This window comes from Lactiplantibacillus fabifermentans DSM 21115 (assembly GCF_000498955.2).
Taxonomy (GTDB): Bacteria; Bacillota; Bacilli; order Lactobacillales; family Lactobacillaceae; genus Lactiplantibacillus; species Lactiplantibacillus fabifermentans.
In genome coordinates this window covers 1-49033 of the sequence record NZ_AYGX02000144.1, presented here as the reverse complement: position 1 = coordinate 49033, position 49033 = coordinate 1, and the positions used below count along the sequence as shown (strand labels likewise).

Sequence of the window (49033 nt, the reverse complement as noted above, 5' to 3'; positions counted from 1 at the left end):
GACTCCTTTGAGATAATTATAGCGAACAAGTTGTCCGTAATTACATCATAAGAGCCCTTTGCGCTTGCCAGGCTCACTGTACAACCAAACACTCTTAGCGTTTTTACGCGTGTAGAGATAGGAAGATTGAACTGATTTGTTGGAAACGGGCCAGTACCCAGAATAAGGGGTAATCCAATTTGGTTTACTGCTACCATTCATGACCCAGAAATAGTGACTGTTGTGGGCATAGCCTTTCTTTTGGATAATCCAATCATAACTGACCGCGTGATTGGTCGTGATGACGGTACCACGTTTTAAAATTGCAGTTTTGACGCTGTAGTTTTTGTAGTGGGGGTACTGTACCTTTATCTTCCGGATACGCGTATCTTTGGTCACAATAACTTTGCGGGGCTTGGCCCACCATGAGTAGCCGTGACTAGTGCTGGTCGGAATAGTTTTTGAAACATCTTGTTTGCGGACGTAGATGTACTCGTTACCATTGTCAGTCACTTTAATCCACGGATTGCTGTTGGGATTTTTGGTTTTAAAAACGGTGCCGCGGGCGGATGAAATGACTGAGTATTCATCTTTATGTTTGGAATAAACTTCAATGAAGCTATTCGTGGCGTATACTTCAGTCGTTTTGGCGTTCGCGAAAATTTCGGTAACTAGCATGCCTGAGGTCATACTTAATAGGCAAGTGAGTAATATTCTTTTCAATTTGTTTCCTCCAAAGCTTTATAAATTAAATGACATAAAAATGTGTTGCCAACAGTCTGAAACTTGTTTTCTTGTTCATTAAATTAATCCCCTTTGTATCCTTTTGAAACAATTTTAATTAAACCATACGATAAAAGTTATTACAATTAGTGCCAAATTAATTATGAAGTATAATAAAGACAGTAATAATGGCTAGCGGATGAGGTAGCCAGAAAGGAGGCAGTATGGTGAAAAAACGACCATCAAAACCGAATGACGACCGCTTTGAGTCGCTTAATCAATTGCGTGAAGCCCTCGAAATGTTTTTAGAAATCCGAATCCTGATTAATAACGTTGAATGGTACATTGGTACACCACAGGGCCCAAGAATTATTGCCAGCGGGGACTTTGATTATACCTTTCCAACCGATGATGCCGATGCGGTACTTGACTATGTGGTTGATGGCAAGCACATCCGCGATCAGTGGCGCGATATTAGAATTATCGTGATGTGATTTGACGAGCAACTGTTAAGGAAAGTGAGCTCAGTGGACATTCAAGCGTATGATGATGTTATTTTGAAAGATGGTCGAACCGCGGGCATTGTTGAGATATTTGAAAGCACACATTTTTTAGCTGATGTAGGTGATGGCCCAACAACTTGGGAAACCATTGAAGTAACTTTAGCTGAGATTGAACGCGTTTGTCATCGTCCGGATAATCCGAACTTGACCGCTTAGCGATTCAAATTCGCTCCGACTGAAAGCAGATGATATAATGGATTTTATTGATTTAACACCAATTGACTTACAACATACGCCGTTAGGTACCCGCAATCAGTTGCCGAAGTTACATGACCGGCAACTCGATTGGAATAAATTGGCGGCGTTGATTCATGATAATCAGGATGTCATTGCCGTCGTGCAAGCGGGGCTAGCGGAAGATTGGTTAAACACGCATGGGACGATTTGGGATGAAAAGTTGGGTTATTATCGGTATCCAAACGATAACCGAGAATTTGATGATACGGTTTTCTGGGCGGCGTCTACTTGGGCGACCCCCGCAATTCTGGTCACGTTTCATAACGAACTCACCAAGTCGTTTGCGTGCTACACATCCGGTGACGACCCGGACTTTCATTATCTAGGTCGAACGCCAAAAATAGAATAGTTGTAAGTAACAAAATGGAGGGAATAAGCATGCAAGTCGGGATTGATAAATTACACTTTGCGACGTCACATTTGTATGTCGACATGGCTGAATTGGCGAATGCCCGTGATGAAGCACCGGATAAATATTTGATTGGGATTGGCCAGTCCAAAATGGCCGTGATTCCACCGAGTCAAGATGCCGTAACTTTAGCAGCCAATGCGGCTTATCCAATGTTGACGGCAGCTGATATTGCCGCCATCGACTTATTAGTCGTTGCCACGGAATCCGGTGTCGATAATTCTAAAGCGGCGGCGATTTATGTGGCGCAGTTGCTCGGATTGAATCGGCGCGTGCGGACCATTGAAATGAAGGAAGCTTGTTATGCGGCCACGGCCGGCGTCCAACTGGCCCAAGACCATGTGCGGGTGCATCCTGATAAAAAGGCGCTTGTGATTGGGACCGATATTGCGCGCTATGGCTTACACACCTCTGGTGAACCGACCCAAGGTGGCGGGGCGCTGGCCATGCTGATTAGCGCGAATCCCCAAGTTTTAGCGTTAGACACCAATTCGGTCATGCTGAGTCAAGATGTGATGGATTTTTGGCGACCGTTGTATCATACAACTGCGCTAGTGGATGGGAAATACTCATCAAACATTTATATCGACTATTTCCAAGATGTTTTCAAAGGTTATTTGGCGGAACAAGACATGTCGATTGCCGATTTCACGGCCCTGACATTCCACTTGCCGTATACTAAGATGGGTCTCAAAGCCTTGCGCAGTGTGTTACCATTAGCGACTATGGACCAACAAGCAGCGTTGTTGGCGCACTTTGAACATGCACGCCACTTTAATCGCCAAGTGGGTAATTTATACACGGGTTCATTATATTTGAGCTTGTTATCATTACTATTAACGGATGCCACGTTAAAACCCAATGATTTAATTGGACTATTTAGTTACGGTTCCGGTGCTGAAGGGGAATTTTATGCTGGCCGCTTACAACCTGCTTACCAGCAAGGTCTCGACTTAGGCTTGCCACAACGATTAGCTCGTCGGCAACGGGTGAGTGTCGCTGAATATGAACGGTTATTCAACGGGCAGTTAGCTTGGAATGATACTGACCAAGTCATTGACTACGCCGATGATCCGCATCGTTTTGTATTGACCGGTCAAAAGGCCGAACAACATCAATATTTAGATACGCAGGCATAATAAAAAGCTTCGCAGTCAAAAAGGCTGCGAAGCTTTTTATTACTTGAAATTGTTAGTAACAACTTTACCATCTTTGACGCTAATTAAGGTGGTATCCGTGGTACCGGGTTCTAATAAGCGAATCGTGTAACCACTAGCCAAGTTCTTCTTGAGTGAAGTAGATAAGGATTCTAAGTTATCCGTAATTGTGGTAATGGCTTTGGTGTTTTTTGACGGATACTTTTTAATGATTTTGAGTGACTTCACATATTTAGCATTGGTCGGCGTGACGGTGAAAGTCTTGCTGGTGCGGTCCAACGTGATCGTTCCCATATCTTTATAGTTGGTTTTGAGTTGTTTTAAGATGCTGTCTTCTTTTAACTTAGTGGTGGCAGCGGCTTTCTTTTGACTCCCTTCATTGAAGACGGCCGAAGAAGAATCAAGCTTGGCCGAACTGCTGCTAGCGCTTGTACTCGTCGCGGTCGACGAAGATTCACTGCTGGCAGTTTTGTTGAACGACCAAAATGGTAATTTATAAGTGGCAAAACCGGTGACGATTAAGCTGAGGACGGCGATGAATGTTAAGAACTTCCAGCCCCCACCAGTTTGCCGGGCGTACATGACGGAAAAAATGGCTAGTAAGAATACAATGAGGCCAATTATGGCAACAAATAACATGTGACCAACTCCTGATATTTAAATTCGTGTAATCATTATACCATTGAACTATTACGTGACTTCGTTAAACTTATTAAAAAACCATTGAGAATGCTAAAAGTCCACGGTTTGAAGGGTGGTTTAAAATCAATTGTCAATCGGCTAATTAACGTTGCTAAATCAACTTTATCAACCATTGTAACCGCTATCAAAAATAGATAAAAAGTGGCATCATTAGGGCAAACCTAATATCGGTTAGAATTAATAGTTAATGGGGGTCAGCGTTATGGAAACGGCGACAAAGATTGATGTTTTACGGCAGTTAGTAGCCATTAATTCGGTTAACGGCAATGAATTGGCCGTGGCGAATTACTTAAAAAAATTATTTGATGCAGCCGAGATTCAGTGTGATGTTTTTCCAGCGGGCATTGACCGGGCTAATCTGGTAGCTGAAATTGGCAGTGGGTCGCCGGTTTTGGCCGTTTCTGGTCATATGGACGTGGTTGCGGCTGAACGTCGTGATTGGCATAGCGCCCCCTTTACTTTAACGATCGAGGGGGATCGTCTGATCGGTCGGGGCGCCTGTGATATGAAGAGTGGGTTAGCCGCGTTAGTAATTGCGATGATTGAATTAAAGGAAGCCGGTACACCGTTACATGGGACGGTCCGGTTGTTGGCGACATTTGGGGAAGAGTTTGCCGAGAAAGGCGCCGCCGCATTAACGGCCGCCGGCTATATGCGCGACGTAACCGCGTTAATGATTGCGGAACCATCGGGCTATCGCATTTGTTATGGCCAAGCTGGGTCGATTGACATTACCTTGACAGCCAAAGGGCGGGCTGCCCATAGTTCGATGCCCAATTTGGGAAGTAATGCGGTCGACCAACTGTTGAGTGTGCTTTATCAAATCAAACAGCGGGTACAAGTCGTGGCAGCGGGGGCTTACAATCAAACGCTGAATACGGACACACTATTTAATATCGACGTTTTTCATGGTGGTGAACAAGTGAATACGATTCCAGATTTGGCGCAAGCCCAAGTAAATATGCGCACGATTCCCGAAGTCAGCAATGACGCGTTGATTCAGGTGTTCACGGACACGATTGACGAATTCAACCGGCAACACCAAAGCCATATTAAATTTAAGATTGAAATGTCATTGGAACCAATTGTTGGCGATCCACATTCGAAAATGATTCAGTTGATTCAAAAGATCGCGTTACCGTATTATCAACGGGCGCAATTCAGTCCGAAAGAAGCCCAACAAAATGACCAAATCGCCCAAGCGTTAGGGTTACCGGCCAATCGCCAAGCGATTCCAACGATGGGGGCTGCTGGTGGGACGGATGCGCGGCGATTTTTAGTCGATCATCCAATTGGGGCCGATTATAGTGTCTTTGGTCCCGGCAATTTGACGGCCCATCAAGGTGATGAGTATGTCTCGCAAGCCATGTATTTGGACTTCATCAATATCTATGAAGCGTTATTCCCGGCCTATTTGGCTGCAAAGTAACCAAAAGGTCCGTCCTCAACAAGCGAGAACGGACCTTTAATTGGTTAAAAGAGCATGTCACGGTATAAGCCAACGACTTTACCTAAGACCGATACTTGGTTCAAAATAATTGGCGCCATCGTATCATTTTCAGGTTGTAACCGATAGTGATCGGCTTCTTTGAAGAATCGTTTGCAGGTCGCTTCGTTTTCGTCAGTCATGGCGATAATGATATCCCCATTATCGGCGGATGATTGCCGGCGGACGATGACTTGGTCACCGTTTAAAATCCCGATATTGATCATACTTTCACCGCGAATGGTGAGCATGAACAAGTCACCGCCAAAAGATTCTAAGTCTTTTGGGATGGGGAAGTAGTCGGTGGCTTCTTGGACGGCTAAGATTGGTTGACCAGCCGCAACAGTCCCTAAGACGGGAATTTGATGTGGCCGGATTTCAACGCCTAACGCTTCAAAACCAGCGGGGGTAACTTCAATTGCCCGTGGTTTGGTGGGGTCTTTTTGAATCAATCCCTTTTTCTCTAAGCGGGAAATGTGCCCGTGGACTGTAGAAGTCGAAGACAAGTCAACGGCTTCACCAATTTCACGAACAGTTGGCGGATATCCTTTTTCATTGACGCGTTCATAAATAAAACGGAGAACGGCCATTTGTTTGCTTTCCGATGTTTTACTCATCTCGGCACCTCATTTATTTTTATTTATTAGTTGTTAAAGCAATTGTAGCATAGCTTTTTGTCGACTTCAAACAAATGTTCGGTTGACAAAGTCGGAAAATTGCATTAAGGTCAAAAATCGTGTATTCTATTCATGAAAATTGAAAGGAGCGCATTCATTGATTTCAAAAGAATTACTCGGCCGTATTAATGAGTTGGCGCATAAAGCCAAGGCAGAAGGCCTGACCGAACTAGAAGAACTCGAACGTAAAGATTTACGTCAAAAATATTTAAAAGAATTTCGTGCGGGTTTCCGCCAACAAGTCGAAATGTTACAAGTGTACGACAAGGATGGTAAGGAAGTTACCCCCGAAAAGGTCCGCCAAGTCCAACGTGACCGTGGCTTGCGTGACGATTAAATTAAGTCAGGAAGATTTGTCGAATGGCAAATTTTCCTTTTCTTTTACATTTATATTGTGTAGACTAGTTTAATGAAGACTGCAAAAAGGGAGGGAAATGACTGTGAGTACTGGTATTTGGATCTTAATCGTCGTATTAGGGGTCTTAGTTGGCTTAACTGGTGGTTTCTTTGGTGCCCGGCACTATATGCAAAACTACTTAAAGCAAAATCCACCGATTAGTGAAGAAATGTTACGCACTATGATGATGCAAATGGGTCAACGCCCATCCGAAAAGAAGTTACATCAAATGTTGAATTCGATGAAGGCGGCTTCTAAAGACAGCAAATAAGCCTAAATAAAAAACACGCCTTAGTTGGCGTGTTTTTTTTCGGCTGGATCAACATAATGAAAGTTCGGGTCAATGGCGGCATCTAAGTCGTCAAAAGCTTGTAGCATTTGCGTTTCAATTTGTTTTTGGCCAGCATTGTCGAGTTTTAATTTGCGGTCCACATAGATGGGATCGCCAAAACGAACGGTGACACGTTTACGACTAAAGAGCCGCTTAAACGTTAACGGGCCTTGATAAACCGTGGGCACAAGTGGAACGCCCGCCATTTTTGCAATGACCGTCGCGCCACCTTTTAATTCTTGGGAATGGCGCGTACCGGATGGAAACATAATTAATGAGAGGTTTCCTTTGCGCAAAAATTTAACCGGCGTCTTAATCGCGGATGGCCCCGGATGGGCACGATCAACCGGAAAAGCATTGGCGTGCGTTAAAATAAAGCTTAAAACGGGATTTTTAAAAAGTTCTTGTTTGGCCATAAAGCTGAATTGCATCGGGCTGCCAGCTAGCGCATAAAAGATGGGGTCAAACCAAGTGCGATGGGGACCTACTAAAATGTAAGCACCCTTGGGTAGTTTTTCACGACCTTGGTAGTGGGCGTTACCATTAATGATGGCAATGATGACCCGCACTAAGCCGCGCATGAATCGATAAAACATCGCAAACTTCCTTTCGTCAAGTTACTGCACATAGTATGACGAAAATTTTAAAATTCTGCAAGTTAATTGTATGGTATGCTGACTAAGAACTTTTGAGAAAGTAGGAACGACCATTGACAGCAGTTACGTTACGCGCAGATGAGCGCATTGACCAATTATATAGTAAAGATATTCAAATTATTCAAAGCCCGACCGTCTTTTCGTTTTCATTAGATGCGGTCTTACTCGGGGCATTCGCGCAAGTGCCAAAGTCACGCAAAACGACCGCTGTGGATTTGTGTGCGGGTAATGGTGCCGTGGGATTGTTTGTCAGCAGTCAGACGAATGGTCAAATTACGGAAGTGGAATTGCAGCCGCGTTTGGCGGATATGGCGACTCGCAGTATTGCGCTAAATGATTTGACTGATAAAATGACGGTTTTAAATCAAGATTTACTCACGGTTACTGAGACGATTGCCAAAGATTCCGTGGACGTTGTCCTATGCAATCCACCGTATTTTAAAGACCAGCCCACCAGTCAAAAAAATCCTAATCCCCATTTGGCAATTGCGCGACATGAAATTTCGGCGAACTTAGATCAGATTTTAGCGGTGACGAGTGATTTACTAAAAATGAGCGGGAAGGCTTATTTTGTTCACCGGCCGGAACGCTTAGACGACTTGTTTGCCACGATGCGCGCCCATCGCTTAGCACCGAAGCGACTCCGGTTTGTCCATCCGAAAGCGGACCGTGAAGCTAATATGGTCTTAATTGAAATGATTAAAGATGGTAAGCCGAATGGCGTCCGGATTTTACCACCCGTCGTCGTGTATCAAGCGAACGGCGAGTATGGAGAAGAGGTGCACCAATTACTCTATGGCAACTAAAACGTACTACTTTTATGTCTTGCTTTGTGCGGATAACACCTTGTATGGTGGCTTTACGGACGACTTAGAACGGCGGTTAGCGACGCACAATGCCGGTAAGGGGGCTAAATACACCCGACCGGCGACGAGACGCCCATTAAAAATGATTTACCATGAAAGTTTTCCTGAAAAATCGGCCGCCTTAAAAGCTGAGTATGCCTTTAAACATCAGCCTCGCGCTGCCAAGCTAAAGTACTTGTCAGAACATAATGTGAAAATTTAGCAAAGTTTTCACATTTTGTCATTCTATTTCTGACATTTACTGTTATAATATTTAATGTATCAATATATAGGAGGAATTTCTGTAATGAAAATTATTGCATATGCTGTACGTGATGACGAACGTCCATTCTTCAAAACTTGGATGGAAGAACATCCCGATGTTGAAGTTAAGTTAGTTCCTGAATTACTTGACGAAAATACTGCCGAATTAGCTAAGGGCTTTGACGGTGCCGATGTATACCAACAAAAGGATTACACTGCTGCTGTTTTAAACAAGTTAGCTGACGAAGGTGTTAAGAACATCTCACTTCGTAACGTTGGTGTTGACAATGTCGACGTCCCAACTGTTAAGGAACGTGGGTTAAACATCTCTAACGTGCCTGCATACTCACCAAATGCGATTGCTGAATTATCAGTAACCCAATTGATGCAATTATTACGTCAAACTCCAATGTTCAACAAGAAGCTTGCTAAGCAAGACTTCCGTTGGGCTCCAAACATCGCTAAAGAATTAAACACGATGACGGTTGGGGTTGTTGGTACTGGTCGTATTGGCCGTGCCGCTATCGATATCTTCAAAGGCTTCGGTGCCAAGGTTATCGGTTACGATGTATACCGTAACGCTGAACTTGACAAAGAAGGTATGTACGTTGATACGTTGGACGAATTATACGCCCAATCAGACGTTATTACTTTACACGTTCCAGCTTTGAAGGATAACTACCACATGTTAAATGCTGAATCATTTGGCAAGATGAAAGATGGCGCCTACATCTTGAACTTTGCTCGTGGTACGCTCATCGATTCAGAAGACTTGATCAAGGCCTTAGACAGCGGCAAAGTTGCCGGTGCTGCCCTTGACACTTACGAATACGAAACTAAGATCTTTAACAAAGACCTTGAAGGTCAAACGATTGATGACAAGGTCTTCATGAACTTGTTCAACCGCGACAACGTTTTGATTACACCACATACTGCGTTCTACACGGAACCAGCTGTTCATAACATGGTGCACATCTCAATGGACAACAACAAACAATTCATCGAAACTGGTAAAGCTGACACGCAAGTTAAGTTTGACTAATTTCTCCTGAGTTATTCGGACGCACTCACTTCGGTGGGTGCGTTTTTTTTGTACATAGAGTGGGCTGGCTAACGGGTTGATACTGAGCATTAGCCGCATCCCCCGTTTGTCCGGCGGGCTTTGCTGGGCGAGCGGGGGATGTAGCTAAGCGCAGGTATCAGTTAGCCAGTCCACGTTTCAGCAAGTTTGCCAAGTAAACCAAAACCGTAAGTCCCCAGAGTTTGATGGCAGTTGTCGCCAGTCGCACTGAACAACGCCCGCCGTGGGGCAGACCTGACGCCAAAATGCGGTCGTCAGGGCGCTTTTACGCCCGACGATAACCCATGTCGGTCGCAAAAGTCGGCCCCAAATAATCGCTGGCACGGTTCGCCAGCAATTATTTGCGACACGGCGGGCGTTGTTCGGCGCGTCTGGCTTAGCAGGATTTAAGCTAACGAAAAGTTATGCGGAAGTAGAACTTGGACTCGAAGTTACTTGTTGGCCACATCAAATATCGGCGTGAACACCCCAACTATTTGTATCTATTTTATATAAGAAATTCCAAATGAAATCAATTTAAAGGAAGGTTACACATCACTTCTATTTAGAGCAATGACAAGAAATTGTATCTAACAACTGTTTATTTCATGTGGATACTGGCGTCGATGCAAACTTGAATGTCATATTTTAATGTCAAGCAAGACCAAAAAATGACTTGCTTGGATTTTTATGACGGTTATCGGATATTAAATGGGATTAGTGAGTGTAGGACGACTCAATGGTCGCGTTGTTCAAATGGTAAGTGTAATTAAGCAATGACATCCTGGAAGCAAGTTGAAGTGTGAACGTACCGATGTTGTTCTTAGTCGAGTGAGTTTCTCGGCTTAGAACAAGGACGTTTTTTGAGATTAGCGGTCTTGGCTGAGCTCAAAAACGAAGCAGGTGACCGTGCTTTTGCGCCAGCTGGTCCCGGTACGAGAAACATTTTAACTTGCTGGAGATCAACGTTCGAAGACGGTTTATTTTGGAATCAACAAAAAAGACGACTATCAATTAAGATAGTCGCCAACTACTGATTAAACCGCCGCTTGGGCGAGGGCTAACAGTAGGTCATTAAGTTCGTCTGGACTTTGGATGATTTGATCAGGAATCACGGTTGGTTGGCTTTGCATATTTTGGCGGTGATTGAACCAAAATGTTTGCCAGCCAGCGTGTTTAGCACTGGTCATATCTAACGCGGCGTTGTCGCCGACGTACGCGGCTTGATTGGCACGAATGCCAGCCTGATGGGCCCAAGTCGTGAAAATTGAGGGGTCTGGTTTGGCAATCCCCAATTCTTCGGAAATAAAAATATTGTCCGGGTGCACGTAACGCTGAATTTGCAATTGTTGCAATTTATGACGTTGCGTCGCAGTCGGCCCGTTGGTAATGATGCCGATTTCAAAACAATGACTGAGCTTTTCTAACGTGGTCCCGAGGCCTGGAAATAGTTCAATATTTGCCAAGGCTTTGTGATAAGCCATTTCGAATTGGATAGCCCAATCAGTTGTAATCGTCGTCGTGGTCAAGTCAGTCATGGCATGCCGTAGCCGCGCGGTTTGCCATGCTTCTAAACTAAGTTCATTAGTCGCAACTTGTTCAAAAGTGCGGTCATTGAAATCACGAAAACGTTTGAAAATTTGAGCCAATTCAGTGGGCGTAAACGGCAACTTGAAAGTTTGCTGAATCGCGGCGCTGAATGGTGATTTTTGATCGTAGAGGGTGTCATCTACGTCAAAAATGATGGCTTTGATCATGATTAGTTGAGCCTCCTATGCAAGATAGTATCTTATCACATTTTACAAAAATGACAAATTCTTGGTGAAAATTGTTGCAAGGGCGCGTGTTTTTCGGTATACTAATTTTCGGTGTTAAAACCAATTCACACCCGTTGTGATGGCTACGGTTGTGCTCGGGAGAGTTCCAGAGTCAGTTGAGCCGCGGGGAGGAATACAAAACAAATTTTTTGGAGGCACATTTATCATGGCTGTTATTTCTATGAAACAATTGCTTGAAGCCGGTGTCCATTTCGGTCACCAAACTCGTCGTTGGAATCCTAAGATGAAACCATACATCTTTACGGAACGGAACGGCATCTACATCATCGATTTACAAAAGACGGTTAAGATGATCGACTCAGCATACAACTTCGTTAAAGACGCTGCTGCTGACGACGGTGTTATCTTATTCGTTGGGACTAAGAAACAAGCCCAAGATTCAATCGAAGAAGAAGCTACCCGTGCAGGTCAATACTACGTTAACCATCGTTGGTTAGGTGGGACTTTGACTAACTGGAATACTATCCAAACTCGGATCAAGCGTCTTAAAGATTTGAAGAAGATGGAAGAAGACGGTACTTTCGATCGTTTGCCTAAGAAGGAAGTTTCATTACTTCAAAAGCAACGTGCCAAGCTTGAAAAGTTCTTGGGCGGTATCGAAGACATGCCTCGCATCCCAGACGTTATGTTTATCGTTGACCCTCGCAAGGAACAAATCGCGGTTAAGGAAGCTCAAAAGTTGAACATTCCAATCGTAGCGATGGTTGATACTAACACTGACCCAGATGATATCGACGTAATCATCCCATCAAACGATGACGCTATTCGTGCCGTTCGTTTGATCACTTCTAAGATGGCTGACGCTGTTATCGAAGGCCGTCAAGGTGAAGACGAAGATGTTACTGAAGACTCATTCAAAGACAACAAGGACGCTAAGAAGTCCGTTGATTCTTTGGAAGACATCGTTGAAGCCGTTGAAGGCGACAATGACGCTAAGTCTGACAAATAATTAATTCGAAATAATTAGGCTGTCTAAAAAATCGCGGACCTTATCGGCCTGATTTTGCGGGCAGCCTTTTATAAAAAACAAAGATACTCAAAGGAGAGTAAACTATGGCAAAGATTTCTGCAGCACAAGTTAAAGAACTCCGTGACAAAACCGGTGTTGGTATGATGGACGCTAAAAAAGCGTTAGTTGAAACTGAAGGCGACATGGAAAAAGCCGTTGACGTTTTACGCGAAAAAGGCGTTGCTAAAGCTGAAAAGAAGAGTGGCCGCGTTGCCGCTGAAGGTATGGCTGCGGTAGCTATCAAGGGTGACCATGCGGCCATCGTTGAAGTTAACTCAGAAACTGACTTCGTTGCTTCAAGTGACCCATTCAAAGCTTTAGTTGCTGAAATCGCTGATAAGATTGCTGAAGAAGCACCTGAATCAGTTGAAGCTGCCTTAGCATTGAAATCTGACAAAGGGACCGTTAACGATGACGTTATCGAAACCACGCAAGTGACTGGTGAAAAAGTTAGCTTACGTCGTTTCAAAGTTATCGAAAAGGGTGCGGACCAAAACTTTGGTTCATACATCCATAACGGTGGCCAAATTGGCGCTTTAGTTGTCTTGGACGGCGCTGACGAAGAAACTGCTAAAGATGTTGCGATGCACGTTGCTGCGATTAACCCAGAATACGTTAACCGTAACCAAGTGCCTGCTGAAACTTTAGCCCATGAAAAAGACGTTTTAGTTAAGGAAGCCTTAAACGAAGGCAAGCCTGAAAAAATCGTTGAAAAGATGGTTGAAGGCCGTTTGAACAAATGGCTCTCAGAAATCAGCTTGGACGACCAAGAATTCGTTAAGGATTCTGACCAAACGGTTTCACACTTTGTTGAATCAAAGGGTGGCAAGGTTAACACCTTTGTTCGCTTTGAAGTCGGCGAAGGTATCGAAAAGCAAACTGGTAATTTCGTAGACGAAATTATGAGCCAAATCAAAGACTAGTCGATCACTGATCTTTAAAGGGATTGCGACAAAACACTGTTTTGTGGTGATTCCTTTTTTTTGCAGAAATCTAGGGTGTGGGTATGATGCCAGCAGATGGTCTCGAACCTTATTTTGAAGTAGTTGGTTGTTGCCGCAGTTGACTGACCGTAATGCCATCGTCCTGGGACCGGTCCAAGCCTGAGAAGCGGTCTTGGACCTCGCTTTTGAGCCTGAAGCCCAAGTCTCAAAAGGCGTCCGTGGTGTAAACGGGCAAACAACGCCCGTTAATGCCACTTTCAGGACGATTCCATTACGGTCAGCCAACTGCTAAGTTACCACTCATTCTCAAAACAACGTTAAGTATATGAATTTGTGATGGAACATTTTCGATGTTGGTGGGTCCAATCTAAAACCAGCCAGTTGTACGGCGGCTTCCATTGCAACGGACTCACAACTGAATTGATTTTCCTTTAAGAAAATGTGGTATCGCTTCGGGGTAACCGCCAACATAGTGATTAATTGGTTTATCAGTGATATGGTTGGTCAGGTGTGCTAATTGCCAGGACTTGAACGTTCGTTTTTGTGTCAGACAATTAATTCAATTATTGCAACACAATGGTACTTGTTATATGCAATAGTCTGGTATCAAAGTAAAATGCGTGGACGTGGCTATTTTTATCTCAAAATATGCCACGCCACACGAGTGACATTAATTTTAGCCGGAAGCCGGTTGGAATTGCGCTGTGTCGATTCACTTAGTCGGTGTTTTGGGCCGACTTAGTGAATGGCCGACCTTGGTGACTTGCGGGTTGTGCAGGGCACCAAGTCGCCCTGAAGACCGCTCTTTGGCTTCAGGGCTGCTTCACAGCGCAGTTCCAACCGGCTGGAGGCGGCAACGAATCCCAACGCCAATGTGTAATGGTTATTAATAGTATGGTAGAATAGTACCAGATAATTTCGAGGAGGACGAAACGATGTCGGAAGTTAAATATAAACGTGTAATTCTTAAGTTAAGCGGCGAAGCTTTGGCCGGTGATAAAGGATTCGGGATCAACCCACCAGTTATTAAGACGGTGGCCGAAGAATTGAAGGACGTCTACGATATGGGCGTACAAATCGCTATTGTCGTTGGTGGCGGTAACATGTGGCGCGGTGAAGCTGGTGCCCAAATGGGTATGGAACGCGCCCAGGCCGATTACATCGGGATGTTAGCAACTATCATGAATGCCTTAGCCTTACAAGATAACTTGGAATCAATCGACGTGCCTACACGCGTGCAAACGTCAATTGAAATGCGTCAAATCGCTGAACCATATATTCGACGCAAAGCGATGCGGCATCTTGAAAAACGCCGGATTGTTATTTTTGCCGGTGGGACCGGTAGTCCATACTTCTCAACCGATACGACCGCTGCATTGCGGGCCGCTGAAATTAACGCCGATGCGATTTTAATGGCGAAAAATGGGGTTGATGGGGTTTACTCAGCCGACCCTAACAAGGATCCTAAGGCGGTTAAATTCGACCAATTGACCCATCTTGATATTATCAATAAAGGGTTACAAGTCATGGATACCACGGCTAGTTCATTATCTATGGATAATGATATTCCGGTTGTCGTATTCAACTTGAACGAACCTGGTAACATTCGTAAAGTCGTTGCCGGTGAACACATCGGTACAACTGTAAGGGGGAAATAACATGGCAGTGACAGAACCAATCTTAAAGAGTGCGCAAGATAAAATGGAAAAAGCCGAAGCCGCTTTGAGTCGCGAATTAGGTAACATTCGGGCCGGCCGCGCGAACGCTTCACTTTTAAACCGGATTTCCGCTGACTACTATGGTCAACCAACACCATTAAACCAAATGGCCGCAATTACCGTGCCCGAACCACGGGTCTTGATGGTGACGCCATTTGACAAGTCAGCTTTAAAAGAAATCGAAAAAGCAATCTTAGCTTCCGACTTAGGCATTAGCCCAGCCAACGACGGCTCCGCAATTCGGTTAGTAGTACCACAATTAACTGAAGAACGGCGTAAAGAGTTAGCTAAGGACGTTAAAGCTGAAGGTGAACGCGCCAAAGTTGCCGTCCGTAACGTGCGGCGTGACGCCATGGAAGCTTTGAAGAAGGGCCACAAAAATGGCGACTTCACTGATGACCAATTACATGAATTGGAAGATCAAGCCCAAAAGTTGACCAATGAAGCGGGTAAAGCCGTGGATGCCATCGTCGCTGATAAAGAAAAAGAAGTGCTCGAAGGCTAATAAAGCTTGCAGAATGATTAAGGCTTGAAGAAATTCAAGCCTTTTTTTGTTGCAGAATAGTTTAATGGCGCTTTTTTTGGTAAAATGATGAGTGGTTAAGCTTTTTTTGGAGGTGCAATTTGTTCGCTTTTTTAAATAAAAATGATCCCGCTGATGAAACAGCGGTCGAACTTGACCCGCAACGGATTCCGGCGCACGTGGCTATCATTATGGATGGTAACGGTCGTTGGGCCAAAGCGCGTCATTTACCGCGTATCGCGGGGCACAAAGAAGGGATGAACACCGTCAAAAAGGTCACGATTGCTGCGAGTGACCTGGGAGTGAAAGTCCTGACACTTTATGCGTTTTCCACGGAAAATTGGAAACGCCCGACTGATGAAGTCAATTATTTGATGCAGTTGCCAGTCAGTTTCTTTGATACTTTTGTGCCGGACTTGATTAAGAATAACGTCCAGGTGCAAGTGATGGGTTACACGGATAAGTTACCAGCCGCGACTCAAAAGGCCGTTAACGATGCCATTGAAGATACGAAGCATTGTGATGGCATGGTCTTGAACTTTGCGTTAAACTACGGCTCACGGGCTGAAATCGTCACTGGGATTCAAGCGATTGCCCAAAAAGTCGCGGATGGCCAGTTGGCAGTCGCAGATATTGATGATACGACCGTCGATGACGCTTTGATGACGGCACCATTAGCACCATATCATGATCCGGATTTGCTGATTCGCACGAGTGGCGAAGAACGCATTTCCAACTTTTTACTTTGGCAAATCGCATACAGTGAACTTGAATTCACGGATGTTAAATGGCCAGATTTTACTGCTGACACGCTGGCAGCTTGCATCGCAGATTATCAAAGTCGCGATCGTCGGTTTGGCGGCTTGTCAGACAAAAAATAAAAAGGGAGTTTTACATTATGAAACAACGGGTCATTACGGCCGTCGTGGCGCTGATCTTGTTTATTCCGGTAATTTATATCGGTGGGGTCACGCTAGATATTGTGGCAATGCTTTTGGGGGCCATTGCGATGAGCGAATTATTGATCATGCGCAAGAAACTCTTGATTTCTTTTGAAGCGATTGTCAGCATGCTCGGTGTGATGATTGAGATTGCCCCGAATCGGTGGTTTAATGGTCTCCCAGACCAATTGAGCAAATCCTACGTGGTCTATTTCTTAGTTATCTTGTTATTGCTCCATACCGTTTGGTCAAAGAACCGGTTCTCATTTGATGATGCTGGGATGTTGACGTTGGGGATGCTGTACATCGGCATGGGCTTTAACTACTTCGCCACGGCACGTGGTACCGGTATGCACGATTTAGCCGGCTTGTATATGTTACTGTACTTAATGTTTATTGTTTGGGCAACGGATAGTGGGGCCTACATGGTCGGCCGGAAACTAGGTCGCCACAAGGTCACGCCCATTAGTCCCAACAAAACTTGGGAAGGCTGTATCGGCGGTAGTGTGATTGGGGTCATTATCGCGGGTGGCTTTGCCTTAGCGCTCAATGTTAGTTCTTATGATGCGGTTGCTTTGATTGCGATTACGATTGTCTTATCGGTCGTTGGTCAATTTGGTGATTTAGTCGAATCAGCGTTGAAACGTTATTACGGCGTCAAAGATTCTGGTAAGATTTTGCCAGGGCACGGTGGTATTTTAGACCGCTTTGACAGCATGTTGTTAGTCTTCCCAATCGCCCATTTATTCGGCTTGTTTTAAGCCGAGCCACCCCGTGTGGTGGGAGAAAGGAACGTTGATTTGATAGTTACGATTATTACGTTCATTATCGTTTTTGGGATTTTAGTCATTGTGCATGAATTCGGCCATTTTTACTTTGCCAAACGGGCGGGAATCTTGGTGCGCGAATTTTCAGTCGGCATGGGTCCTAAAGCGGTGGCGTTTCGCCGTAATGCCACCACGTATACGCTCCGGTTCTTACCAATCGGGGGTTACGTGCGCATGGCGGGGGTCGCCGATGATGAAGACGAAGAATTAAAGCCGGGTACCCCGGTGAGTTTACAAATTGGTGAGGATGGCTTAGTACATTCCATCAACGCTAGCAAGAAAACGACCTTATTCAATGGGATTCCGTTGTCCGTTACCGCCACTGATCTTGAAAAAGAACTCTGGATTGAAGGTTACGAAAACGGTGACGAGAGTGAAGTTAAACGGTATGCGGTGCATCATGATGCGACGATTGTTGAAAGTGATGGTACCGAAGTTCAAATTGCCCCGCTTGATACGCAATTTCAATCAGCGAAGTTATGGCAACGCATGTTGACCAACTTTGCGGGTCCAATGAATAACTTTATTTTAGCGATTATCACGTTTGCCATCTTGGCCTTTATGCAAGGTGGCGTCACGACGACCACAACTAACGTGGCGTCGACTACCGCTAATTCGGTGGCCCGTTCAGCGGGCATTCAAAAGGGTGATCAAATTGTCGCCGTCAACGGTAAAAAGATGACGAGTGCGCAATCAATTTCCATTTTGATTCAAGATAGCCCTAATCAAAAGGTTAAGCTAACTTTGAAGCATGCCGGTCAAACGAAGACCGTGACGGTTAAACCAGCCGCTAAGACCGTTTCTGGTAATAAGATTGGTCAGATTGGGGTCGTTTGGGCCACCAAGACGGATACGAGCTTAGGCGCGAAGTTGGCCTATGGTTTCACCGGCTCGTGGAGTATTACTAAGCAGATTTTCCAAGTGCTCGGGCGGATGGTCACCCACGGCTTTAGCTTAAATGACTTGGGCGGTCCCGTGGCGATTTTTGCCACGACGTCGCAAGCGGCTAAATCCGGGTTGCGGCAAGTGATTTACTTGTTAGCCGTCTTATCGATCAACTTAGGAATCGTGAACTTATTACCGATTCCGGCCCTCGATGGTGGTAAAATTTTATTGAACATCGTGGAAGGCATTCGGGGCAAACCGTTACGGATGGAAACCGAAAGTATTATCACGTTAATTGGCTTTGGCCTATTAATGTTATTAATGATTTTAGTAACTTGGAATGATATCCAACGATATTTCTTCTAAGTTTATAAATTAAAATTGGCACCAATAAGGAGAAGATTTGTAGATGAAACAATCGAAATTGTTAATTCCTACTTTGAAAGAAGTGCCGAATGACGCCGAAGCGCTCAGTCATCAAATGATGTTACGCGCGGGCTATATTCGTCAAATTTCAGCAGGGATGTACGCTTATTTACCATTAGCTTACCGGGTCTTAACGAATATCGAAAAGATTATTCGGGAAGAAATGGAAAACATTGACGCAGCCGAAATGTTAGTTCCAGCTGTGATTCCGGCTGAATTGTGGCAAGCCACTGGCCGTTATGAAACTTATGGGCCAGAATTGTTCAAATTAAAGAACCGCCACGACCGGGAATTCATCTTAGGTCCAACCCATGAAGAAACTTTTACGTCAATCGTGCGTGATGAAATTAAGTCATACAAGAAATTACCATTGACGTTATATCAAATCCAAGCCAAGTATCGTGACGAAGATCGCCCTCGTTATGGCTTGTTACGTGGTCGTGAATTCATCATGAAAGACGCGTATTCCTTCCATGCGGACGAAGACTCTTTGGACGTCACATTTAAAGATATGGCGCAAGCTTACACGAACATTTTTGACCGGGTGGGCTTGAAATTCCGTTCTATCATCGGTGACGGTGGTGCCATGGGTGGGAAAGATTCTCGTGAATATTCAGCGATGGCACCCGTTGGTGAAGATACCATCGTGTATTCTGATTCGAGCGATTACGCGGCTAACTTGGAAATGGCCAAGAGTTTGTACGTGCCAAAGAAGTCCCATGCCTCACTACAAGACATGGAAAAAATCGAAACTCCCGGCGTTAAGAGCATCGATGATTTAGCCAAGTTCTTAGAAGTTGGTGCGGATCAACTCGTTAAGAGTATTTTATTCATGGCTGATGACGAACCCGTGATGGCCTTAGTTCGTGGTGACCACGAAGTTAATGACGTTAAGTTGAAAAATTACTTAGGCGCTGACTTCTTAGAAATGGCCACTCCAGAACAAGCTAAACAATACTTGGGGGCGGACTTTGGTTCCCTTGGACCAGTCAACGTCAGTGAAGATGTTAAAATTGTGGCCGACGTTTATGTTAAGGATATGGTTAACATCACGGTCGGTGCTAATGAAGACGACCATCATTTCACTAATGTTAATCCTGAACGGGATTTCCATGCTGAAGACTATGTGGACATTCGTTTTGTTCAAGAAGGCGAATTATCACCAGATGGTGCCGGCGTCTTGAAGTTCACTCGCGGGATTGAAATCGGGCATATCTTCAAACTTGGTACGCGTTACTCAAAAGACTTACATGCGGAAGTCTTGGATCAAAACGGTCGCAACATTCCAGTAATCATGGGTTGTTATGGTATCGGGGTTTCCCGGTTATTGTCAGCCATCGCCGAACAACGCGCCGATGATAATGGTTTGATTTGGCCAAAAGCCATTGCGCCATTTGACGTGCATGTCATTCCCGTTAATCCTAAGAAGGCCGACCAAGTTGAAGTTGCTGACCAAGTTGAAGCTCAATTAGAAGCTGCTGGTTACAAAGTCTTATACGATGACCGTAAAGAACGTCCCGGCGTGAAGTTTGCCGATTCTGATTTGATGGGACTCCCAGCCCGCATCACGGTCGGTAAAAAGGCCAGTGAAGGAATCGTCGAAATCAAGCTCCGCGAAACCGGCGAAACTTTAGAAGTTAAGCAAGAAGAAGTCGCTAACAACTTAGCGGTCTTATTAAAAAACATCGATTAATCTAAGCGACCCAACCGTTGCAAGTTAATCCAAAAATGCGTACACTAAACATATGTGTCTGCAGAAATCACCTAGTTTCGGCACCTTAGAAACTAGGTGATTTTCGTTAGGACGGCAGGTAAAGGTTGCTTTGCCACGGTTGGCTGACCGTAATTCCAGCTGCCATGGGGACCGGTCCAAGCCTGAGAAGCGGTCTTGGCCCTCGCTTTTGAGCCTGAAAAGCAAGCCTCAAAAGACGTCCGTGGTGTAAACGGGATACAAATCATCCCGTTAACGCCACCCGCATGGCGGCTTCCATTACGGTCAGCCGGCCGCTAGATTGATTTCTGGATAACAATGGTGCCACTTTAAGCCAGTCTGGCAGTTGGACAGTTTATTTTGGCTAATGTTCTCGTTTGTCAATGGGTTGGGTGATACTCCCAATCAAGTCAAGTTATGACTGATGTTTTTTTTCGGAATTGCGTCGATTTATATGACCGATTATGATAAGGCCAGTTGGTAGTAGAACTACCAAGTTAAATGGTGATGAAATGGCTACCCGTTATGCCTAGTTTGGCGACTGTCATTATCAATTAGTCATTCACCGACGGATAACTGGATAATATTGATATTTTTCGAATAGACGAAATAGATGAAAAAACGTGGCTATTTACGAATATGTAAATATAACGGTCAAAACTAGTTGCTAACGTGCTCATTTAAAACAATTAGAACGTTAGCTGGAAGTCAGATGGGATGGCGCCGTGAATATGTTCTTGGCGAGTGTTTTGTGGTCGCCTAGAACATGGGTCGTGTTAGGTGACTTGCGGGTTTTGCAAGGTGCCTAACCGCCTGCCGAGACCGTTCTTTGGCTCGGCAGGGTTGCCCCACCACGGCGTCCCAACTGGCTGGAGGCGGGATACAAAAGCAATAGCAGATTAGAGTTTTTAAAGATTTAGGAGGAGTGCGGCGTGAGCTTAAATCAGCAGGAAATGTTTACGAAGCTGCTTGAACAGATCGATATGCCGATGGATACGGCATTTCAAGCCGGAGCCATCGATAAACTGACGGTCCATCAAGCATCTAAGGTTTGGGAATTTCATTTGCATTTCCAACATGTACTGCCGTATTCGCAATTCATGACTTTTCGCAATAAGCTCCAAATTGCGTTTCATGAAATTGCGGAAGTGACAATGCAAATCGTGACTGACGATACGGAAGTTGATCAACGCGCGTTAGCGGACTATTGGGAATGGATTGTCCAAAATAGTGGCATCAAGTCCCCGTTAGTTCAATCATTATGTAATAGCAATGTCCCCACTTATGAAGATGGGCGGGTTATTTTATTAGCTGAAAATGAAGTTATTCAAAACTTTTTAAATAATACGGCATTAGGGCCGATTGAATCGACGTATCAAGCCCTCGGATTTCCGAAGTTCTCCGTGCATACGATGATTGATGAATCAGCTTCACAGGCGAAGATTGAAGAATTTCACGCGCAAAAAGCGAAGTCGGACCAAGAATTGGCGAAGCGCGCCGAAGCGGCTATCAAAAAGGCCAACGAAAAACGGCAACAACATGCCGATGAACCAGCGGTGATTGATGGTCCCGTCCAATTAGGAAAACAAATCAACCCGCAAGAACCGGCCAAACAAATGGTGGAAATTACCGAAGAAGAGCGGTCAGTCATTGTTGAAGGTTACGTCTTTGACATGGAAGTCCGGGTCTTACGTTCGCAACGACAACTATTAATTTTAAAAGTGACCGATTATAGTTCATCAATGGTCATTAAAAAGTTCTCCCGCAATGCCGACGACGAAGCGCAATTTGCCGCTTTGAAGCCCGGTATGTGGGTGCGGGCGCGCGGTTCCGTGCAAGAAGATAGTTTTATGCGTGATTTGACCATTAACGCTTATGACATTAACGAAACGAGTCATGCGAGTCGTCAAGATAAAGCACCGGCCGATGAAAAACGGGTCGAATTACACGTGCACTCTAACATGAGTACCATGGATGCGACCAATGGAATTTCGGATTTCGTCAAGCAAGCGGCTAAGTGGGGGCATCCCGCGGTGGCGATTACGGACCATGCTGGGGCGCAAGCCTTTCCCGAAGCGTTTGCGGCGGGTGAAAAAAATAACATTAAAATTTTATACGGGGTCGAAGCCAATATGGTGGATGACGGGGAACCCATCGCGTTTAACGATGCCCATTATGATTTAAAAGAATCAACGTATGTGGTTTTCGATACGGAAACGACCGGCCTGTCCGCCATTTATGACAAGGTCATTGAATTGTCGGCCGTTAAAATGGTTAAAGGTAATGTCGTCGAAGAGTTTGAAGAGTTCATTGATCCGGGTTTTCCATTGTCAGCGACGACGACGGAACTAACGAGTATCACGGATGATATGGTCCGGGGCTCGAAGTCCGAAGAAGAAGTCTTCAAATTATTCCGTGAATTTTGTGAAGGCGCCATTGTTGTTGGGCATAACGTCACGTTTGATATGGGCTTTATGAATACCGGTTATGCGCGTCACAATATGGGCCCGATTGAAAATCCGATTATTGATACGTTAACGTTAGCACGTTGGCTGTATCCGACGTTTAAAGGGTATCGGTTGAATACGTTAGCCAAGAAGTTTGGCGTCAACTTGGAACACCATCACCGCGCTATTTATGATGCGGAATCAACTGGTCATCTGAATCATATTTTCTTAAAAGACGCGGAAGAACGTTACGGCGTTCAGTTCCACGACCAGTTAAATGATCATATGACTGATAACGCGGCTTATCGGCATTCACGGCCGTTTCACGCGACCTTGTATGCGACAACGCAAGCGGGCTTAAAGAATTTATTCAAGATTGTGTCCTTATCCAATGTTGAATATTATTACCGGGTACCCCGAGTACCGCGCAGTGTCTTGAACAAATATCGTGACGGTATTCTGGTCGGCTCAGCGTGTGCCAACGGGGAAGTCTTCACCGCGATGATGCAAAAAGGGGTGGCAGAAGCGCGTCAAAAAGCGGGCTACTACGACTTCTTAGAAGTCCAACCACCGGCCGTTTATTTGCCCCAAATTCAAAGTGGTTTGATTGCGGATAATCAACGGGCGGAAGAAATCATCAAAAACATGGTCGACTTAGGCCATGAGATGAATATTCCGGTCGCAGCGACGGGGGATGTCCATTACTTGAATCCGGAAGACAAAATTTACCGGAAGATTTTGATCCATTCCCAAGGTGGGGCCAATCCATTAAACCGGACCGAACGTCCCGATGTGCATTTCCGCACGACCGATGAGATGTTGAAGAATTTCAATTTCTTAGGTGAAGCAACAGCGCATGAAATTGTTGTTGATACGCCGCAAGCGATTGCTGACCGTTTTGAATATGTCCGTCCCGTTAAAGACAAACTTTATACGCCGCGGATGACCGGGGCTGAAGATGAAATCGAATCCTTGACGCTTGACCGTGCCCATGCGTGGTATGGCGATCCGTTGCCGGATATCGTCCAAGCCCGGGTGGACAAGGAATTGAAGAGTATTATCGGGAATGGGTTCTCGGTTATTTATTTGATTGCCCAACGGCTCGTGTTTAAGTCTAATAAAGATGGGTACTTAGTTGGGTCCCGGGGGTCCGTTGGTTCTAGTTTAGTTGCGACGCTTTCTGGGATTACCGAAGTTAACCCGATGCCGCCGCATTATCGGTGTCCGAAGTGTCAATATTCGCATTTTTATACGAATAATGAATACGGTTCGGGTTACGATTTGCCGCCAAAAGCTTGTCCCGAATGTGGGACTGACATGGTTCGCGATGGGCAAAACATTCCGTTTGAAACTTTCTTAGGGTTCTACGGGAACAAGGTCCCCGATATTGATTTGAACTTCTCGGGGGACTACCAACCAATCGCGCATAACTATACCAAAGTCTTGTTTGGTGAAAAGAATGTTTACCGGGCCGGGACGATTGGGACGGTCGCTGATAAGACCGGTTATGGTTATGCTAAAGCCTATGAACGGGACACTCAACAAACCTTGCGGACGGCCGAAATCGACCGGCTCGCCAAAGGGATTACCGGGGTCAAACGTTCGACCGGGCAACATCCGGCCGGGATTATCGTTGTGCCGGACTATATGGATATTTATGACTTTACGCCGGTCCAATATCCGGCCGATGACCAGACCGCGGCTTGGCAAACGACCCACTTTGATTTCCATTCGATTCATGACAATATTTTAAAAATTGATATTTTAGGACATGATGATCCGACGATGATTCGGATGCTCCAAGATTTGTCCGGGATTAAGCCGGAAAGTATTCCGCCGGTTGATCCGACTGTTATGAAGATTTTCTCGAGCCCCGAAGTATTGGGCGTCAATGAAGATCAAATTTTCTCCAAAACGGGGACGTTAGGCATTCCGGAATTTGGGACGCGGTTTGTCCGCGGGATGCTCGAAGAAACGCATCCGTCGACCTTTAATGAATTGCTACAAATTTCGGGGCTCTCCCATGGGACTGATGTGTGGTTAGGCAACGCCGAAGAATTAATTAAAGACGGGACGGTTACGTTGGCGGAAGTTATTGGATGTCGGGATAACATCATGACCGACTTGATCCACTACGGCATGGAATCTGATATGTCCTTCCAAATCATGGAACATGTGCGGAAAGGTCGGGGGATTCCTGACGAGTGGCAACAAGCGATGAAGGATTCCAATGTGCCGGATTGGTACATTGATTCATGTTTGAAGATTAAGTATATGTTCCCGCGGGCCCATGCCGCCGCCTACATTTTGATGGCGTTACGGGTGGCCTACTACAAGGTTTACTTCCCAATGATTTATTACGCCGCGTACTTCTCTGTGCGGGCCGATGATTTTGACCTGGTCGCGATGTCGCATGGTAAAGAAGCCGTCAAAGCGTCGATGAAAGTGATCACCGATAAAGGTATGGATGCTTCCGCGACGGAAAAGAACTTATTGACCGTTATGGAACTCGCCAATGAAATGTTGGAACGGGGCTTCAAGTTTAAGATGGTCGATTTGGATAAATCTGATGCCGCCAACTGGACCATTGAAGGCGACACGTTGATTGCCCCATTCCGGGCCGTGCCTGGTTTAGGGCTGAACGTGGCCAAACAGATTGTCGCCGCGCGGGCGGATAAGCCGTTCTTATCGAAAGAAGATTTATCTAAGCGGGGCAAAGTTTCGCAAAAATTGATTGATTTCATGACCCAAAATGGGGTTTTACAAGGCTTACCAGACGAAAATCAATTATCTTTGTTTTAAAATTACCGCTGCAAACGGCGCCGAGTTGCGGTTTGCGCATAATTATGGTAATATGTACTTGTAATTTAAAACTCGTTAACGAGTGAGCAGCGATGCTCACTCTTTTTATTGGACTAATCTGGATTAAGGAGGCACAAACGTGAGCAATAACGTTGTTGAGACGATTCAACCAATCGCCCAAGCGATTGTAACAGCACACCAGTTTGAATTAGTTGACATTGAATTTGTGCGTGAGGGCCAGAGTTGGTACTTACGAATTTATATTGATAAGCCAGGTGGCATTAATATTGAAGAATGCGCCATGGTTAGTGACGAATTAAGCGAAAAATTAGATGCGATGGATCCGGATCCGATTCCGCAAGCCTACTTCTTAGAAGTGTCTTCGCCGGGTGCGGAACGCCCCTTGAAAAAAGAGGCCGACTATCAAAACGCCATTGGTAAATATGTCCATGTGGGCTTATACCAAAAATTAGACGGCAAAAAAGTTTTTGAGGGCGACTTAACAGCCGTCACTCCTGAAACGTTAACAATTGATTATATGGACAAGACGCGCAAAAAGACCGTGACAATCGATCGTCAACAGATCGCTCAAGCTCGGTTAGCCGTTAAGTTCTAGTAAGCAAAGGAGTTTACACATGAGTAAGGAATTATTAGGGGCCTTAGACACCCTTGAATCAGAAAAAGGTATCAAAAAAGAAGTCGTCATTGACGCTTTGGAAGCGGCCTTAGTTTCCGCTTATAAACGTAATTACGGTCAAGCGCAAAACGTGGAAGTTGACTTTGACCAAGTTAAGGGTAATATTCATGTTTATGCGGTTAAAGAAGTCGTTGAAGACGTCTTTGATTCCCGCTTGGAAGTTAGTTTACAAGATGCTTTAGCAATCAACAAAGCTTATGAAGTCGGCGATGACATTCGTTTCGAAGTCACCCCGAAAAACTTCGGTCGGATTGCGGCCCAAACGGCTAAACAAGTTATTATGCAACGGGTGCGTGAAGCCGAACGTGGTATCATTTTTGACGAATACAGTCAATATGAAAATGAAATCGTCACGGGTGAAGTTGAACGCCAAGATAACCGGTTTGTTTACGTCAGCTTAGGTAAAGTTGAAGCGGTCATGGGTCATGGCGACCAATTACCTGGTGAAGTTTACCGAATTCATGACAAAATCAAAGTTTACGTTTCCAAAGTTGAAAATGCGACTAAGGGGCCACAAGTCTTCGTTTCCCGGACGGCCCCGGACTTGTTGAAACGCTTGTTTGAACAAGAAGTACCAGAAATTTTTGACGGTATCGTGGAAATCGTGTCAATCGCGCGTGAAGCTGGCGATCGGGCGAAAGTTGCCGTTCGTTCAAACAACCCGAACGTTGACCCAGTCGGGACTTGTGTTGGTCCTAAAGGGCAACGGGTGCAAACCATCGTTAACGAATTGCACGGCGAAAACATGGACATCGTTGAATGGACGGATGACACGGCGGTCTTTATCGCCAACGCCTTGAATCCGGCCGAAGTATTAGACGTTATCTTTGACCCTGAAAATGAACGCGGCTGTACCGTCGTTGTGCCCGATTACCAATTATCATTGGCGATTGGGAAACGCGGTCAAAACGCCCGTTTAGCTGCAAAATTAACTGGTTTCAAGATTGATATCAAATCTGAAACCGAAGCATCTGATATAATGGATGCGAATCCGACTGACGTGGCGGCGGCTGAAACCGCAGCTGACGCCAGTGCGGACCTTGACGAAACTAGTGAAGATACGATTGAACCAGCCGTATCCGAAGCCAGTGACGTTGAACCCATGTCAGCTGAGAGCGAAGCTGTTGAATCAGCCGCAGATGCTGACGAAAGTGCCGCTGACAGCGACGCTGAATAATTAAAGGAGGTCTGGGATATGAAAAAAAGAAAAGTGCCGTTGCGCAAGGACATCGTGACGGGTGAAATGCATCCCAAGAAAGACTTAGTCCGGGTTGTTAAGAACAAGCAAGACGAAGTAGCCGTTGACCCTACTGGTAAAATGCCAGGACGGGGCGCGTATATTTCGTTAGATGTCGAAGTTGCCAAACTGGCCAAGAAGCAAAAAACGTTTGATAAAGCGTTTGGAATTAAAGTGGACGCCAGTTTTTATGATGACTTAGTGGCTTACGTTGATCATCAACAAGCCCGAAAGGAATTATTCGGTAATGACGCCTAACGAAGCTTGTTTAAACCTACTGGGCCTTTCACGGCGTGCCAAGAAGCAAATTGCTGGCGAAGGATTGTCCTTAGCCGCAATTCGTAATCAATCCGCCAAACTCGTGTTTATCGCGAGCGATGCGGGTCCCACGACTGCCAAAAAGTTTCATGATAAGGCCCAATCTTACGATGTTCCCGTGATCGATACTTTTACCAAAGCAGAGTTGAATGCGGCAGCTGGCAATAAACGGACCGTTTATGCCATTACCGACCGCGGCTTTGCGGACAAAATGGTGGCGATCATGACAAACTAAAGGAGGGTGAAGATATGGGGAAAAAGCGAATTTATGAATTAGCGAAGGAGCTAAACGTCCCAAGTAAACAGTTGATTGCGCAAGCACAGCAGTTGGGATTCTCCGTCAAAAATCATATGTCGACACTCGGTGACAACGAAGCCCGTCAATTAACGAGCGGCGCGGCCACCCATCCTAAATCCAAAACGACTGGGACAACCAGTGCAGCTTCAAAACCTGAAGCTAGAAATGTGACACGAACTGCTAATCAGCAGCAATCCAACTCGCGTCATCAACAGAGTGGTGATTCTTTGAATAATAATCGTAATAATAACAATAACCATAGCCAAAACCGGAGTAATAATTCAAACGGCAACCGTTCCACGAGTAGTTCACGGAACAGTAACAGTAGCCGGCCAAATAACAATGGTGGTAACCGGAGCAACAACAGTCAAAACCGGAGTAACAATAACAACCGGTCCAACAATACCACGGCTAATCGGTCAAATAATAGCAGTCAAAACCGCAACAACAATACTTCGCGGAACTCAAATAACAGCAGCCAAAACCGGAACAGCAACAACAGTTCCCGCTCAAACACGAGCAATGGCGGCCAAAACCGGAGTAACGGCAATAACAATAGCCGCAACAATGGTAGCGGGCGTTTTGGCGGTAGCTTAAACAATAATAATAACGGTGGCGGCAATGGTCGTTATCGTGGCGGTAACAACAATAACCGTCGTCGTAACAACAAGAAACAAAGCCGGAAGAACCAACGTATTCGCCAAGTGAACAACAAGCCGGCACCCGTTCGTAAGGACAAGCCGTTGCCAGAAACCTTGGTCTACACGGTTGGCATGAACGCCCAAGATTTGGGTAAGTTATTGCACCGTGAACCAGCCGAAATTATCAAGAAGTTGTTTATGTTAGGGGTTGCGGTTAACCAAAACCAATCCTTAGATAAAGAAACGATTGAAGTTTTAGCAGCGGATTACGGCATTAACGCCGAAGAAAAAGTCACGGTCGATGTAACCGACTTGGATAAATTCTTCGAAGACGAAGTTAATAATACCGATAACTTAGCACCGCGGGCACCAGTTGTCACGGTCATGGGTCACGTTGACCATGGTAAGACAACCTTGCTTGATAAGTTACGGCATACGCACGTTACCGCTGGTGAAGCTGGTGGGATTACCCAAGCTATCGGGGCCTATCAAGTGAAGCATGATGGCAAGACCATCACCTTCTTAGATACTCCTGGGCATGCGGCCTTTACGGAAATGCGGGCCCGTGGTGCTGACATTACGGATATCACCGTCTTAGTCGTTGCGGCTGATGACGGGGTTATGCCACAAACTATCGAAGCGATTAACCATGCCAAGGCGGCGGAAGTGCCAATTATCGTGGCAGTTAACAAGATTGATAAGCCCGGCGCTAACCCGAACCACGTCATGGAACAATTAACCGAATACGGTTTGATTCCTGAAGACTGGGGTGGCGACACGATCTTCGTCCAAATTTCAGCTAAATTCGGTAAGAACTTAGACGAATTATTGGACATGATCCTCTTACAATCCGAAGTGCTTGAATTAACGGCTAACCCTAAGCAAAATGCGGCTGGGTCGGTACTTGAAGCTAGTTTGGATCGTGGGAAAGGCTCAACGGCGACCTTGTTAGTTCAACAAGGGACGATGCACGTCGGTGACCCAATCGTTGTTGGGAACACTTATGGTAAAGTGCGGACCATGACTAATGATCATGGGAAACGCATCAAAGAAGCCGTACCATCAACGCCAATCGAAATTACTGGTTTGAATGATGTGCCAGATGCTGGGGACCGTTTCATCGTCTTTGATGATGAAAAGACCGCCCGCGATGCTGGTGAACAACGGGCTAAGCAAGCCTTGATGGACGAACGGAAAGCCACGGCCCATGTGACCTTGGATAACTTGTTTGATTCCATGAAGCAAGGTGAACTTAAAGAAGTCGACGTTATTATTAAGGCCGACGTTCAAGGTTCCGTTGAAGCCTTAGCAGGTAGTTTACAAAAGATTGATGTTGAAGGCGTCCGTGTCAACATCATCCATACGGCGGTTGGGGCGATCAACGAAAGTGATGTGGCCTTAGCTGAAGCAAGTAACGCCATCATTATTGGGTTCAATGTCCGGCCAACGCCGCAAGCGAAATCCCAAGCAGATACCGACGATGTCGACATTCGTTTACATCAAGTTATCTACAACGCTATCGATGAAATCGAAAGCGCCATGAAGGGGATGCTTGAACCTAAGTATGAAGAAAAGATCACTGGTCAAGCCGAAATCCGTGAAATCTACAAGGTTTCTAAGATTGGGACTATCGGTGGTGGGATGGTTACTGATGGGGTTATCCATCGTGAATCCGGCGTCCGGGTTATCCGTGACGGTGTGGTTATTTACGACGGTAAGCTTGCCAGTCTCCGTCGCTTCAAAGATGACGTTAAAGAAGTTAAACAAGGTTTCGAATTAGGGTTACGGATCGAAGATTACAATGATATCAAGGTCAATGACGTTATCGAAGCTTATGTGATGAAAGAAGTTCCGATTGAATAAGCAATCCCTCAAGGAGGTGCGTTAAATGGCACAACATTATCGGGTTGGTCGGCTTGAACAAGAAATTCAAAAAGAAGTCGATGACATTCTATTGAAGCGCGTCCGTGATCCCCGGGTCGCTGGGTTAACCATTACCGGCGTCACCGTCACTGGCGATTTACAACAAGCCACGATTTACTACAGTATCTTGTCAGACAAAGCGTCTGACGGTGAAAAGACGGCCACTGGGCTTGAAAAAGCGAAAGGCCTCATCCGTAGTGAACTCGGCTCACGCTTGAGCATCTATAAGACGCCAGAATTGATTTTTGAACGTGATCAATCAGTTCAATACGGCAGTCGTATCGATGAATTAATCAACAACTTAAAACGTCAAGAATAGTCGTTTGACTAACTTGGTTTTGACCGTCCTGGGTTTATCTGGGACGGTCTTTTTTGGTTTGGAGGTGTTGATTGTGGCCGCAGTTGGCCGACCGTAATTCCAGCGGTCCTGGGACCGGTCCAAGCCTGAGGGGCGGTCTTGGACCTCGCTTTTGAGCCTGAAACCCAAGTCTCAAAAGACGTCCGTGGTGTAAACGGCCAAAAAACGGCCGTTAACGCCACCTGCAGGACGGCTTCCATTACGGTCGGCCAACTGCTAAATATCAGCTTAATGACAAAATGTGTCATTGATTAGCACGATGATAGCTCGTTGTAGGAATGAATCTTAAAAGGTGTCGCTGGCCACGTTATGGCTGGCTCACGACTAAATTATGCTTGGGCCGGAATGGTGCGCAATAATGGGTGATTTGGTATTTGAGTTGGTCATTAATTGTGGGGGATGTTTTTTACTTGAACCTGTTGGTGGATTGATGAGACTAACCATTCCTTAGTTGATTATTGGCACTGATTGGTTCGAGTAATTGCTTATTGATCAACGCTGCATGTGTGAGCGTTACGTTTGTCAGCATAGCCTTGAAACTTTATTGTTGACTTTAAAGTAACAACTAGTTAATATAATAGTTGTTGATTATAAAGTAACAATAATGAGTGATTTGAAAGGAAGTTTTTAATGATGAAATATGCAATTTCAGCAGCAACGGGGCATTTTGGTCAATTAGCAATTAATGAACTTTTACAAACGGTCGCACCCACCGATATTGTGGCGATTGTGCGTAATCCGGAGAAGGCGGCGCAAGTGTTGCCGACGACTATCGACGTGCGGCAAGCCGACTATACCGATGAACCAGCACTAGAAAAAGCATTGACCGGCGTTGATCGGTTATTGTTTATCTCATCCGTTCCTGGTGGCGAAATTTCGCGGCAAACGCAACATCAAAATATGGTGACGGCGGCTAAAAATGCCGGCGTGAAGTATGTGGCTTATACGAGTTTTGCCAAAGCCGATACTGCAAAATCGGCCTTGTCTGCCGATCATGTGGCCACCGAAAAAATGTTGAAGGATAGTGGCTTGCAATATTCCTTCTTACGCAACGCTTGGTACTTAGAAAATGAATTGAGTTACTTAAAAGCGGGGGCTGCTGGTCAAGATGCCGTTTATGCCGCGGGTGCCGGTAAGATGAGTTTTGCTTTGGAACGTGAATACGCGGTGGCAGCCGCTAAGGTGATGTTGATGGCGGAGCCAAAAGCCGTCTATGAATTTGGTGGGCAACCACGGTCATATGCTGATTTGGCAGCCGCGATTAAAGCTGTTACTGGTCGCCATGACTTTGAATTTAAAGCGGTTAGTGCTACGGAATATGTCAAAGCAATGACGGCTGCTGGGATGGATGCCGGTTTAGTTAACGTGTTTGCTGGTATGCAAGCGATGATGGCTGACAATGAATTGAATGTTGTCAGCGCTGATTTGCCAACGGTCTTAGGACATGAATTAACGCCAATTGCGGATGCTATCAAAGAAATTTTGGCGCGTTAGCATCGTCAACAACTTATGATTAGCGAGCGGCTAGTTTCTTTAGTACAATAAAAGCAATAGATTGACAAGGGAGGCTATGCTGGTGAAATATTCTTATAAGTTGAGTGATGCGATTCATATTTTGGCGTATGTGGCGATTATTCCAGATGAAAAGATCACTAGTGACCAAATTGCGCTGAGTATTGAAGCTAACGCTAGTGTGGTCCGTCGCTTGATGGCGAGTCTGAAAAAGGCCGGGTTGCTCGTGAGCCAAGCGGGTGCTGCGCGACCACGGTTGGCGAAACCAGCGGGCGACATTACCGTACTAGATGTTTTCAATGCGGTGGAAACCAATCACGACTTACTACACGTTGACCCGCGCACGAATATGGCGTGTCCGGTCGGGGCCAACATTCAACAGACGTTAGATGGGCTCTATGCCCGCGTCCAGGCCGCGGCGGAAGCCGAGATGGCGAGTCAGACATTAGCGGAAGTCATTACCGGGATTCAGGCCCGTCGCGAGCAAGTGAGTTAAGGCGCAAAAAAGCAGTCATCTTGGGGATGATTGCTTTTTTGTGTTTTCAACATTGTGGTATACTGAAAAAAGTTAACTTTAAGGAGCAAAATAATGCCAAACGGAATTTTACCGCTTTACAAACCACGCGGCTTAACGAGTTTTGACTGCGTGGCCAAAATTAGAAAATTATATCATACCCGCAAAGTGGGTCATTCAGGCACCCTTGATCCGAATGTGGACGGGGTCTTGCCAATTTGTATTGGTAACGCTACCAAGGTGGTCCAGTTCCTCGTGGCTTCTGGTAAACAGTACCAAGGGAGCATTACGTTGGGGTTTGCCACGACCACCGAAGATTTAGATGGGGAAGAAGTTGCTCGCGAAGCCATCCAAGCCCCGTTCAGTAATGAAGAGATCGAAGCAACTTTAGCTAGCATGACCGGCGACATTATTCAAATTCCACCGATGTTTTCAGCGGTCAAAGTTAATGGTCGGCGGTTGTACGATTATGCGCGCCACGGTGAAACGGTCGAACGACCAGAACGGCACGTGACGATTAAGTGTTTTGAACAACGGCAAGCGGCGACTTACGATGCAGCCACCCAAACGCAGACGATTTACTTTACGGTCGACTGTACGAAAGGGACCTATGTCCGGACTTTAGCCGTTGATTTTGGTAAAAAGCTGGGCGTGCCGGCAGTGATGAGCGATTTAACGCGGCTAAAGAGTGGCGGTTTTACTTTAGATGAAACCGTGACTTTTGAACAAATCGAAGCGGCGGTCGCCACGGAAACTGCTGATGATTTATTAGCACCCATCGACAAGGCCTTGAGTCACTATCCGCAAGTGGCGTTAACGGATGCGCAATGGGCCAAAGTCAAAAATGGCGTCTGGCTGAATGCCGATGAAGGGCAACAGGCGGACCCCGATGCGGACACCATGGTCGCCTTTACGTATCAAGGCCAAATCAAATGTTTGTACAGTTTCCACCCAGATGAACAACGGTATAAGCCGTTTAAAATGTTTTCGGTAAATTAAGGAGTTTTTGAACATGCAGGTGATTAATTTAACATATCCAGTCGCAGCAGCCACCATTCCTGCTGGTGAAATCACGTTAGCGCTCGGTTTTTTTGACGGCGTCCATCGCGGTCATCAACGAGTGGTTGCGACGGCACGGCAGGCCGCCCAAGTCAGTGGTACCAAACTGGCGGTCATGACCTTTGATCAACATCCGTCAGTCGTCTTTCAACATGCTGATCCAAAGGGCGTCCGGTACTTAACGACGGTCGGCCAAAAAGAAACTTTAATGGCTGAAATGGGTGTCGATATTTTATATATTCTCCATTTCGATGCGGCCGTTGGTGCAATGCCACCCCAAACGTTTGTCGACAAGTTGATTGTCGGCTTACATGCGACCACGGTGGTGGCTGGTTTTGACTATACTTATGGTCCGGCTGATACGGCTAATATGCAACGCCTTGGCGATTATGCGCAAGGCCGCTTCAATATTATTGAAGTGCCCAAAGAAATTGAAGGCCAACAAAAAATCAGTTCGACCCGGATTCGCCAAGCGATTGATACTGGCGATTTAGACTTAGCGAACCAGTTACTTGGTTATGAATATGAAACGGCGGGGGTGGTCGTGCATGGCGAAGCTCGCGGGCGGACGCTCGGCTTTCCAACGGCTAATGTCGCCCACGACAGTAATACCCGGGTGCCCGGAATTGGAATTTATGCCACGATGGTGCAAGTCAACGATCAATGGGTCGTTGGGATGGCGTCAGTCGGGCGTAATGTCACTTTCGGGGATCATCGGCCGATTACCGTCGAAATCTACTTATTAGATTTTCACGGCGATATTTATGGACAGCACGTCACGGTTCGCTGGGGACATCGCATGCGCGGTGAAGTAAAATTTGACGGTGCCGATGCCTTGGTGGCACAATTGCACCAAGATGAGGCCGCCACGCGTGCGTATTATGCGGCGCACCCTTTTCAAGCAACCCCACGTTTGTGGACGGTCACGGTAGCTAAGGAGGACTAAATTTATGGCAAAAGATACCACGACGATTTTTCAGCAAGGAACGTTAGGCTTATTAGTACCTGGATTGTACGACGGCACGATTACTGCCGGCGAATTATTGCAGCATGGCGATGCTGGTATTGGGACGTTGACGGGGTTAAATGGGGAAGTCATCATTTTAGATGGTCACGCCTATCAGGCCCGCGAAGATGGTGTCGTCCGTGAAATTGCGGCCGATGAGACGTTACCATTTGCTTCTGTGCATTTTGAAGCGCCCGATGCTACTAAAGCTTTGACGCCGATGGACCAACCAACGTTCGAACAACAAACGGTGCACGATTATCAATTGAGCAATGTCTTCGCGGCCATTCGAATTGATGGCACGTTCAAGCATATCCATACGCGCGTGGCGCCAAAGCAAACGAAGCCATATCATACGCTTGTGGAAGCGACTGCGACGCAGCCAGAATTTACCGGTGATGATGTTCAAGGGACCATTATCGGTTATTATGCGCCACATTTATTTCAAGGTGCCACGGTCGGTGGGTTCCATTTGCATTTCTTGAGTGCGGACCATCAATTAGGCGGGCACTTGCTCGGCTTTGACATTGACCAAGCCACATTGAAAGTCCAACGCTTCGCGGACTTCCACGTGCATTTGCCCATCGACAATGCCGATTATTTACAACAAAAATTCGATAATAACGAAATCGACTCGGCGATTAATAAAGCTGAACGCTAGTAATTGCCGCTGCCACAGCTAAATTCGGATTTTTCTAAAGATTGGTGAAGCTGGAATTGCCGTTGTTAGTCAGTAGCAATTCCAGTAGCCGTGACGACCGGTTCGAGCCAAAAAGCGGTCTCGAACCTCACTTTGAAGCTCGGCCCAACCCGCCAATCTTCAAAGATGTCGGTGCCGTAAGTCCGGCAAAATTCAGCCGAACTAACGCCACTTACACGGTTACTTCCATTGCTACTGACTCACAACTGAATTGAACTTTTAATAAGTAAACGTGGTACCATTCCGATGTGTTCGAAAAAACGGTGATTAATCGGTATATCAGTAATATCGTTTTGTTCGGTCGGCTGATTGGAAATAGGGTCGCCGTTAAATGTTTTCTTTTAACTGTGACATTCTGTAAGGATTTTGGTTAAAGCAGATTCACTAATCTCTGGAAGGGCCCTTAGCATCTGATGGCTGTTCTATCATTAAGTATAAAAAGATAATGCCCACGCTGACGTGATTTAATCACCAGTCAACGTGGACATTATCTTTTTTATATTGAAATCATTAATTTAGGCAATCTGGCTAGGCGCAGTCGTATTTATGCATAAAAAGTAATACTGACAATTGGTTCCAAATAGTAATAATAGCAATAGTACCAACAAAATGTTACCGAATGACTGTACAGTTAGGTGCCAGCCCGTCATCAATGAAAAAGTGACCAGAATTAATCCGATGATGGCATAAATAAAGGTCATCATACAGGCGTTGTGAACGCGCAGGGCAATTGACTTTTCCCGTTCGTCATCGATAAAATAAAGTCCTTAAATTTAGCACTCGTTTTTATTAGCTGCTAAATGTAATTGATTTAACGGGCAGTCATCGGGAATGAATCCGTTGTGAGGGTGAAGTTAATGTCTTGGCGTACCCGTGCATGGGGGCCAAGCCAGCTGAGTTAATTGGTGGGCTTTTAGATACCAGTAAGCGAGGGAAAAACTGATTGGACCGGTCTTCGCGGCGAGAACTTTCTAGTCAATTGGCAGTAGTATTTAGCCGTGAAAATCAGAAAATTAGCACTCGACCAATTATTTTGCTAAAAAACTTTGTCTTTCCTTGACTTTAACCTATGAGGTTGTTATATTAGTAATTGTGTTAGCACTCCATTAAGTTAAGTGCTAAAAAGAGGTGATGATCACGTTAACTGAACGACAAAGCCTGATTTTGAAGGCCATTGTCCGTGACTATACCGAAGGCGGTAACCCAGTTGGGTCCAAATCGTTAGTCCAAGAACTGCCGATGAAAGTCAGTTCCGCCACGATTCGTAATGAAATGGCGCGACTCGAGGATTTAGGATTAATCGTCAAAACGCATCTTTCTTCAGGTCGGATTCCATCCATTAAAGGCTATCGATACTATGTTGACCATATATTGAAACCCGAAAAAGTGGATAGCAAAGACTTGAAGGTCATTCAACATTCGTTGGGTGGTGAGTTTCATAAAATCGATGAAATCGTCGCGCAATCGGCCGATATTTTGTCACAATTGACAAGTTACACGACCTTTACGTTGCGCCCGGAATTGAAAGATAGCCGGCTCAGCGGTTTTCGTTTAGTCCCATTAGGGAACCATCAAGTGATGGCGATTCTAGTGACGAATAACGGTGACGTTGAAAACCAGACCTTTACGATTCCAAACGATTTAACTGGTGACGAATTGGAGCCAGTCGTTCGTTTTATCGATGATCAATTGATTGGCCTGCCGTTACAAGACGTGCTGGCAAAGTTACAACATGAGATTCCATTCCAGTTGGCGCATTATTTGCAAGATCCGGACGGGTTCTTAGATATCTTTGGCAGCGTATTGTCCAAGGCAGCTTCGGAGCGGTTCTACGTCGGTGGTAAGTTGAACATGTTCAACTATACGACTAAGTCGGACCCCAAAGAAATGCAATCACTGTATTCATTGCTTGATCAGACGGACAACTTGGCTAGTGTGATTGGCTCACCGGGTCAACACATCCAAGTCCGCATCGGTAATGAAATCACCAACGATTTGTTAAAAGACTACAGCTTAATTACCGCCACGTATGACGTTGACCAGCACGGCCAAGGTATTATTGCCTTGCTTGGACCAACGGCCATGCCATACTCGCGGATGATTGGGTTGATGGGGGCGTTCCAACGTGAACTGGCCCGCAAATTGTTAGACTATTACCGGTACTTTGACGAGTGACGGACAGGGAGATGAAATCATTGGCAAAAGAACCAACTAGCAGTGCGGCCACTGATGAAGAAAAAGTTAGTGCCGCGAGCCAAGCGGCCACGTCTACTGCGGATGACGCAGCTAAGACGACGGCTGATGATCAACAAGCAACGACTGACGTTGACCCACGTGACGCCCAAATTGCTGATTTGCAAAAGCAATTAGACGCCAAAGATGACCAATTGCTCCGGACGCAAGCTGAACTTGTAAATATGCAAAATCGGTTTAAAAAAGAGCAAGCCGCCATCATCAAATACGATGGTCAAACGTTAGCCAAAGACGTCTTACCAGTTTTGGATAACTTGGAACGTGCTTTAGCGGCGGAAGCTTCTGATGAAGCGGCTTCGCAACTTAAAAAGGGTGTTGAAATGGTCTATGGCCATTTACAAGAAGCGTTGAAGAAAAACAATGTCACCGAAGTGAAAGCGGCTGGTGAAAAATTTGATCCGAACGTGGCCCAAGCCGTTCAAACGGTACCAGCAGATGATGATCATCCGGCTGATACGGTTGTCCAAGTGCTTCAAAAAGGGTACTTATTCAAAGACCGGACGTTACGACCAGCAATGGTTATCGTTGCGCAATAAAAAAACAAAAATAAATTTAAAAGAGGTTTGTTAATTTATGGCAAGTAATAAAATTATCGGGATTGACCTCGGGACGACTAACTCTGCAGTTGCTGTTCTCGAAGGTAGTGAACCTAAGATTATCACGACTCCTGAAGGTGGCCGGACGGTCCCATCAGTAGTAGCATTTAAAGATGGCGAAACCCAAGTCGGTGAAGTCGCTAAACGGCAAGCAATCACTAACCCTAACACGGTCGCTTCAATCAAGCGTCACATGGGTGAAGCTGGTTACAAAGTTAGCATCGAAGGCAAGGACTACACGCCACAACAAATTTCAGCAATGATCTTACAATATATCAAAGGTTTTGCTGAAGATTATTTAGGCGACACGGTTGAAAAAGCCGTTGTTACCGTCCCAGCATACTTTAACGATGCCCAACGTCAAGCCACTAAAGACGCTGGTAAAATCGCTGGTTTGAACATCGAACGGATTATCAACGAACCAACGGCCGCTGCTTTGGCTTATGGTTTGGATAAAACCGACAAAGATGAAAAAATCTTAGTTTATGACCTTGGTGGTGGGACTTTTGATGTTTCCATCTTGGAATTAGGCGACGGTGTGTTTGAAGTCTTATCAACTAATGGGGATACTCATTTAGGTGGGGATGACTTTGACCAAAAGATTATCGACTGGTTAGTTGAAGGCTTCAAAGCTGACAACGGTATCGACTTGTCACAAGACAAGATGGCCTTACAACGGTTAAAGGATGCGGCTGAAAAAGCGAAGAAAGACCTCTCTGGTGTTTCCGAAGCCAACATCAGCTTGCCATTTATTTCCGCAGGTGCCAACGGTCCGTTACATTTGGAACGCAGCTTAACACGCGCTAAGTTCAATGAATTAACTGAAGACTTAGTTGAAAAGACGCGTGTCCCAGTTGAAAACGCCTTGAAGGACGCTAACTTGAGCGCTTCTGACTTAGACGTGGTCATCTTAAATGGTGGTTCAACTCGGATTCCCGCGGTTCAAGAAGCCGTTGAAAAGTGGACTGGCAAAGAATCTAACCATTCCATCAACCCAGACGAAGCCGTTGCTTTAGGGGCCGCGGTTCAAGGTGGGGTCATCACTGGTGATGTTAAAGACGTGGTCTTACTTGACGTTACGCCATTATCATTAGGGATTGAAACCATGGGTGGCGTCTTCACTAAGTTGATTGATCGTAATACGACCATCCCAACTAGCAAGTCACAAGTGTTCTCAACAGCCGCTGATAACCAACCAGCCGTTGATATTCATGTCTTGCAAGGTGAACGTCCAATGGCTGCGGATAACAAGACATTAGGTCGTTTCCAATTGACTGACATCCCAGCCGCTCCTCGTGGGGTTCCTCAAATCGAAGTTAAGTTCGATATTGATAAGAACGGGATTGTTAACGTCTCTGCTAAGGATATGGGGACGAACAAAGAACAAAAGATTACCATCAAGAGTTCATCGGGTCTTTCTGACGACGAAATTGATCAAATGGTCAAGGAAGCCAAAGAAAACGAAGATGCTGACAAGAAGCGTAAAGAAGAAGTTGACTTGAAGAATGAAGTTGACCAATTGATCTTTACGACTGACAAGACGCTCAAAGAACTCAAGGGTAAGGTTTCTGATGAAGAAGTCAAAAAAGCGCAAGATGCGCGTGACGCTTTGAAGAAAGCCCAAGATGATAACAACGTTGAAGAAATGAAAGCTAAGAAGGATGACTTGAACAAGATCGTGCAAGACTTGTCAGTCAAACTTTACCAACAAACGCAAGAAGCTCAAGGTAACGCTGATGGCGCTGCTGGGTCAGCTGCTGGTAATGCCGACGACGCTAAGAGTGGCGACGACAATACGGTTGATGGTGACTTCGAAGACTTGGATAAAGACAAGGACAAGAAGTAAGCTGAATCAATTACGAAAGGCCAAGGCCACGCGGCTTTGGCCTTTTTGTATTAGATATGCTAAAATTAGTGAGACTTTAATCGAGAATCATTAGGAGGCTGCTATGGCAGAGCAAGATTTATATAAGGTTCTGGGTATTGAAAAAGATGCCAGTCAAGATGAAATTAAGAAGGCTTATCGAAAGCTTTCGAAGAAGTACCATCCCGATTTGAACCACGAGCCTGGCGCCGAAGAAAAATTCAAGGCGGTCAATGAGGCCTACGAAACGCTGGGTGATCCACAAAAACGGGCTCAATATGATCAATTTGGGTCAACCGGGGGCCAACAAGGCTTCGGTGGTGGTGCTGGTGGTTTCGGCGGTGGCCAAGACTTTGGCGGTTTTGGTGGCGGCGGTTTCGAAGATATCTTCAGTTCATTTTTCGGTGGTGCAGCTGGTGGCGGCGGTCGCCGGCCTAACCCCACGGCCCCACAACAAGGGCGGGACTTACAATATGAAATGACGTTGAAATTTGAAGACGCCATCTTCGGTAAGAAAACCAATATTACGTATAATCGTGAAGAACAATGTGAAACCTGTGGTGGTTCGGGTGCTAAGCCTGGCACGTCACCGGTTACCTGTTCGAAGTGTCACGGGAGCGGCTATATTCAAGTCCAAACGAATACGCCGCTGGGCCGCATGATGAGTCAACAAGTTTGTGATGTTTGTCATGGAACTGGGAAAGAAATCCAAGACAAATGTGCGACTTGTGGTGGTTCTGGTCATACGGAACAAAGTCATTCCATTAAAGTAACGGTGCCTGCTGGGGTTGAAGAAGGCCAACAAATGCGCCTCCAAAACCAAGGGGAAGCCGGTGCCAATGGTGGCCCTTATGGGGACTTGTTCATTATCTTCCGCGTTGAACCTAGCGATGAATTCGAGCGTGATGGGGCGACGATTTACTTCAAGTTACCAATCGACTTCGTGCAAGCCGCTTTAGGTGATGAAGTCCAAGTGAAGACGGTCCACGGTGACGTTAAGTTGAAGATTCCAGCTGGCACCCAAACGGGGACGACCTTCCGCTTACGCGGTAAAGGGGCGCCACGTCTGCGTGGTAACGGCAACGGGGATGAACGCGTCACGGTTAACATCGAAACGCCAAATCATTTGAACAAAGGCCAAAAAGAAGCCTTGAAATCCTTTGCTAAAGCGAGTGGTAAAACGGTCGCTGGCAATGGTAAAAGTTCATTATTTGATAAGTTACGGGGCGTTTAACCCACCTGTAGGGATACCGTCTTATACATTTCTTAACATTTAATTCAATGGCTAGTTACTGCCAACTGTAGTAACTAGCCATTTTTTTGTGAGGTCGTCAAGGGGCCGTTCTAGTTTATTAATTAACCTTTCTGGCTGGTCGATTTTTACCAAATGGTTACGATATATTATATAAGTAATATTAGGGGTGCTAGAATTAATCAAGGGGGTGAATCAATGGGCCGTCGTGGCTGAAACGGTTATGTTACAAAACCGTTACAAAAATGCCGTGAATTGAAACGGACGTGCAGGTTTTTGTTTTTTTCACGTCATTTCCGCGTATAACCGGAATGAATTGGTAGACTTATGATTGAACATGACGAATCCGCGAAGCCTTGGATGGGACTGGTTTCCGATTAGTTCGTGACAAATTGACTGATGGGGAAGTTAACAACGTGAAACACATAAAATTATTTGCGTCGGTCCTAGTTGGACTAGCGGTTATCGGCGGCGGGGCCGGTTACTATGTGCATTATACGAATCGCGTGACCGCCACACAGCAAAAAAAGACGGCGGCGAAGGCCAAAGTCAAAAAAGCCAAGCGCGTTCAAAAAAAAGTAGCTCACCAAGTGGCCGCCGTTAAAGTTACGAAAAACAAAGCGGCCGGTAAGCAAATCACGCAGATCTTAAAGGCCGATCACTTTGTTGGCACGGCGTTAGTCGTACGCAACAATAAGGTCTTGTATCGCAAAGGATTTGGTTATGCGAACGCCCGCGATGGTCGCTTGAACGGTCCGGATTCTAAATATCAAATTTTGTCGATTCAAAAGTCAATTACGGCGACGTTGCTCATGCAGCTCGTTCAAAAGCATCGCTTGAAGTTGACGGATAAAGTGTCAAAATTTTATCCGAGTCTACCGGGAGCGGAACAGACGACGATTCGTCAAATGTTAGATATGACGACCGGCTTTCGGTTAGCCCAAGGGTCAACGGCGAACCTATCTGAAAAACAAGTCGTTGATTACGCAGTTAATCATACGAAATTTACAGCTGCAAAGCTTGGTAAGTTTAACTATTCTTCGGTAAACTATTTACTATTGGCAGGGATTATCCGACAATTAACGGGTAAGACTTATCAACAAGTTTTTACCACTAATATTATTCGCCGCTTGAAATTAAAGCACACGGGCTTTGTGATTCATGGTTTGGGGCAACATGCCACGACTGGTTATCAAGCCAAAACGGGTGAGATAAAACCAACGTATGATGCGGCATTTGTTGAAACCACCGCAATGATGAACAATGAGTTAGGAACCGGCCAAGTTTACATGAGTGTCGGTGATTTATTTAAAGTTGAACAAGCCATTGAAACGGGCAAGCTGATTACACCGAAAAATGTTGAGATATTGCATACACGGACGGCTACCGGGACTTATGGTGGCGGCGTTTATAATGAAACACCGCAAGTTTATCGTTCCCATGGCCTCGGTTATGGTTATGAATCGGTTGTTCGCATGTCAACGACTGGTAAAACCGGTGTCGTGTTGTTATCCAATTATTACCGCAATGCGACTTCGACCTTAGCACCAGCCCAAAAGATTTACACTGAAATGATGAAAGGCAACCTTAAGTAGTGGCCAGATGACTAATTTGGAGGGGGTGAGGGCATGTTTGCAAAATTGAAGCACTGGTTTCAACGTCCGGTCGTTCAATTTATTGCACTAACAGTATTCTACTTTGCTATCATGCTGGCCTTAGTTTATTTGTATGGGTACAGTGGTATTAACCAAGCTAAGTTTATTTACAATGAATTCTAATTGGGCAATATTAAGTTATTGTTTGGGGGAGATTAACGATGATTGAAAATATGATCAAAACGATTGATGATTTTGCGCGGACCCAACCGCAAAAAGTTGTTTACGACGTGCAAGGGGAAACGCATACTTATGCGGAATTAAAAGCTTATTCGGATGCCTTAGCAGCGCACTTAGATACGTTAGCCTTGGCACCAAAAGCACCCATTATTGTCTTCGGGGGCCAAACGTTCGAAATGATTGCGACGTTCCTGGGGGTCGTCAAATCAGGTCGGGCTTACATCCCGATTGACACGCACTCACCCAATGAACGGTTGACGATGATTAACGACATCGCCAAACCAGCAGCGGTGATTGCCGTCGTTGACTTACCAACCGGCGTGGGTGCCACACCAGTCATCACGCCAGATCAATTGGCGGCCATTACGGCTAAGCCGGTTGACTATCAAGCTGACCATGCTGTCAGTGGTGACGATGATTACTATATTATCTTTACTTCCGGGACGACTGGTAAACCTAAAGGGGTTGAAATCAGTCATGACAACTTATTAAGTTACGTGAACTGGATGTTGAGTGATGACTTTGGGTTACCAAAACAACCTAATTCATTATCACAACCACCATATTCATTTGACTTATCGGTCATGGATGTATATCCAACGTTAGCTTTAGGTGGAACGCTTTACGCGTTACCAAAAGCCGTTACCGATGATTTCAAGCAATTATTTGCCGCCTTACCAACGTTACCAATTAACGTTTGGGTCTCAACACCATCCTTTATGGATATCTGCTTGTTGGAACCTAAGTTTGATGCTGAACACTTGCCAAGTTTGACGCACTTCTTGTTCTGTGGGGAAGAATTGACCCATAAGACTGCGGCGACCTTGAAGAAACGGTTCCCGGCAGCACGGATTTTCAATACGTACGGTCCCACTGAAACTTGTGTGGCCGTCACCCAAATTGAAATCACTGATGAAGCGTTAGCTAAGTTTGACCGGTTACCAATCGGTTATGCTAAAGCAGATACGCGGATGCTTGTCGTTGATGAAAATGGCGAACCGGTTGAAAACGGGACGGAAGGCGAATTAATTATCGCTGGTCCGAGTGTTTCCAAAGGGTACTTGCATAATCCTGAAAAAACTGAAAAAGCGTTCTTCGAACTTGATGGGCAAGCCGCTTATCATTCTGGGGATATTGGCACGATGGATGATGACGGGTTATTCCGCTATCGCGGTCGGGTAGATTTCCAGATTAAGATGCATGGTTACCGTATCGAACTCGAAGAAGTTGACCATTTCTTAGGTCAACAGCAACACATTGAACAAGCCGTAGCGGTACCAAAATACGATAAGCAACATAAGGTTACCCAAATGATTGCGTACGTTGTGCCAAAGCCAAACGACTTTGAGAGCGACTTCGCTTTAACTACGGCGATTAAAAAAGACTTACAAGGAATGATGATGGAATACATGATTCCCCAACGGTTTGTTTATCAAACGAGCTTGCCATTAACACCAAACGGTAAAATTGATGTCAAGTCGATCATGAAAGAGGTCAATCCCGAATGATGTCGTTTGATCCATACGGTAATCCAACTTACTTTATCCTATTGTTCATCGCGCTGTTGCCGTTGATGATTGGGTTACTCTATGGCCATCGATCGCATATTTATGAGACGATCGTGTCCTTTGTTTTCTTAATGTTGACGTTTGGCGGCATTAAGTGGAAAACGGGGATTGCCCTGATTATCTACCTAGTTTATCAAATTTGTTTAGTTTGGTTATATTCGCGTTACCGGCAACGGCCGGATTCGCCGAATAAAGGTTGGATATTTGTGGTTAGTGTGATTTTAGCAATTATTCCACTTGCTGTTGTTAAAATCACGCCGGCGGTCGCCCACGGAGCCAGTTCCATTATTGGTTTCTTAGGGATTTCATACTTGACCTTCAAAGTCGTGCAGACCATTATGGAAACTCGTGATGGGATTATTAAAGAATTCCATCCGGTCCTATTCGGTCAGTTCTTGCTGTTCTTCCCGACGATTTCATCGGGGCCGATTGACCGTTACCGGCGTTTCATTAAAGATTACGATAGCGTGCCGACCCGTGAGAAGTACTTAGGCTTAGTTGAAAAAGGGGTCCGATACATCTTTATCGGGTTCTTCTACAAATTCATCTTGGCATACATCTTCGGGACGGTCATGTTACCAACGGTCGAACACGCGGCCTTGCAAGCCCATGGTATCTCATGGGCCTTGCTCGGGGTCATGTATACGTATAGTATGGACTTGTTCTTTGACTTTGCCGGCTACAGTTTGTTTGCCGTCGGGGTCAGTTACTTGATGGGGATTGAAACACCAATGAACTTCAACGCCCCCTTCAAGGCCAAAAATATTAAAGACTTCTGGAATCGTTGGCACATGACCTTGTCCTTCTGGTTCCGTGACTACATTTACATGCGGTTAGTGTTCTTCGTCATGAAGCACAAAGTCTTTAAGAGTCGGATCACCACGGCCAACGTCTGTTATGTCATTAACATGTTGATCATGGGGTTCTGGCACGGGGAAACTTGGTACTATATTGTTTATGGGTTATTCCATGGGTTTGCGATGGTTATTAACGATGCTTGGTTACGTTACAAGAAAAAGCATCAAGCGCAAATTCCACACAATCGGTTTACGGAATGGTTTGCCATCTTCTTAACGTTTAACGTGGTCTGCTTTAGTTTCTTGATCTTCTCAGGATTCTTGAACACGTTATTCTTTACCGGCCGGCCATAATTAAAAAAATATTTATTAAAGGGGCGTTTTTACAATGGACGATACACAAGCAACTGTTTTATCAATTTTACAAGATTTAACTGGTGAAGATGTTTCAGGTAACATGGATACGAACTTATTTGACGAAGGTATTTTAGATTCAATGGGTTCCGTACAACTTTTATTGGAATTACAAAACCAATTAGGTATTGAAGTACCCGTTTCCGAATTCGAACGGACTGAATGGGATACCCCCGCAAAAATCGTTGCAAAGGTTGAGAGCATGCAATGAGCGTTGCCAAACGCCTGTTTAAGATTTTTGGCCCAATTATTTTGGCGGCCGCCTTATTACTGGCCGTGCTGCTCTCACCGTTCTCATTTGGATTAAATCACGTCTCTAAAGCAACCGAAAAAAAGGCCGCGGTTTCACTGTCAGCGACAGTTTTGAAAGGGCGGCAAGTTAAACGGGCTGCTTTAGATGATGGATATGTGCCATTTTTTGGCTCATCCGAATGGTCACGGTTTGATCCGATGCATCCATCCGTATTGGCAGATAAGTACCAGCGGAATTATCGGCCGTTTTTATTGGGGGCGCGTGGTACCCAATCTTTGACCCAATACTTCGTGATGCAAGGGGTTAAGAAGCAGTTAACTAATAAGAAAGCTGTCTTTGTAATTTCGCCACAATGGTTTGTACCTAAAGGAACGCGTAGTGATGCGTTTACGTACTACTACTCACCACTACAAACGACCGACTGGTTACAAACGGAACACAATACCGCCATGGACCGATATGCGGCTAAGCGCTTATTGCAAATGCCGTCTGGTTCGTCCGATAAAGTGTTAGCGGGAGCTTTAGCCCGGGTCGCCGCTGGTTTCAAACCAACGAGTGCCCAAATGGCTTATATTAACTATAAAGCTCGCGTCTTAGGTCGGGAAGATGAATTCTTCTCCCATATCGGGATTTCTAACAAGAATTTAACGACCGTCGAAAAACAAGAATCATATTTACCAGCGACTTATAACTATAACAATTTAGATAAGTTGGCTGGTCAAATCGGTAAACAACAGACGACTTCTAACAGTTTGGAAATCAGTAACAAGTTTTGGAATACGCAGTTGAAGCGTAACTACAAACGCTTGAAGAATTCGCAAACCAAGTTAGATTACACGAAGTCACCGGAATTTGCGGACTTCCAGTTAGTCTTGAATCAATTTGCCAAGACGCATACGGACGTCATGTTCATCATCCCGCCAATCAACCAACGTTGGTCAGATTACACGGGCTTATCGATGAGTATGATTGCCCAGTTTGACAAGAAGATTCGTTATCAATTGACGAGCCAAGGGTTCAACAACATCATTGATTTGTCTAAAGATGGCGGTCAAGATTACTTCATGACTGATACCATTCACTTAGGCTGGCGCGGTTGGTTAGCCGTGGATCAACAACTCAATCCATTTTTGAGCAAACAATCCAAGACGACACCGAAGTACCACATCAACGACGCCTTCTACACGAAGACGTGGCAACAATTGAATCCTAACGACATTAAGTCGTTTGAACAAAAATAAACTTATTTTTAGCGCTGACCGCTTTGCGGTTGGCGCTTTTTTTGGTCTATGGAAGATGGTCATTGCCGCGGCCGGCTGATCGTAATTCCAGTCGCCATGGGGACCGGTCCAAGCCTGAGAAGCGGTCTTGGACCTCGCTTTTGAGCCTAAAAAGCAAGTCTTAAACGGCGTCCGTGGTGTATAAACGGGGTCCAACCCAATTCCGGTTACGCCGCCTCCAGCCAGCGAGAACATGCGCCGTGGGGCAACCCCGGTCAGCCAAAAAGCGGTCTGCTCGGGCGGTCGTGAGCCTTACACAACCTGCAAGTCTCACGACACGACCCGTGTTCTAAGTGGTCTGAAAAACCCCCGCTAAGAACATTTTCACGGCGATATTCTCGCTGACTTCCGGCTAAGATTGTGACTAAATGTTAAGCGCGGTAATGAAATTGCCGCTCTGCACAACTAAATATGAATTACTGGTAGGATATTTGCGTTGAATGAGGTGCTATATGCGTAATCGCAAAATCAATGGTTCAACGTAGTGTTAGTCATTGCATCTTTGTGGGCGCCGTCTCCGGTAAGTTGGCTGGTAGTCGATAAGTATGTTAAGCGCGGTTACGTATTGGCAATAAAAATTTTAAAACGTATTAATGATAGTTGTGATTTTGTAGTTGCGGCCAATTATCACCCGTATGCTAAGTACATGTGAAATATTGGTACATACAATAACCCGTTAATATTGGGTTCCTACTCATAAGGGTTATTAGTAGATTGGTTCATAATAGTTTGGTTAATTGATCAGTTGCCGCCGAAATAATATAAAATCAGCAGATTTGATGGTCATAAATAATAAAAATAGTATTAACGTTTGTTTGCCGAATTTGGCCTCAAATGCCGTTCTAATCAAGCTGAGTAGCATTTTTATGAATCGGCACGCCTGGTCAATGTTCATACTACGCACGACTTGATTCGTTAACTATCCACATTAATCGATTTATGCGTATATATATGATTTTTGATATACAGGTCGGCATAATATTCGTGTGAACCAGTTTTAAGGTTGGTCCGGTAGCAATTAGGTTCACTTGCGTTAGTTTCGTTTTATTTATATGGTAGATTGTAAAATTAATCCGAACGCTGTTCGGACAAAAAAGATCA

Annotated in this window: 45 protein-coding genes; 40 read left to right on the top strand and 5 right to left on the bottom strand. The window is 45.4% G+C overall.

Annotation, left to right across the window (positions count from 1 at the left end; all coding sequences use genetic code 11):
- Window positions 1-45: 45 nt before the first annotated feature.
- On the bottom strand, window positions 46-702 hold the full coding sequence (locus DY78_RS12305; protein ID WP_156404129.1) for a hypothetical protein: 657 nt from the start codon (window positions 700-702) through the stop codon (window positions 46-48).
- A gap of 227 nt (window positions 703-929) precedes the next feature.
- Here DY78_RS12305 and DY78_RS12300 point away from each other — a divergent pair, with 227 nt between their 5' ends.
- Genes DY78_RS12300 through DY78_RS12285 form a run of 4 tightly spaced genes read left to right on the top strand, consistent with a single transcriptional unit; the run spans window position 930 to window position 3050 of the window.
- Window positions 930-1196 carry a hypothetical protein gene (locus tag DY78_RS12300; protein ID WP_024625309.1) on the top strand — a complete coding sequence of 89 codons (267 nt, stop codon included), beginning with the start codon at window positions 930-932 and terminating at the stop codon, window positions 1194-1196.
- Window positions 1197-1229: 33 nt separating this feature from the next.
- The gene (locus tag DY78_RS12295; RefSeq protein ID WP_024625310.1) at window positions 1230-1421 is read left to right on the top strand and encodes a hypothetical protein; all 192 of its coding nucleotides are present in this window, start codon (window positions 1230-1232) and stop codon (window positions 1419-1421) included.
- Window positions 1422-1458: 37 nt separating this feature from the next.
- On the top strand, window positions 1459-1851 hold the full coding sequence (locus tag DY78_RS12290; protein ID WP_024625311.1) for a hypothetical protein: 393 nt from the start codon (window positions 1459-1461) through the stop codon (window positions 1849-1851).
- Window positions 1852-1880: 29 nt separating this feature from the next.
- Window positions 1881-3050: a hydroxymethylglutaryl-CoA synthase gene (locus DY78_RS12285; protein ID WP_024625312.1), complete on the top strand. Its 1170-nt coding sequence runs from the start codon at window positions 1881-1883 to the stop codon at window positions 3048-3050.
- 39 nt (window positions 3051-3089) lie between these two features.
- Here the strand turns inward: DY78_RS12285 and DY78_RS12280 are convergent, their stop codons facing one another.
- Complete coding sequence (locus DY78_RS12280; RefSeq protein WP_024625313.1) at window positions 3090-3707, bottom strand: hypothetical protein; 618 nt, start codon at window positions 3705-3707, stop codon at window positions 3090-3092.
- Window positions 3708-3972: 265 nt separating this feature from the next.
- Between DY78_RS12280 and DY78_RS12275 the strand changes: the two genes are divergently transcribed.
- Window positions 3973-5199, top strand: coding sequence for an ArgE/DapE family deacylase (locus tag DY78_RS12275; protein ID WP_024625314.1), 1227 nt, complete (start codon window positions 3973-3975; stop codon window positions 5197-5199).
- A 44-nt stretch (window positions 5200-5243) separates the two neighbouring features.
- Here the strand turns inward: DY78_RS12275 and lexA are convergent, their stop codons facing one another.
- Window positions 5244-5873: a transcriptional repressor LexA gene (gene lexA, locus DY78_RS12270; RefSeq protein ID WP_024625315.1), complete on the bottom strand. Its 630-nt coding sequence runs from the start codon at window positions 5871-5873 to the stop codon at window positions 5244-5246.
- Window positions 5874-6030: 157 nt separating this feature from the next.
- Between lexA and DY78_RS12265 the strand changes: the two genes are divergently transcribed.
- Window positions 6031-6270 (top strand): DUF896 domain-containing protein, encoded by a 240-nt coding sequence (locus DY78_RS12265; protein WP_024625316.1) that lies wholly within the window; start codon window positions 6031-6033, stop codon window positions 6268-6270.
- 97 nt (window positions 6271-6367) lie between these two features.
- Window positions 6368-6601 carry a YneF family protein gene (locus DY78_RS12260; protein ID WP_156093447.1) on the top strand — a complete coding sequence of 78 codons (234 nt, stop codon included), beginning with the start codon at window positions 6368-6370 and terminating at the stop codon, window positions 6599-6601.
- A 20-nt stretch (window positions 6602-6621) separates the two neighbouring features.
- Here DY78_RS12260 and DY78_RS12255 read toward each other — a convergent pair whose 3' ends face one another.
- Entirely contained in the window at window positions 6622-7257 is a 636-nt protein-coding gene (locus DY78_RS12255) for a lysophospholipid acyltransferase family protein (RefSeq protein WP_024625318.1), read from the bottom strand.
- A 113-nt stretch (window positions 7258-7370) separates the two neighbouring features.
- Between DY78_RS12255 and DY78_RS12250 the strand changes: the two genes are divergently transcribed.
- The 3 genes from DY78_RS12250 (at window position 7371) to DY78_RS12240 (ending at window position 9468) form a co-directional block, all read left to right on the top strand.
- Window positions 7371-8123 (top strand): tRNA1(Val) (adenine(37)-N6)-methyltransferase, encoded by a 753-nt coding sequence (locus DY78_RS12250; RefSeq protein WP_024625319.1) that lies wholly within the window; start codon window positions 7371-7373, stop codon window positions 8121-8123.
- Window positions 8113-8385, top strand: a complete 273-nt coding sequence (locus DY78_RS12245) for a GIY-YIG nuclease family protein (protein ID WP_024625320.1) — start codon at window positions 8113-8115, stop codon at window positions 8383-8385. The genes DY78_RS12250 and DY78_RS12245 overlap by 11 nt, the downstream gene beginning before the upstream one ends.
- Window positions 8386-8469: 84 nt before the next feature.
- Window positions 8470-9468: a D-2-hydroxyacid dehydrogenase gene (locus tag DY78_RS12240; protein WP_024625321.1), complete on the top strand. Its 999-nt coding sequence runs from the start codon at window positions 8470-8472 to the stop codon at window positions 9466-9468.
- Window positions 9469-10523: 1055 nt separating this feature from the next.
- On the opposite strand, the gene DY78_RS12235 is transcribed toward DY78_RS12240, so the two are convergent.
- Window positions 10524-11243, bottom strand: a complete 720-nt coding sequence (locus tag DY78_RS12235) for an HAD family hydrolase (protein ID WP_024625322.1) — start codon at window positions 11241-11243, stop codon at window positions 10524-10526.
- 226 nt (window positions 11244-11469) lie between these two features.
- On the opposite strand from DY78_RS12235, the gene rpsB reads away from it, so the two are divergent.
- From rpsB to dltD, 30 genes are all read left to right on the top strand, one after another.
- A complete protein-coding gene (rpsB, locus tag DY78_RS12230; RefSeq protein ID WP_024625323.1) occupies window positions 11470-12273 on the top strand; it encodes a 30S ribosomal protein S2 in 804 nt (267 codons plus the stop codon).
- Window positions 12274-12377: 104 nt separating this feature from the next.
- Entirely contained in the window at window positions 12378-13256 is an 879-nt protein-coding gene (gene tsf / locus DY78_RS12225; protein WP_024625324.1) for a translation elongation factor Ts, read from the top strand.
- A gap of 956 nt (window positions 13257-14212) precedes the next feature.
- Window positions 14213-14935 carry a UMP kinase gene (pyrH, locus tag DY78_RS12220; RefSeq protein WP_024625325.1) on the top strand — a complete coding sequence of 241 codons (723 nt, stop codon included), beginning with the start codon at window positions 14213-14215 and terminating at the stop codon, window positions 14933-14935.
- Window position 14936: 1 nt separating this feature from the next.
- Window positions 14937-15500: a ribosome recycling factor gene (gene frr, locus DY78_RS12215; protein WP_024625326.1), complete on the top strand. Its 564-nt coding sequence runs from the start codon at window positions 14937-14939 to the stop codon at window positions 15498-15500.
- A gap of 119 nt (window positions 15501-15619) precedes the next feature.
- Window positions 15620-16399, top strand: a complete 780-nt coding sequence (locus DY78_RS12210) for an isoprenyl transferase (protein ID WP_024625327.1) — start codon at window positions 15620-15622, stop codon at window positions 16397-16399.
- Between the two features lie 17 nt (window positions 16400-16416).
- Complete coding sequence (locus DY78_RS12205; protein ID WP_024625328.1) at window positions 16417-17220, top strand: phosphatidate cytidylyltransferase; 804 nt, start codon at window positions 16417-16419, stop codon at window positions 17218-17220.
- Window positions 17221-17259: 39 nt separating this feature from the next.
- Window positions 17260-18537 (top strand): RIP metalloprotease RseP, encoded by a 1278-nt coding sequence (gene rseP, locus DY78_RS12200; RefSeq protein WP_024625329.1) that lies wholly within the window; start codon window positions 17260-17262, stop codon window positions 18535-18537.
- A 43-nt stretch (window positions 18538-18580) separates the two neighbouring features.
- Window positions 18581-20290, top strand: a complete 1710-nt coding sequence (locus DY78_RS12195; protein ID WP_024625330.1) for a proline--tRNA ligase — start codon at window positions 18581-18583, stop codon at window positions 20288-20290.
- Between the two features lie 950 nt (window positions 20291-21240).
- Window positions 21241-25557 carry a PolC-type DNA polymerase III gene (locus DY78_RS12190; RefSeq protein WP_024625331.1) on the top strand — a complete coding sequence of 1439 codons (4317 nt, stop codon included), beginning with the start codon at window positions 21241-21243 and terminating at the stop codon, window positions 25555-25557.
- Window positions 25558-25696: 139 nt separating this feature from the next.
- Window positions 25697-26173 (top strand): ribosome maturation factor RimP, encoded by a 477-nt coding sequence (gene rimP, locus DY78_RS12185; RefSeq protein ID WP_024625332.1) that lies wholly within the window; start codon window positions 25697-25699, stop codon window positions 26171-26173.
- Window positions 26174-26192: 19 nt separating this feature from the next.
- Entirely contained in the window at window positions 26193-27431 is a 1239-nt protein-coding gene (gene nusA / locus DY78_RS12180; protein WP_024625333.1) for a transcription termination factor NusA, read from the top strand.
- An 18-nt stretch (window positions 27432-27449) separates the two neighbouring features.
- Complete coding sequence (rnpM, locus tag DY78_RS12175; RefSeq protein ID WP_024625334.1) at window positions 27450-27749, top strand: RNase P modulator RnpM; 300 nt, start codon at window positions 27450-27452, stop codon at window positions 27747-27749.
- Complete coding sequence (locus DY78_RS12170; protein WP_024625335.1) at window positions 27739-28044, top strand: L7Ae/L30e/S12e/Gadd45 family ribosomal protein; 306 nt, start codon at window positions 27739-27741, stop codon at window positions 28042-28044. Before rnpM ends, DY78_RS12170 begins: the two co-directional genes overlap by 11 nt.
- A 14-nt stretch (window positions 28045-28058) precedes the next feature.
- Window positions 28059-30611 carry a translation initiation factor IF-2 gene (gene infB / locus DY78_RS12165; RefSeq protein ID WP_024625336.1) on the top strand — a complete coding sequence of 851 codons (2553 nt, stop codon included), beginning with the start codon at window positions 28059-28061 and terminating at the stop codon, window positions 30609-30611.
- 25 nt (window positions 30612-30636) lie between these two features.
- Window positions 30637-30990: a 30S ribosome-binding factor RbfA gene (gene rbfA, locus DY78_RS12160; RefSeq protein WP_024625337.1), complete on the top strand. Its 354-nt coding sequence runs from the start codon at window positions 30637-30639 to the stop codon at window positions 30988-30990.
- 672 nt (window positions 30991-31662) lie between these two features.
- Window positions 31663-32523 (top strand): NAD(P)H-binding protein, encoded by an 861-nt coding sequence (locus tag DY78_RS12155; protein ID WP_024625338.1) that lies wholly within the window; start codon window positions 31663-31665, stop codon window positions 32521-32523.
- 82 nt (window positions 32524-32605) lie between these two features.
- Window positions 32606-33037, top strand: coding sequence for an Rrf2 family transcriptional regulator (locus DY78_RS12150; RefSeq protein ID WP_024625339.1), 432 nt, complete (start codon window positions 32606-32608; stop codon window positions 33035-33037).
- A gap of 93 nt (window positions 33038-33130) precedes the next feature.
- Window positions 33131-34054, top strand: coding sequence for a tRNA pseudouridine(55) synthase TruB (gene truB / locus DY78_RS12145; protein ID WP_024625340.1), 924 nt, complete (start codon window positions 33131-33133; stop codon window positions 34052-34054).
- 13 nt (window positions 34055-34067) lie between these two features.
- Window positions 34068-35060: a riboflavin biosynthesis protein RibF gene (gene ribF / locus DY78_RS12140; protein WP_024625341.1), complete on the top strand. Its 993-nt coding sequence runs from the start codon at window positions 34068-34070 to the stop codon at window positions 35058-35060.
- A 4-nt stretch (window positions 35061-35064) separates the two neighbouring features.
- Window positions 35065-35781 (top strand): acetolactate decarboxylase, encoded by a 717-nt coding sequence (gene budA / locus DY78_RS12135; RefSeq protein ID WP_024625342.1) that lies wholly within the window; start codon window positions 35065-35067, stop codon window positions 35779-35781.
- A 1170-nt stretch (window positions 35782-36951) separates the two neighbouring features.
- Window positions 36952-37995 (top strand): heat-inducible transcriptional repressor HrcA, encoded by a 1044-nt coding sequence (hrcA, locus tag DY78_RS12130; protein WP_024625343.1) that lies wholly within the window; start codon window positions 36952-36954, stop codon window positions 37993-37995.
- An 11-nt stretch (window positions 37996-38006) separates the two neighbouring features.
- Window positions 38007-38609, top strand: coding sequence for a nucleotide exchange factor GrpE (gene grpE / locus DY78_RS12125; protein WP_029779065.1), 603 nt, complete (start codon window positions 38007-38009; stop codon window positions 38607-38609).
- A gap of 37 nt (window positions 38610-38646) precedes the next feature.
- Window positions 38647-40515 (top strand): molecular chaperone DnaK, encoded by a 1869-nt coding sequence (dnaK, locus tag DY78_RS12120; protein ID WP_024625345.1) that lies wholly within the window; start codon window positions 38647-38649, stop codon window positions 40513-40515.
- 103 nt (window positions 40516-40618) lie between these two features.
- Window positions 40619-41767 (top strand): molecular chaperone DnaJ, encoded by a 1149-nt coding sequence (gene dnaJ / locus DY78_RS12115; protein ID WP_024625346.1) that lies wholly within the window; start codon window positions 40619-40621, stop codon window positions 41765-41767.
- A gap of 434 nt (window positions 41768-42201) precedes the next feature.
- Window positions 42202-43380 carry a serine hydrolase domain-containing protein gene (locus DY78_RS12110; RefSeq protein WP_024625347.1) on the top strand — a complete coding sequence of 393 codons (1179 nt, stop codon included), beginning with the start codon at window positions 42202-42204 and terminating at the stop codon, window positions 43378-43380.
- Between the two features lie 33 nt (window positions 43381-43413).
- Window positions 43414-43563 (top strand): teichoic acid D-Ala incorporation-associated protein DltX, encoded by a 150-nt coding sequence (locus DY78_RS12105; RefSeq protein WP_024625348.1) that lies wholly within the window; start codon window positions 43414-43416, stop codon window positions 43561-43563.
- Window positions 43564-43601: 38 nt separating this feature from the next.
- Window positions 43602-45128, top strand: coding sequence for a D-alanine--poly(phosphoribitol) ligase subunit DltA (gene dltA / locus DY78_RS12100; RefSeq protein ID WP_024625349.1), 1527 nt, complete (start codon window positions 43602-43604; stop codon window positions 45126-45128).
- Entirely contained in the window at window positions 45125-46339 is a 1215-nt protein-coding gene (gene dltB, locus DY78_RS12095) for a D-alanyl-lipoteichoic acid biosynthesis protein DltB (protein ID WP_024625350.1), read from the top strand. Before dltA ends, dltB begins: the two co-directional genes overlap by 4 nt.
- A gap of 34 nt (window positions 46340-46373) precedes the next feature.
- Window positions 46374-46610 (top strand): D-alanine--poly(phosphoribitol) ligase subunit DltC, encoded by a 237-nt coding sequence (gene dltC / locus DY78_RS12090; RefSeq protein ID WP_024625351.1) that lies wholly within the window; start codon window positions 46374-46376, stop codon window positions 46608-46610.
- Window positions 46607-47893 (top strand): D-alanyl-lipoteichoic acid biosynthesis protein DltD, encoded by a 1287-nt coding sequence (gene dltD, locus DY78_RS12085; RefSeq protein ID WP_024625352.1) that lies wholly within the window; start codon window positions 46607-46609, stop codon window positions 47891-47893. Before dltC ends, dltD begins: the two co-directional genes overlap by 4 nt.
- Window positions 47894-49033: the final 1140 nt, after the last annotated feature.

What these genes read in the sequence shown, in the direction of transcription:
- DY78_RS12290 (WP_024625311.1), top strand. Translation starts at nt 1,459, where the DNA reads ATGGATTTTATTGATTTAACACCAATTGACTTACAACATACGCCGTTA.
- DY78_RS12285 (WP_024625312.1), top strand. Translation starts at nt 1,881, where the DNA reads ATGCAAGTCGGGATTGATAAATTACACTTTGCGACGTCACATTTGTAT.
- DY78_RS12280 (WP_024625313.1), bottom strand. Translation starts at nt 3,707, where the DNA reads ATGTTATTTGTTGCCATAATTGGCCTCATTGTATTCTTACTAGCCATT.
- DY78_RS12275 (WP_024625314.1), top strand. Translation starts at nt 3,973, where the DNA reads ATGGAAACGGCGACAAAGATTGATGTTTTACGGCAGTTAGTAGCCATT.
- lexA (WP_024625315.1), bottom strand. Translation starts at nt 5,873, where the DNA reads ATGAGTAAAACATCGGAAAGCAAACAAATGGCCGTTCTCCGTTTTATT.
- DY78_RS12260 (WP_156093447.1), top strand. Translation starts at nt 6,368, where the DNA reads ATGACTGTGAGTACTGGTATTTGGATCTTAATCGTCGTATTAGGGGTC.
- DY78_RS12255 (WP_024625318.1), bottom strand. Translation starts at nt 7,257, where the DNA reads ATGTTTTATCGATTCATGCGCGGCTTAGTGCGGGTCATCATTGCCATC.
- DY78_RS12245 (WP_024625320.1), top strand. Translation starts at nt 8,113, where the DNA reads ATGGCAACTAAAACGTACTACTTTTATGTCTTGCTTTGTGCGGATAAC.
- DY78_RS12240 (WP_024625321.1), top strand. Translation starts at nt 8,470, where the DNA reads ATGAAAATTATTGCATATGCTGTACGTGATGACGAACGTCCATTCTTC.
- DY78_RS12235 (WP_024625322.1), bottom strand. Translation starts at nt 11,243, where the DNA reads ATGATCAAAGCCATCATTTTTGACGTAGATGACACCCTCTACGATCAA.
- rpsB (WP_024625323.1), top strand. Translation starts at nt 11,470, where the DNA reads ATGGCTGTTATTTCTATGAAACAATTGCTTGAAGCCGGTGTCCATTTC.
- tsf (WP_024625324.1), top strand. Translation starts at nt 12,378, where the DNA reads ATGGCAAAGATTTCTGCAGCACAAGTTAAAGAACTCCGTGACAAAACC.
- pyrH (WP_024625325.1), top strand. Translation starts at nt 14,213, where the DNA reads ATGTCGGAAGTTAAATATAAACGTGTAATTCTTAAGTTAAGCGGCGAA.
- frr (WP_024625326.1), top strand. Translation starts at nt 14,937, where the DNA reads ATGGCAGTGACAGAACCAATCTTAAAGAGTGCGCAAGATAAAATGGAA.
- DY78_RS12205 (WP_024625328.1), top strand. Translation starts at nt 16,417, where the DNA reads ATGAAACAACGGGTCATTACGGCCGTCGTGGCGCTGATCTTGTTTATT.
- DY78_RS12195 (WP_024625330.1), top strand. Translation starts at nt 18,581, where the DNA reads ATGAAACAATCGAAATTGTTAATTCCTACTTTGAAAGAAGTGCCGAAT.
- nusA (WP_024625333.1), top strand. Translation starts at nt 26,193, where the DNA reads ATGAGTAAGGAATTATTAGGGGCCTTAGACACCCTTGAATCAGAAAAA.
- rnpM (WP_024625334.1), top strand. Translation starts at nt 27,450, where the DNA reads ATGAAAAAAAGAAAAGTGCCGTTGCGCAAGGACATCGTGACGGGTGAA.
- DY78_RS12170 (WP_024625335.1), top strand. Translation starts at nt 27,739, where the DNA reads ATGACGCCTAACGAAGCTTGTTTAAACCTACTGGGCCTTTCACGGCGT.
- infB (WP_024625336.1), top strand. Translation starts at nt 28,059, where the DNA reads ATGGGGAAAAAGCGAATTTATGAATTAGCGAAGGAGCTAAACGTCCCA.
- rbfA (WP_024625337.1), top strand. Translation starts at nt 30,637, where the DNA reads ATGGCACAACATTATCGGGTTGGTCGGCTTGAACAAGAAATTCAAAAA.
- DY78_RS12155 (WP_024625338.1), top strand. Translation starts at nt 31,663, where the DNA reads ATGAAATATGCAATTTCAGCAGCAACGGGGCATTTTGGTCAATTAGCA.
- truB (WP_024625340.1), top strand. Translation starts at nt 33,131, where the DNA reads ATGCCAAACGGAATTTTACCGCTTTACAAACCACGCGGCTTAACGAGT.
- ribF (WP_024625341.1), top strand. Translation starts at nt 34,068, where the DNA reads ATGCAGGTGATTAATTTAACATATCCAGTCGCAGCAGCCACCATTCCT.
- budA (WP_024625342.1), top strand. Translation starts at nt 35,065, where the DNA reads ATGGCAAAAGATACCACGACGATTTTTCAGCAAGGAACGTTAGGCTTA.
- hrcA (WP_024625343.1), top strand. Translation starts at nt 36,952, where the DNA reads ATGATCACGTTAACTGAACGACAAAGCCTGATTTTGAAGGCCATTGTC.
- grpE (WP_029779065.1), top strand. Translation starts at nt 38,007, where the DNA reads ATGAAATCATTGGCAAAAGAACCAACTAGCAGTGCGGCCACTGATGAA.
- dnaK (WP_024625345.1), top strand. Translation starts at nt 38,647, where the DNA reads ATGGCAAGTAATAAAATTATCGGGATTGACCTCGGGACGACTAACTCT.
- dnaJ (WP_024625346.1), top strand. Translation starts at nt 40,619, where the DNA reads ATGGCAGAGCAAGATTTATATAAGGTTCTGGGTATTGAAAAAGATGCC.
- DY78_RS12105 (WP_024625348.1), top strand. Translation starts at nt 43,414, where the DNA reads ATGTTTGCAAAATTGAAGCACTGGTTTCAACGTCCGGTCGTTCAATTT.
- dltA (WP_024625349.1), top strand. Translation starts at nt 43,602, where the DNA reads ATGATTGAAAATATGATCAAAACGATTGATGATTTTGCGCGGACCCAA.
- dltB (WP_024625350.1), top strand. Translation starts at nt 45,125, where the DNA reads ATGATGTCGTTTGATCCATACGGTAATCCAACTTACTTTATCCTATTG.
- dltC (WP_024625351.1), top strand. Translation starts at nt 46,374, where the DNA reads ATGGACGATACACAAGCAACTGTTTTATCAATTTTACAAGATTTAACT.
- dltD (WP_024625352.1), top strand. Translation starts at nt 46,607, where the DNA reads ATGAGCGTTGCCAAACGCCTGTTTAAGATTTTTGGCCCAATTATTTTG.